This is a genomic window from Methanobrevibacter ruminantium M1 (genome assembly GCF_000024185.1).
GTDB lineage: Archaea > Methanobacteriota > Methanobacteria > Methanobacteriales > Methanobacteriaceae > Methanobrevibacter > Methanobrevibacter ruminantium.
The window spans coordinates 173,014-230,684 of record NC_013790.1; the positions used below are offsets into that span (position 1 = coordinate 173,014).

General features: G+C 34.1%; 33 protein-coding genes and 1 riboswitch (1 of these 34 running past the window's edge). Of the genes, 21 read left to right on the forward strand and 12 right to left on the reverse strand.

The features are described 5' to 3' along the window. The 3 genes from MRU_RS00440 to MRU_RS00450 form a co-directional block, all read left to right on the forward strand. Positions 1–5,321, forward strand: partial view of an Ig-like domain-containing protein gene (locus MRU_RS00440; RefSeq protein WP_012954893.1) — the 3' portion only. It extends 2,710 nt beyond the left edge of the window; only the last 5,321 of its 8,031 coding nucleotides appear in the window; the start codon falls outside the window, past its left edge; the stop codon is at positions 5,319–5,321. Between the two features lie 637 nt (positions 5,322–5,958). Next, positions 5,959–16,134: a right-handed parallel beta-helix repeat-containing protein gene (locus MRU_RS00445; RefSeq protein ID WP_012954894.1), complete on the forward strand. Its 10,176-nt coding sequence runs from the start codon at positions 5,959–5,961 to the stop codon at positions 16,132–16,134. 518 nt (positions 16,135–16,652) lie between these two features. After that, positions 16,653–17,975: an amidohydrolase family protein gene (locus tag MRU_RS00450; RefSeq protein WP_012954895.1), complete on the forward strand. Its 1,323-nt coding sequence runs from the start codon at positions 16,653–16,655 to the stop codon at positions 17,973–17,975. Positions 17,976–18,208: 233 nt separating this feature from the next. Here MRU_RS00450 and tfrA read toward each other — a convergent pair whose 3' ends face one another. From tfrA to MRU_RS00465, 3 genes are all read right to left on the reverse strand, one after another. Further along, positions 18,209–19,864 carry a fumarate reductase (CoM/CoB) subunit TfrA gene (gene tfrA, locus MRU_RS00455; protein ID WP_012954896.1) on the reverse strand — a complete coding sequence of 552 codons (1,656 nt, stop codon included), beginning with the start codon at positions 19,862–19,864 and terminating at the stop codon, positions 18,209–18,211. Between the two features lie 107 nt (positions 19,865–19,971). Beyond that, a complete protein-coding gene (gene ribB / locus MRU_RS00460; protein ID WP_012954897.1) occupies positions 19,972–20,613 on the reverse strand; it encodes a 3,4-dihydroxy-2-butanone-4-phosphate synthase in 642 nt (213 codons plus the stop codon). A gap of 210 nt (positions 20,614–20,823) precedes the next feature. Further along, a riboswitch (FMN riboswitch) is annotated at positions 20,824–20,962 on the reverse strand. A 402-nt stretch (positions 20,963–21,364) separates the two neighbouring features. Then, positions 21,365–23,428, reverse strand: coding sequence for an Ig-like domain-containing protein (locus MRU_RS00465; RefSeq protein ID WP_012954898.1), 2,064 nt, complete (start codon positions 23,426–23,428; stop codon positions 21,365–21,367). Positions 23,429–23,695: 267 nt separating this feature from the next. On the opposite strand from MRU_RS00465, the gene MRU_RS00470 reads away from it, so the two are divergent. The 4 genes from MRU_RS00470 (at position 23,696) to MRU_RS00480 (ending at position 26,172) form a co-directional block, all read left to right on the forward strand. Next, positions 23,696–24,079 carry a hypothetical protein gene (locus MRU_RS00470; RefSeq protein WP_012954899.1) on the forward strand — a complete coding sequence of 128 codons (384 nt, stop codon included), beginning with the start codon at positions 23,696–23,698 and terminating at the stop codon, positions 24,077–24,079. 268 nt (positions 24,080–24,347) lie between these two features. After that, the gene (locus tag MRU_RS00475; protein WP_012954900.1) at positions 24,348–24,584 is read left to right on the forward strand and encodes a hypothetical protein; all 237 of its coding nucleotides are present in this window, start codon (positions 24,348–24,350) and stop codon (positions 24,582–24,584) included. 512 nt (positions 24,585–25,096) lie between these two features. Further along, positions 25,097–25,261: a hypothetical protein gene (locus MRU_RS11820; protein ID WP_012954901.1), complete on the forward strand. Its 165-nt coding sequence runs from the start codon at positions 25,097–25,099 to the stop codon at positions 25,259–25,261. A 164-nt stretch (positions 25,262–25,425) separates the two neighbouring features. Continuing rightward, on the forward strand, positions 25,426–26,172 hold the full coding sequence (locus MRU_RS00480) for a nitroreductase family protein (RefSeq protein ID WP_012954902.1): 747 nt from the start codon (positions 25,426–25,428) through the stop codon (positions 26,170–26,172). 234 nt (positions 26,173–26,406) lie between these two features. On the opposite strand, the gene MRU_RS00485 is transcribed toward MRU_RS00480, so the two are convergent. Then, positions 26,407–27,078, reverse strand: coding sequence for a methyltransferase family protein (locus MRU_RS00485; protein ID WP_012954903.1), 672 nt, complete (start codon positions 27,076–27,078; stop codon positions 26,407–26,409). A gap of 247 nt (positions 27,079–27,325) precedes the next feature. On the opposite strand from MRU_RS00485, the gene dusB reads away from it, so the two are divergent. Then, positions 27,326–28,315: a tRNA dihydrouridine synthase DusB gene (dusB, locus tag MRU_RS00490; RefSeq protein ID WP_012954904.1), complete on the forward strand. Its 990-nt coding sequence runs from the start codon at positions 27,326–27,328 to the stop codon at positions 28,313–28,315. A gap of 317 nt (positions 28,316–28,632) precedes the next feature. Here the strand turns inward: dusB and mmp11 are convergent, their stop codons facing one another. After that, positions 28,633–29,571, reverse strand: coding sequence for a methanogenesis marker protein 11 (mmp11, locus tag MRU_RS00495; protein ID WP_012954905.1), 939 nt, complete (start codon positions 29,569–29,571; stop codon positions 28,633–28,635). A gap of 244 nt (positions 29,572–29,815) precedes the next feature. Next, positions 29,816–30,247 (reverse strand): 6,7-dimethyl-8-ribityllumazine synthase, encoded by a 432-nt coding sequence (ribH, locus tag MRU_RS00500; RefSeq protein WP_012954906.1) that lies wholly within the window; start codon positions 30,245–30,247, stop codon positions 29,816–29,818. A 529-nt stretch (positions 30,248–30,776) separates the two neighbouring features. On the opposite strand from ribH, the gene MRU_RS00505 reads away from it, so the two are divergent. Both MRU_RS00505 and MRU_RS00510 read left to right on the forward strand, forming a co-directional pair. After that, on the forward strand, positions 30,777–31,976 hold the full coding sequence (locus tag MRU_RS00505; RefSeq protein WP_012954907.1) for a glycosyltransferase family 4 protein: 1,200 nt from the start codon (positions 30,777–30,779) through the stop codon (positions 31,974–31,976). 126 nt (positions 31,977–32,102) lie between these two features. Beyond that, positions 32,103–33,290 (forward strand): polysaccharide pyruvyl transferase family protein, encoded by a 1,188-nt coding sequence (locus MRU_RS00510; protein ID WP_012954908.1) that lies wholly within the window; start codon positions 32,103–32,105, stop codon positions 33,288–33,290. A gap of 98 nt (positions 33,291–33,388) precedes the next feature. On the opposite strand, the gene MRU_RS00515 is transcribed toward MRU_RS00510, so the two are convergent. From MRU_RS00515 to MRU_RS00540, 6 genes are all read right to left on the reverse strand, one after another. Beyond that, a complete protein-coding gene (locus MRU_RS00515) occupies positions 33,389–34,384 on the reverse strand; it encodes a glycosyltransferase family 2 protein (protein ID WP_012954909.1) in 996 nt (331 codons plus the stop codon). A gap of 49 nt (positions 34,385–34,433) precedes the next feature. After that, a complete protein-coding gene (locus MRU_RS00520; RefSeq protein WP_012954910.1) occupies positions 34,434–35,984 on the reverse strand; it encodes a hypothetical protein in 1,551 nt (516 codons plus the stop codon). 100 nt (positions 35,985–36,084) lie between these two features. After that, positions 36,085–37,071: an isocitrate/isopropylmalate family dehydrogenase gene (locus tag MRU_RS00525; protein WP_012954911.1), complete on the reverse strand. Its 987-nt coding sequence runs from the start codon at positions 37,069–37,071 to the stop codon at positions 36,085–36,087. A gap of 142 nt (positions 37,072–37,213) precedes the next feature. Beyond that, positions 37,214–37,696 (reverse strand): 3-isopropylmalate dehydratase small subunit, encoded by a 483-nt coding sequence (locus MRU_RS00530; RefSeq protein WP_012954912.1) that lies wholly within the window; start codon positions 37,694–37,696, stop codon positions 37,214–37,216. Positions 37,697–37,729: 33 nt separating this feature from the next. Next, positions 37,730–39,007: a homoaconitase large subunit gene (gene hacA / locus MRU_RS00535; RefSeq protein WP_012954913.1), complete on the reverse strand. Its 1,278-nt coding sequence runs from the start codon at positions 39,005–39,007 to the stop codon at positions 37,730–37,732. A 246-nt stretch (positions 39,008–39,253) separates the two neighbouring features. Then, entirely contained in the window at positions 39,254–40,513 is a 1,260-nt protein-coding gene (locus MRU_RS00540) for a nucleotide sugar dehydrogenase (RefSeq protein ID WP_012954914.1), read from the reverse strand. Between the two features lie 423 nt (positions 40,514–40,936). Here MRU_RS00540 and rfbD point away from each other — a divergent pair, with 423 nt between their 5' ends. From rfbD to MRU_RS00595, 11 genes are all read left to right on the forward strand, one after another. Further along, positions 40,937–41,797: a dTDP-4-dehydrorhamnose reductase gene (gene rfbD, locus MRU_RS00545; RefSeq protein WP_012954915.1), complete on the forward strand. Its 861-nt coding sequence runs from the start codon at positions 40,937–40,939 to the stop codon at positions 41,795–41,797. A gap of 53 nt (positions 41,798–41,850) precedes the next feature. Next, the gene (rfbA, locus tag MRU_RS00550) at positions 41,851–42,723 is read left to right on the forward strand and encodes a glucose-1-phosphate thymidylyltransferase RfbA (RefSeq protein WP_012954916.1); all 873 of its coding nucleotides are present in this window, start codon (positions 41,851–41,853) and stop codon (positions 42,721–42,723) included. Positions 42,724–42,864: 141 nt separating this feature from the next. Continuing rightward, positions 42,865–43,443, forward strand: a complete 579-nt coding sequence (gene rfbC / locus MRU_RS00555; RefSeq protein WP_012954917.1) for a dTDP-4-dehydrorhamnose 3,5-epimerase — start codon at positions 42,865–42,867, stop codon at positions 43,441–43,443. A 120-nt stretch (positions 43,444–43,563) separates the two neighbouring features. Then, positions 43,564–44,571, forward strand: coding sequence for a dTDP-glucose 4,6-dehydratase (rfbB, locus tag MRU_RS00560; protein ID WP_012954918.1), 1,008 nt, complete (start codon positions 43,564–43,566; stop codon positions 44,569–44,571). 99 nt (positions 44,572–44,670) lie between these two features. Further along, positions 44,671–45,654 carry a glycosyltransferase family 2 protein gene (locus MRU_RS00565; protein ID WP_012954919.1) on the forward strand — a complete coding sequence of 328 codons (984 nt, stop codon included), beginning with the start codon at positions 44,671–44,673 and terminating at the stop codon, positions 45,652–45,654. A gap of 54 nt (positions 45,655–45,708) precedes the next feature. Next, entirely contained in the window at positions 45,709–46,596 is an 888-nt protein-coding gene (locus tag MRU_RS00570; RefSeq protein ID WP_048812561.1) for a glycosyltransferase family 2 protein, read from the forward strand. Between the two features lie 447 nt (positions 46,597–47,043). Beyond that, positions 47,044–48,444 carry an undecaprenyl-phosphate glucose phosphotransferase gene (locus MRU_RS00575; RefSeq protein ID WP_012954921.1) on the forward strand — a complete coding sequence of 467 codons (1,401 nt, stop codon included), beginning with the start codon at positions 47,044–47,046 and terminating at the stop codon, positions 48,442–48,444. Positions 48,445–49,933: 1,489 nt separating this feature from the next. Next, a complete protein-coding gene (locus MRU_RS00580) occupies positions 49,934–52,405 on the forward strand; it encodes an OB-fold nucleic acid binding domain-containing protein (RefSeq protein ID WP_012954922.1) in 2,472 nt (823 codons plus the stop codon). A gap of 200 nt (positions 52,406–52,605) precedes the next feature. Beyond that, positions 52,606–53,541 carry a DNA repair and recombination protein RadA gene (gene radA, locus MRU_RS00585; RefSeq protein WP_012954923.1) on the forward strand — a complete coding sequence of 312 codons (936 nt, stop codon included), beginning with the start codon at positions 52,606–52,608 and terminating at the stop codon, positions 53,539–53,541. A gap of 349 nt (positions 53,542–53,890) precedes the next feature. Next, a complete protein-coding gene (locus MRU_RS00590; RefSeq protein WP_048812338.1) occupies positions 53,891–54,796 on the forward strand; it encodes an AEC family transporter in 906 nt (301 codons plus the stop codon). A 667-nt stretch (positions 54,797–55,463) separates the two neighbouring features. Continuing rightward, positions 55,464–57,446, forward strand: coding sequence for a CoB--CoM heterodisulfide reductase iron-sulfur subunit A family protein (locus MRU_RS00595; protein ID WP_012954925.1), 1,983 nt, complete (start codon positions 55,464–55,466; stop codon positions 57,444–57,446). Positions 57,447–57,671 lie beyond the last annotated feature (225 nt).

A 57,671-nucleotide genomic window follows, 5' to 3' on the forward strand; every position in this document is an offset into this window, starting at 1 on the left:
CCATTGCAACAAGAACCTATTACTCTAATCTATATGGTCTCCAACAAGGCGTTGCTATAGCAAATAATAACTGGTGGGGACTTAGCAATCCATTTGGAGAAAATGAGATTGGAGGAAACTATTCATCATTATTAGGTGGCGTATTTAACGGATCTAACATTACTGTAGACAGTTGGGTTATTTTAAATGCAGTCTTAAATGATACAGGTGTTTTAAAGGTTGGAAACATTGTAAATATTAGTATTGACTTTAATCATGTAAACACTACAAGAGGAGAGATAGAGCTCTTGTCTGGAGGCAAGATACCTAAAGAGTACACTTTACGCTTAAACGCAACTGGAGGTATCGTTTATCCAAACTATATGAAGACAGTTAAGGGAGAGGCTAATTCCAAGTTTACAGTTAGGGATTTGGATAATCTTGGAGATGACTTTGCATCCTGCGGATTTGATATTATATCCGACAATGAGATTACCCATATAGTCTTTGAAATAAACAATTATAAAGGGGTAATTTTTGTATCCATGTCTGGAAATGATGATTGCAACGGCTCTATGGATGCTCCTGTAAGAACAATCAATAAGTCTATAGAGCTTGCTCTTGATGAGGAGTTTGGTTCTCATGAGATATTTGTTCTTCCAGGGACCTATGAGGCATATGGCATAGAATTAGACAGCACATACCTTAGCATTACAGGTTCTGGCAGGGACAGCACAATTCTGGATGGAGTAGGATATACAGGAGGAATCTTCAATATATTTGAATCAGAATTGACTGTTAAAAACCTTACCGTTATAAATGGAGTCAATACAGTCTCCTCTGGTGGCGCATTTACAAATATGGGCAATTTGACTTTAGAGGGTGTCAATGTCTCAAACTGTCAAGTAAGGAATGCAAATGGTGCAGCAATCTATTCTGTCGGCAATCTTAATCTTATAAACTCAAGCTTTGTTAAGAACACAGCATTATCAGGCAATTATGCAAACGGAGGGGTTATTTATGCCGATGGATATTCCACTTCCCTTCCATATCCTCCAAGCTTGAACATAACTGACTGTGAATTCATTTCAAATGCAGCACAAGGATCAACATTCGGCGGAGGAGTAATCTATGCACAGTACCTTGACGGATATAAGTCAATCAAAAACTCCAAATTCATCAATAACACTGCAGAATTCGGAGGAGCAATATTCCTGCAGGACTCCGAAGGGGATTTCATAATTGACAATACAAGCTTCATTGGAAATAAGGCAACAGGCCAAGCAGGTTCCACAAATCCATACTATGGTGGAGGAGCCTTGAACCTGATTGGAAGAACTGACGGCCGAGAGGGCAATTTCATTATTACAAACAGCCTTTTTATAAACAATTCTGCAAAGAACAGCCGTGGAGGAGGAGCTATCCTAGATCGGAATGTTGATTTGAATATAACTAATTCTGTATTTTTAAACAATACAGATACAAATAAGAGCGTTCAAGTATTTAAGGACACTACCGTTTATTTCCCTAGCGGAGGAAGAATAAGCTTGGAAGACAATTGGTGGGGAGCTAATGAGTTGAGCAGTTTATCTACAGTTGCTGCTAATGTGACTATTAACAGATGGGTGGTTATGAATTTATCTGTTGAGTTGATTGATGATCTTGATTCATGGGGTCTTAATTTAGGAAATAGTTTAGATGATGGCTTAAACACTGATTTAGGAAATACACTAACTGAAAATAATCTTAATAATTATCTAGTAAAAGTTCTTTTAAATGAGTACAACGATGGAACTCTAATAGACAATCCTAATTACTATCCTCTTCTCAGATTATACACTTTAGAATCTTCTGATGGAGAAATAAATCCTTCCTTTGGCATTCTGCAAAACAATTGTGCAACTGCCTTATTAAGCTCTAGCAATAGGGAAAATGTGATTAGGGCAACTATTGATGGAGAAACTTTGGAATTCAATACAATTGACCTTTACACAAAAACAGTTCTTGATATTGAATTTGACTCTCCAATTAAGGCAGGGGAAAATCTTACTGTCTATCTTAACCTTACAGACATAGATGATAATCCGATTAATGGAACTGTAATTTTAAACATCTCTTCTGATTTGTATGAAACAGTAGAAACAGTGAATGTAAATGAGGGCAAAGGATTTAAAGAGTTCAGCGGATTGAAAGTAGGTGTTTACACAGTTTTAGCTAATTATTACGGCCAATCAATTTATTTAGACTCAAATGATAGCAAAGTCCTTGAAATAAGTCCTATATCCAGTTATTTGGATTTAGAATCTAAGGAGATTAGTATATTCCTTGGATTTGGAAATCTAACTGGAACTTTAAGTGATGATAATGGCCCTATTTCAAATAGAAATGTTTCATTGATTATTGATGATGATACAATATTAAATGGATTAACTGATGAATCAGGACAATTTCTAATTGATTTAAGCAGTTTGAAAGTTGGAAATTATTCTGATTTGGAATTGGTCTTTGAAGGTGATGGTGATCGCTTGTCATCATCCGACCTTGTTAATATAACTGTTAAGAAGATTGTTCTTAATTTGAATTTGATTGTCGAAGATGATTCTATTGTTGTTAATTTGAGTATAGATGATTCTGTTCTTGATTATTTAGGTGTGGATGATTCATTAGATGATATAAGTCTTGAAGGATTGACAGTATTGGCTTTCATTAATGAGACTGATAGAGTCTCTGATTTAATCAATAAATCTGCAATTACAGATGATAATGGAATTGCAACTATTGACATTAGTGATCTTAATCCTGGCAATTTCACAGCTTTAGTTAGCCTAAAAGAAAATGATAATTTTGAAATAGATTCAAATAAGGATATAAACTTCTCAATTGATAGATATAAAACCAATTTAACTGCTATTATTGATGAAAATAATAGTTATATTCTTATTAATTTAACTAGTGATATAGGTCTTGATAGTAAAACTGTAAGTGTTACTATTGGTAATGAGTCTTTTGATGTTATAACTAATAGTTCTGGCCTATATGGTCTTGATATTAGTGATTTGGCCCCTGGATATTATGATTGTTTATTTGTATTTGATGGTGATGACTATTATGATTCTTCATCTGATTCTTTAAATTTCACAATCGAAAATCGTATGAGTGAATTAACTGCAATTATTGACGATAATTATGAATCTATTCTCATTAGCTTGACTTGTGATGGCATTGGCCTTGCTGGTAAAACTATAAGTGTTACTATTGGTAATGAGTCTTTTGAGCTTATAACTAATGATTCTGGTCTTTATAGTCTTGATATTGGTGATTTGGTTCCTGGATATTATGATTGCTTGTTTGTCTTTGCTGGTGATGACTATTATGATTCTTCAAGTGATTCTTTGAATTTCACCATTGACAAGTATTCAAGTGATTTAACTGCTCTAATTAGTGAAGATTCTATCCTTATTAGTTTGTCTAGTAATAATCTAGGTCTTGATAATAAAACTATAAGTGTTACTATGGGAATTGAGTCTTTTGATGTAATAACTAATAGTTCTGGTTTCTATAGTCTTGATATTAGTGGATTGGGTCCTGGAGATTATATTGATTGTCTGTTTGTCTTTGCTGGTGATGATTATTATGATTCTTCAAGTGATTCTTTGAATTTCACAATTGACAAATACGACACTAAATTGGATGCTAAAAATACCATTGGCAGTTTTGCTTTAGTAAATCTCGATGCTAAATTGACAAGTGGTGAAAATGCTCTTAAAGACAAATCCATTAGTCTTCATATTGCAAATAAGACCTTCACTAAAAAGACTGATGATCAAGGTAAAGTTGTATTTGACTTATCTTCATTTGATCCAGGTAATTATATTGCTCTATTGAGCTTTGCTGGTGATGAATATTACAAAAATTCAACTGTTTCTGTTGAAGTCATTATAAACAAGTTGAATGCTGATTTAAGCAGTGAATTTAAGGATAAAAAATTATATATTTCTTTAAGTCATAAAGGCGCTCCTGTTAAATATATGAATCTTGCTATAGAGATAATCGATTCATCAAATAAGAGTACAGTATCAAATGCACTAACAGATAATGAAGGTCATTTCATTATGGATTTAAGCGATTTAAGTCCTGATAGTTATGTTTCTATCATAAGGGCAATTGGAGATAAGATTTATAATCCTGCAAGTGATGAAATAGAATTTGTCATTGGGGGAGATACTCCATCTAAATCCACTAGAACTGCTGCAGACTTACAAAAACTTATAGATGATGCAAGTAGTGGAGATATTATAGATTTAGGTGAATATGACTATCTTAATGTTTCTAATATTAATATTACAAAGGATATTGTTCTTATTGGAAACAATACAAGCATTTCAAGTTCAGGAGATGGAAATCCAATATTCAATATTGCTACAGGGTTAAGTAGTGTTAAAATCAGTGGAATTGACTTTAATGCATCAAATGGGGATGTGATTGTTAAGGCAATTGCTCAAAACGGAACTGATTCATTGTCAATCATTGTTCCAGCTATTGAAATCACCAATAACACAGTGATGGGAGACAATATAGTTCCAGAATCCATCACTATATTAGAATTGGATTCAGATAGGGGAGTTCTTGCTCCGAATAATGAGATTTATATTGCCAATAACACTTTGGAAATCGGAATGAAACCGTTTGAATTTAAGGTCAAGAGCTTTGAAAATGATTCAAGTGCTAATGTGCCTATCGGCGGTGGGTTGAATGGCAAAAAGACTTCCATCATCCATTATGAGAATATGGACACTGTAGCAGTCAATATGGATATTGAAGGAAGAGTTGGAAAGTACTTTGAAGTCAATCTAACCGATTCAGATGGCAATCCTTTGGCAGATAAGAAGGTTCAAATAGGATTCAATGGTGTAGTATACAATAGAACTACAAACGCCACAGGCGGGGTAAAACTGCAGATAAACCTTGGATATAAGGGAACTTACACATTTGCCATCTCATATCTTGGGGATGATGAATACAATGGAAGCTTTGTAGTTGCTAAGATAAAGGTTAGCACTCAAAAGACAAGTCTTACAAGCACATCAAAGACCTATAAGGCAAGTGCAAAGACAAAGACTCTCACTGCAACACTTAAAGACTCAAAAGGCAATTTAATAGCTGGAAAAACAGTTAAATTCACTTTAAATGGAAAAAGCTATTCAGCTAAGACAAATGCAAAGGGTCTTGCTAGCGTTAATGTAAGCATCTCAAGCAAGAAGACCTATAGCTTTACAGCCAAGTATGCAGGAGATGATATGTATGCATCTTCCAGTGCAAGTGCTAAGCTTGTAATTAAATAAATTATTTGGAATAGCTTTTTAGCTATTCTTTTCTCTTTTTTTTAAACTTATTTTCCTTTTTTCACATATTAGCTTTTTTACTTATTTTAGTCTGCATCTTCCTTTTTTATTTTCTTTTTACTTATTTTAGTCTGCACCTTCCTTTTTTATTTTCTTTTTACTTATTTTAGTCTGCACCTTCCTTTTTTATTTTCTTTTTACTTATTTTTGGCTGTTTTTATCCTATTTTTAATTATCTTATTTTTGTTCGTTTATTATATAACTAATATTATTCCCTTTATTTTTTCAAAAACTTAATATAATTAACTTATTTTTTGTTTTAATCAATTGAAACGTTTTATTATAGTAATAGAATCATTTAAAAATATTTATATAAATATACTTATAAAAATAAATTTAAGTATTTGAATAATTTTTCAATCATACTTCAAAGGTTTTATTTGCTAAGACTTGTATAAAAACTGATTGAAAAGATTAGGTTTTTTCATTAAATGTTCAATGCTTAATCCAATTTAATTAGGCTATTTCTAAGATTAATCTATCTATCTCTTAGTCTAATTTCCTTATTGGTCTGTAAACTAATTAAATTTAATTATTTATCGAAAACTTTCTTTTATCTTTTATTTGGAGAGATATAATGAAGATTAAAAATATTAAATATCTACTGATATCTTTAGTTCTTCTCATGTTTCTAATAGGTGCAGCAAGTGCAGCAGATGATGCTGTTACTCTTGAAGGGGATGCTGCAGCTGTTGATTCAATTAGTGAAGATGCTAGCGCTCCTATAACTACTACGGTTAGTGAAGATGCTAGCATAGGTACTACTTTTAGTGATAGCGCTATCGAAAGCGATTCTATTCAATCTAATGATGATCTGGAACTAAAGAATGTAACTGACGTTAAACAAAAGGATTCCTCTGATGCTTTAAAAGACGGAGAATCCACTACTATTTTTGTATCCACTGGGGGTAATGACAATAATGACGGCTTAAGTTTGGAAACTGCTGTTGCCACTGTTGAAAAAGCAATCAATATAACAAAAACTGGTGGAACTGATTTCACCCTCTTGATTTCAAACGGTGATTATAACATTGAACAAATCACCATCCCTGTCGGCAAATATATTTCTATTATTGGTGAAAGCAAGGAGGGCACAATTCTTCATGCTTCCGGCGATTATGGATTTGACATTTCATACGGATGTAATTTTGAAAACCTGACCATATCTGACTTAAACAGCACTTCCTCTACAAGTGCTGCCATAAGGATTATTATGGATAATTATGATATTAATATAAATAACTGCATATTTAAAAACATTGGTTCTGCTTATGGGGCGGTTCATGTTTATTCCAATGGAAAAACCTCCATTTCCAATGTTCTTATAGAAGACTGCTTTGCTACCAAATCAGATGACTCTTCCATAATCCATGTTTCTGGAAAAGGTCCGGTTAGTTTGGATAATGTTGAAATAAGAGGCTCTTATATGCTGCCTCCTGCTTTTCCATGGAGTACCCCTTATTTGGGAGCCATTATCTTTTTAAGCAGCGCTGATCCTGATGTGACTCTAATGAATTCAAGAATTCATGATAATAATGGTTCTATTTATTCCATAATCACATCTAAAGGGAAAATTAAAATTATCAACACTACAATTTCCGATAACTGCCTTAACGCTTCATATGCAAGCATATTTTCCAGTGGAGTAAATTCCAATACTGCAACTGACATAACTGTCACTCAGTCAGTCATTGCAGACAATATTCTTGCTAATAATGCTGTAGGTCTCTTAGACGCCCGATTTGGTGTCTTTAAGGTTGACCACAATATAATCATCAACAATAAGAATGCAAATGGCAATGATCTGTCAGTAGGCGACCTTTCTGGAGCCTCTTCATTCTCCATTGACGATAACTATTGGGGTACTAATGTAAGGCCTAACGATAAAACAAGCGAATGGGTCATCTTAACTGGAGATGTAGCTGAATGCGCATTTGTAGGGGTTTGCGAAAACATTAAGATTTTCTTAAACAGCTATGTGACTGAAAGCGGCGAAATAGGTGTTATAGATGGCATGCCTACCGTTGAGTTAGCTGTGGGATATGCTCTCAATCAAGAGAATCCATCTGCTGTGACCATTAAAGATGGAGTGGGAACTATCAGTTACCTTGCTTCTATTGCTGGAGAGGAAACTTTAATCTTATCCACTGGAGATGTCTTTGAATTTAATGTAAGCTCTGAGATTGGTTCTTTAATTTTTGTCGATGGCTCTGTTGAAACATCTGGTGACGGTACACAGGAAAATCCGGTAAAGACCATCGCTGAAGCTTTAAATATAGCTGCAGACGGTAAAATCATTCTCATTAAAAATGGCACTTATAAGGAAAGCAATTTGCTTGTGGATAAGGACATTACCATAAAGCCATATGATGGCGCCGATGTAATCATAGATGGAGACAATCAAGACAGGATATTTACAGTCACTTCCACTGCTACCATAAGTGATTTAAGCTTAACCGGAGGAAATGCCACTGGTGATGGAGGTGCAATCTATCTGAATGGAGGCAATTTAACTTTATCCTTCTTAAATATCTCTAACTGTATTGCAAGTGACAATGGTGGTGCTATCGCAACTGCTGCCGGATCTGATTTATATCTTTCCAATTCAATCTTCACTGACAATTTCGCAAGCAAAGGCCAATCCATTTTCATTGGAGGGGAAGCTGAAATTTTGATGAATGATTTTGTAGCTCATATGGATGTATTAAGTCCTGATGCATCTTTCAATGCCATTAGTATAAACACAGACTCTCCTGTAAGCATCGTTTCAAATAACTTTAATGACAATGGCGCAATTAAGGGACAAGCAGTTTACATTAAGGATGCTCCTGTAAGTTTGTCTGGAAACATTATGGATGATGAAATCATTTATCTTGAAAGCGGAAGCGTAAATTCCAATCTCATTTTTATGGATGGAAAAACCCTTACCGTTGAACCGGGAGCTGATGTTAACTTAACTGCCACTCTAACTGACGATAAGGGAAATCTCATCAGAGGAGGAGAGCTCACTTTCACTGCAAATGGTGTGGCTGTTGGAGACCCTATTGATATAAGCGGCGACAATGAATTAAGAATTCCTTATACTCTTCCTTCTGACTCAGAGGGAGATATTATTATTTCCGGTTCATACAGCTTTGACAATGGCGGAACAATCGTAAACGGTACAATTGAGCCTGATATTCCATATTGGTTTATTGAAGGCGGAAGAGGATATAAAACCTTAAATGAGACCGTTGAGAATGCAGTTGCTGGAGATGTCATCTATGGCAGTCCAGGCACTTATATTGCAAATGGCATTTTCATTACAAAAGACCTTACCATTAAGGCCAATGAAACTGGAGATATCATATTGGATGGTAACGGATCTAGAGTATTTACCATAAAAAATCAAGCCACTCTAAGCTTAGTTAACTTAGACTTAAGCAATGGAGGATCTGAAGGCGGAGGATTTGTTTATATATATGCGGAAGGTGGAAATCTTAACGTCATCAATTCCACTTTAAGGGATTTGAATATTGTTGGCTATCCTGAGTCTTTCGAAGGAGGAGCTATAAAAACTTATGCTTCATCCACAATAAATATTGAATCTTCCCATTTTGAAAATATTAACTCTTCAGCTTTTGCTCCAATTCTTTCTGGTTTAGGTGGTGTTAAGCTTAGCCTTACCATAAAGGATTCCAGCTTCACTGATATTAAGGGCACTGCCATGTATGGCTTAATGAATGCTCCAGGTAAAGTGAATATTGAAAGGTCTAATTTTACAGGTATAATTGGAAATACCACTAAGCAAACTGGACTTATCTTTGCAGACTCCACTTCTAACTATTTAATTAATGAATGTCTCTTCTCTAATATTTCAACAGATTCTGTTATCCGATTTAAGAATAATGGAAATATAACTGTTACCAAATCAGTATTCCAGAACATTCAAGACACAGGGGGAGCTCTTTATATATATAATCCAGGGTCTGCCAAGGTAAATTACAATTTATTCATAGATAATACAAATCTTAATGCCGATAGCAATAGGGACATCTATTCCTATGGCTCAAATGTCGATTTGTCCTATAACTTCTGGGGAAATAACAGCAAACCTACAGAAAGCCAGATCTATGATGTTTCAAAAGCTCCTTACTGGACTATAGAGGAATTGTCCATGAATTCCGACTATATATTTACAGACGAAACTGCAGATATTGCTGTACAGTTTGTTGGAACCGATGGGGAAGAAAATCTCACTCTTGATGATGTAATGCCAGAATATAGCTTTAATCTGGAAGCCACTAATGGAACTCTTGATGCAAATACTGTAACTCTTGTGGATAATGAGGCTATTGTCACATTCACCCCTCCTTCTCTTACAGGAACTGTAACAGTTACAGCCACTCCAGGCCCTGCTGAATTGACATTTGATGTTATTGAGACTTCAAAATTGCTTGTAGTGTCCACTGCTGGTAGCGATGAAAATGCAGGTAGCTTTGAAAGCCCTTATAGAACCATTGCATATGCCTTAACTAAGGCAAACGAAACAAGAAACATTATCTATCTTATATATACTGGTGAGGACTACAAAGAACATGACTTGACTCTTGCTGGAAATCTGACTATTATGGGTGAAAATGATGAAGTGACCATTAATGCAACTATCGGCAGGATATTCCTTGTAACTGGCAATGTAAGCATTAAATCTTTAACTTTGTCTAATGGTTTTGATCAGGACTATGGTGGAGCAATCTATGTAGATGGAGGTAATTTAACTCTAGATTATGTTAATTTTAATTCTAACAGAGCTTACGGCTTAGGTGGTGCTATTGCTACTAGTTCAGAATCTAATTTATATATTTCCAATTCTATCTTCACCGACAATTTCGCAAGCTTCTTCGGAGGTGCCATTGGAACTGCTTCTGGCTCTAACTTAAGCATTGATAATTGCATATTCAGTGATAATAAGGCTAGTTACGGCGGTGCCATCTATCTTGCTGGAGAATCCCTTATCTTAACTAGCACATTTGATGGCAATCATATCTTGCTGGATGATGGAAGAGGAGGAGCCATTTATGTAAACACCACAGACTCTGTAGTGATCTCTTCGAACGAATTTGAAAACAATTTTGCATATACTGGAGAAGTGATTTACATTGAAAACGGTATTGTCACATTATCTGAAAATACAATAGACGGTGATACCATTTACCTTGCGGGAGGTAGCGTAAACTCCAATCTTGTTTTCATGGATAACTCCACTTTAAAGGTAGAATTGGGAGAGACAGTTAATTTGACTGCAAGCCTTAGTGACGATTGTGGAAATCCTATAAGAGGAGGAAGCATAATATTTACAGTAAATGGCGAAGCCATTGGAGACCCTATTGACATAAGCGGAGACAATGAATTGAAGACCACTTACACAGTTCCAATTGATGCAAGTGAAGATATGATCATTTCCGGTTCATACAGCTTGGACAATGGAGGAATAGTTAAGGCGGGTTCCCTTCACCCTTCCGTTCCTCATTGGTTTATTGAAGGTGGAATCGGATATGAATATTTATCTGAAGCCATTGATGGAGCTGAAGCTGGAGACGTAATCTACTACGACCTTCCAGAGGACTACACTGATGTGATTAGCAGCAAAACCATCAACAAGGCATTAACCATTAAAAACAATGGTACTAATATTGTTACCTTAGATGGGGATGGAAATAATGTCTTTACAGTAAGCGCTGATTTGGATTTGATTAACTTAAACTTTGTCAATGGTGGAAATACCAAAGGCGGATTCATATCACAAAGTTCAAATAACCTTAATATTATCAATTCCAGCTTTAAAAATAGTGCTTCCAGTAGCTCCGCAGCTGCAATCCTAAGCTCAAATGGTAATCTAAACATTGAATCCTGTCTATTTGAAAATATAAGTTCCAGCGCTTCAAGCAATGGTGGAATTATCTGTTATTCTGGAAGCAGCGGAAATTTAAACATTAATAATTCAGCATTCAATAACTTATCAGGTAAATATGACGGTTTCATCATATATTCCAGCACTTTTACAAATATTGCAAACTCCAATTTCACAAACCTTTTAGGTCCAACTAGCTCTGGCTATTGGGGAGGCATTTATAACAGCAAATCCTTGAATCTTACAAATTGCCAATTCATAAATGTTACAGGCCCTAAAGGTGCAGCCATCTATTCAACAGGATCACTTAATGTGACAAGGTCTGTCTTTGAAAATATTATTACAACTAATTCAGTAATTTATTCATACAGTTCCGATTCCTTTATAAATTATAACATCTTTGCAGATAACAATAAGGCCATTGATTCAACTAGAGCAAATGCAGATTACAACTTCTGGGGATCTAATGATAGACCAAGTTCAGATATTGTGAGCTCAAGCATATACCATGACTGGGTCATTGTAGAGCTTTCTTCATCCAATGATACCATATTCTTAGGATCAACTGAGGATATTTCTATAGGATTTTTGGCAACTGACGGAGAGGAAAACTCCACTCTAGAGGATGCAATGCCAAGCTATGGCTTTGAATTGACTGTCACAGATGGAACCATTGAACCTTCCCTTGTAATTCTTGAGGATAATGAGGCAAAGGCAGTTTATACTCCTTCTGCTGTAGGAACTGTAACAATTACAGCTAGCCCTGGTTCTGCTGAATTGGAACTTAATGTAATGGACAAATCCACTATGCTTATAGTGTCTGCTGAAGGTTCTGATGAAGGAGACGGCAGTTTTGAAAGTCCATATGCAACTATTGCACATGCTTTAAGTCAAGTAACCGAAACTAGAAACATTATCTATATCCTATCCTCTGATAAGGCTTATAAGGAAAGCGGATTGGTCCTTTCTGGAAACGTAATTATTATGGGTGAAGACAATTCAGTAACCATTAACGGTGGAAATGAAAGCAGGATATTCCTTGTAACTGGAAATGCAAGCATCAGTGACTTGATCCTATCTGAAGGAATGGCTGATGATTACGGTGGAGCAATCTATGTTGATGGAGGCAGCTTGGCCTTAAATAATGTGATTATTTCACAGTCCAAAGCATCTCTTGGAGGAGCCATCTATATCAACACAAGCTCTGATGTCAGCATAAGCTCAAATGTCTTTGAAGATAACGAGGCTGAAAAGGGAGAGGCGATATACATTGAAAACGGCGCTCTTACCCTAACTGAAAATGCTATGGGTAATGAAACAGTTTACCTTGCTGGAGGTAGCGTAAACTCCAATCTTGTTTTCTTGGCAAACAGCACTCTAAATGCAGAGTTTGGAAAGAACATGACTATAACTGCCACTCTAACTGATGATTGTGGAAATGTTATCCGCGGAGGTGCTGTGGTCTTAACAGTTGATGGCGAAACTATTGGAACTGTTGATTTAAGTGGAAGCGATCCTCTTGAAATTGATTTCTATGTTCCTCAAGATGCAAGTGAAGACATGCTTGTTTCAGGTTCATACAGCTTTGACAATGGAGGAACTGTCTCCACAGGAGCTATCCATCCTTGCATATTTTACTGGATAATAGAAGAAGGTAGATACGGATTTGAAACCTTGGATGAAGCAATAGACGCTTCCCGTGACAATGATGTAATCTATTATGACCTTCCAGATGATTACGAAGAAATACTTAATGACAAAGTCATTAGCCATAACTTGGTGATTAAAAACAATGGTACTGGAATTGTGACTTTAGACGCTGACAGAAGAAGAATGTTTGATTTAAGTGGAGATTTGGAGCTGAATAATTTAGTCTTTATAAATGGGGCTACTAATAAGGATGGCGGATTTATCTATCAAAATTCAGGAAGCCTTAATATTATAAGTTCCATATTTAAAGACTCTCTTTCATCATACAGCGGTGTGGTAGTCTTTTCAAATGGGGGTGACATAAGCATCGATGGCTCCAGATTTGAAAATCTGACTTCAAGGAAGGGACCTATTGACTTTGAGTCAAATAGCGGAAGAGTAGACATTAGAAATTCAGTATTTGACCATATAACCGGCAACTATGATGGATTTGTTATCTATTGCAAATCTGATTTGAATATTGAAGATTGCAATTTCACTAATCTCAACAGTACAAGGGCTACAAGTACAAATTATTATGGAGCTATCTGTCATGAAAGCGGCAGCGGTGATTTAAATATAAGTGGCTCTTACTTCAGTAATATTTATGGCCCTACTGGAACTGCTGTCTACTACAAAGGTTCCGGTACATATAACATAAGTAAAAATATCTTTGAAAACATCAGCTCCGGAGCAAATACTTGCATAATCTATGGCGGAAGCTCTGGAAACATTAACTATAATGTATTCCTGGACATTAACTGTGGCATTACCACAAGCGGAGGAAATATTGATTATAATTACTGGGGAACTAACGATTATGCCGGCCTTGGCATAAATGGAACCGTCCCTAATAATTGGATAATTATGAATGTGGTAGCAAATGATTCCGATGTGATTGCTGAAAATGAAGTTCCAATAACTGTTGACTTCAATCATTACATTGAAAATGGCGAGATTAAGGAATTGGAAGACAGTTTGGCTAAGGAATTCACTGTTCAATTCACTTCCTCTACAAGTGAATTAGACGTTGATGAAGTGAATACAACCGATCAAGTGGCTATTGCATTCTGCACTGCTGTTGTCGGAGAGAACAATATCACAGTCAAGTCAGATAATGCAGTAGTCGAAATCACCTTCAATGCAAGCGAACCTCTTGAATCTCATATGTCTGTAGATATGGATGATGACAACAATCTCATTGTCACAATCACAGATGGAGAAGGCAATGGAATTGAAGGCAAGACAGTATGTCTATTCATTGGTGATGAAGTCTTAAATGCCACTACCGATTCAGAAGGTAATGCAGTAATCGCTCTTGATGAAGTAGATGATGGTGCTTACACTGCAAAAATAAGCTTTAAGGATCCAGAGTATAAGGATATCAATGAAAACACTTTTGTTGTTATAAGAACTAATGAGCTTATTGAACCTGTAGCAGCAAATATTAGCATTGAATTATCTATTGAAGATGGCAAGGTCATTGCTAATGTCACTGATCTTGATGGAGTTCCTTTAGCAGAAAAGCTTCTTACAGTAAGCATTGACGGCGTTCCTGTTCTTGGTGCTAAGACTGATGAGAATGGTATCTATTCAATTGATGTCAGTCCTAATGCAACTGTGACTGTTTCCTGCAGTGATGTTAACGGTGCTGTTGCTAGTGCTTCTATCACTTATGTTGAAAACAACAACACTGAAGAAGTGGTTGTTATTGAGCCTGTAAGCGCTAACATTACTATTGTATTGTTAGTTGCTGAGGGTAATGTCGTTGCCTATGTGACTGATCTTGATGACGTTCCTTTAGTTGAAAAACTTCTTAGCGTAAGTATCAACGACATCCCTATTCTTGGCGCTAAGACTGATGAGAAGGGTATTTGGTCTCTTCCTATAGAGGCTAATTCAACTATTGTAGTCTCTTGCAGTGATGTTAACGGTGCTGTAGCTAGTGCTTCTATCACTTATGTTGAAAACAACAACACTGAAGTTGTTGTTGAGCCTGTAAGCGCTAATATAGTTATTGGATTATCCATAGTTGATGGCAAGGTCATTGCTAATGTCACTGATCTTGATGGCAATACTTTAGCAGATAAGCTTCTTAGCGTAAGCATTGATGGCGTTCCTGTTCTTGGTGCTAAGACTGATGAGAATGGTATTTGGTCCATTGATGCAGAAGCTAATTCCACTGTTGCAGTCTCTTGCAGTGATGCTAACGGTGCTGTAGCTAGTGCTTCTATCGCATACATTGAAAACAACAAGACTGAAGAGATAATTGTACCTGTTCCTGTTCCTGTTCCTGTAGTTGCAAATGCTACAATATCCTTAAGCACTGAAGATGGCAAATCAATCATTGCAAACTTAAAGGACCTTGACGGTAAGGCAATAGCAAACGCTACCCTTAACGCTAAAGTCAACGGTATTGAACAAAACTTAACTACAGATGCAAATGGAATAGCAACTATCCCAGTATCTGCAAACACTACTGTAGAAGTTTCATACACAGATTCCAATATGGCTACTGTAACAAGCTCAATGAGCTTGACTGTAATCGAAACCATCGTAGAGATAAACAAGACAATTGTAGTTCCTCCTATTAGAAATGCAAGCCAAATAGTCTGCAGTGACATGAACACAATTTCTGTTGCTCAAGAAGATGGAAGGGTCGGCGAATACTTCAATGTAAAACTTGTAGATGCAAACGGCAAGCCATTAGCTAATAAGTTTATCCAAATCGGATTTAACGGAAGAGTCTACGACCGTACAACCGATGAAAACGGAAGCACTAAATTGCAGATTAACCTTGCATACAAAGGAACCTACACATTCGCTATAGCATATCTTGGCGATGATAATTATAATGGTTCATTTGTTGTTTCAAAAATCAAGGTAACTCAACAGACTCCAAGCTTAAAGACAAGCTCCAAAACCTATAAGACTAGCGCAAAAACAAAAGCACTGACCGCTACCTTTAAGACAGTTGGAGGCAAGCCAATAAGCGGTAAGACAGTTAAGTTCACAGTTAACGGCAAGACATACAGCGGCAAAACCAATGCTAAAGGTGTTGCAACTGTAAATGTAAGCCTAAACAAGAAAGGAACTTATAGCTTTACAGTTAAATACGCTGGAGACGATATCTTTAAGGCAGTTAGTGCTAGCGGTAAGTTGACTTTAAAGTAAAATCAAGCTTTTCCGGGCCTTCGGCCCGCAAAACCTTGACCAAAATTTTTATTTATTTAGGTGTTAATTAGGCTTTTTATGCTTAATTAGCCTTTTAATTTATTTTTTAACTTTTCTTTACTTTTTTTACTTTTTTAAGTTTTCTTTATCTTTTTTTTCTAGTTTTTAATTTTATTTTTCCAAATTCTATTTTTACAATGAATTAGTTTTTCTCTGAATCCTATTTTGTAAATTTTATCATTCTAATTTTCAAAATGATCCAAATTATTAAAAATCTTTAAATTACTTTAAATTAATATAATTATTAGAGGTTGAATTTCTTTTTAAATTCAATTTAACTTTTAATCAAATTTTAATTTTTATAATCATTATTAAGAATAAATAATAAAAATTCTAATTTTTATAATTTATTTAATAATTATAATCAATGGATATATAGATTTCATTAATTTAAAAATTAAAATTATAATAATTCTTTAAGTATATTAAAACTAGACTCATTTAAATAAGGTGTTTTAATGGAAAGTCAAAGTATATTAATCAAAAATGCAAGCATATTAAATCCAATTGGTGATGGAAAAACAGAAGAGTTTAGGAAGGATCTTTTGATTGTTGATGATAAGATATCTCAAATTGATGAGGATATAGATGAATCCAATGCAGATAAGATTATAGACGCTAGTGATAAGATATTGATGCCTGGATTTGTCAACACACATACTCATATTTCCATGTCTTTGCTTAGAGGCATAGCAGATGATTTGGAACTTGATACATGGTTGAATGACCATATATGGCCTATGGAAGCACATTTAAGTGAAGAGTACTGCTATATCGGAGCTCTTCTTGGTGCATGTGAGATGATTAAGTCTGGAACCACCACATTTTCAGACATGTACTTCTATATGGATGGAGTTGCAAGAGCTGTTGATGAGATTGGAATGAGAGGGGTCCTTTCCTATGGAATGATTGATTTTGGAATTGAGGAAAAACGTGAAAACGAATTTAAGGAAAACATATCCTTGATTAAGAAGCATAACAACACTGCAGATGGTAGGATAACTGCTCGATTCGGTCCTCATTCTATCTATACAGCTTCAGTTGACCTTTTGGAACGTGTCAGAAAGGAAGCTGACAAGTACAATGTAGGCATTCACATTCATATGAACGAGACATTGAAGGAAATCAATGACTCTAAGGAAAACCATGATGGAAAAAGGCCTTTTGAGCTATTGGACAGCATTGGATTTTTGGCTGATGATGTGGTAGCTGCACACTGCGTATGGCTTGATGATGCTGAGATAAAATTGATTAAGGACAATGGAGTTTATGCTTCCCATAATCCATGTAGTAATATGAAGCTTGCATCTGGAGCAGCTCCTGTTGCTGAGCTATTGTCTCAAGGCATTTGCGTTGGCCTTGGAACTGACGGTGCAAGCAGCAACAATAATCTTGACATGTTTGATGAGATGAAGTTTGCAGCACTTCTTGGAAAGGCCTCTACACTTAATCCTAAGGTATTGACTGCTGAAGAGGTGGTTAATATGGCAACTATCAATGGTGCAAAGGCACTCAATATTGATGCAGGGACCATTGAAGTGGGCAAAAAGGCAGATATTATTCTTGTTGATGCAAATAGTCCTAACATGACTCCTATGAGCAATACACTTTCATCTAATCTTGTATATTCTGCTAATGGATCTAATGTTGATACAACTATCTGTAATGGTAGGATCCTTATGGAGAATAGAAAGATGGTGACTGTGGATGAGGAGTTAATATTATCCGAAGCAAAAAGAGCTATTAAAGAGATGAAAGAGTTAAGAGAGGCTGATGAATAGAGTTTTCTATTCATATTTATTTTTTTAATTTTTAAGTTTGTTTCTTAACTTACGAACTATTATTTCTTGGATAAAAAAAGGCGGAATGAATCCGCCAGCAGGAAATCAATCTTAAAAATTAAGATTGACACTTCAACACATAATCAGTATTATATTCTTTTTATTATTTAAACCTTTTTTTTAATTGATTTAATCAATAAAATAAAGGTTTAAAATTTAAATTATTATTCTAGTTATCTTTTAGCAAACCTTATCTTGCTTTTGCTCATGACTATGCTCTTTTTCCAAGTGTCATTAGTCTCTGGGAAGTCTTCTCTGAAGTGAGCTCCTCGGCTTTCCCTTCTAAGTATTGCTGATTTAACTATAAGGATGCATATCTCAACCATGTTTGTGACTTCAAGAGCTGTTATGAGAGACTCATTGAATTGGGTTCTATCATCTACATTAAGGTCATTAAGTTCATTTTTCATCTCAAGAAGTCTTTCAAGGGCGGACTTAAGGTTTTGCTCATTTCTGACAATGGATACTTTCTCCCACATCAGGTTTTGGATTTCCTTTTTCATATCCAATGGGTTTATTGAGCCTTCCTTGATTAATGATTTTATTCTGTTCTCTTCATCTTCTACTGCTTCATTATTGTATCTGAACTCAGCAATGTCTGTTGCAGATGCTGCAGATGATCCTGCAATCTTACCAAATACTTGAGTGTCTGCAAGTGCATTTCCTCCGAGTCTGTTTGCTCCATGGACTCCTCCACAGACTTCTCCAGCTCCAAATAGGTTTTCCACATTTGTGCTTGCGTCTGGGTTTATTCTAAGTCCTCCCATATGGTGGTGGGCAGTTGGGGCAACTTCCATTGGCTCTTTCCTTATATCCACTCCAACATCAAGGAATTGCTCTAGCATTGTTTCAAGTTTTTCCTCTATTAGTTCTCCGTCAAGGTGGGTCACATCAAGGTATACTCCTCCATGCTCGGTTCCTCTTCCTTCCATGATTTCATTATAAATTGATCTTGCTACAACATCTCTTGTTGCAAGTTCCATTCTATCGTCATAGCGGCCCATGAACCTTTCACCTTCGCTGTTTATGAGCTTTCCTCCTTCTGCTCTTACAGCTTCGGTTACAAGGACTCCCTTTCTTGAATCTGGATAGACCATTCCTGTAGGGTGGAACTGAACCTCTTCCATGTCGATTAGGTCTGCTCCGGCATTCCATGCTATTGCAAGTCCGTCTCCGTTCTTTTGGGTTGTGTTTGAGCTGACAGGGTATAGCTGACCAGCACCTCCGCTTGCAAGAATGACAGCCTTAGCCTGGAAGAAGATTGTTTCACTTGTCTTAAGGTCAAGTCCTACTGCTCCGATGACCTTTGGCATAAAGGATTCAGCAGGGTCAAGTATAAGCTGTGTAATCATCACTTCATCCATAGTTTTTATGTTTCTCTTTAGGATTTCCTCCTTAAGGGCAGTCATAATCTCATGGCCTGTTCTGTCTCCCTGGAAGCATGTTCTTCTATAGGTTTGGCCTCCAAATGGTCTTTGGTTTAATTCTCCAGACTCTTGTCTGTCGAACAATGCACCATACTCTTCAAGGTCGCTCAAGCGTTTTGGTGACTCGTTAACCAATATGTCTACTAATTTAGGGTCATTAAGGTATGCTCCACCTTTTAAGGTGTCTTTTATATGTGCTTCGATAGTGTCTTCAGGGTCAACAAGTCCAAGTGCAGCGTTGTATCCACCTTCAGCCATGCCTGTACAACCAGAGCGGAATGAAAGTCCTTTAGAAACTATTAAAGCTTCTTTGCCCTCATTGGATACTTCTATAGCTGCTCTGCAACCAGCTCCTCCTGAACCTATAATCAAAACATCTGATTTGATAATTTTACTTTCCATAATTTCCCTCATTAGTTTTTTAATTGGATAATTCTTAGTTTTTTAATTAATTAATTCTTAATTTTTAATTAAAATAATGCATAGTCTTTTAATTAAATGATAGTTTTTTAGATGTCATTTTCCTTACGATAAGCAATTATGTCTTCAATTGTAACTACAGGCATGTCATGCTCTGCTGAAAATTCAATTACATCAGGCATTCTTGCCATTGTTCCATTTGGAAGGGTGATTTCACACAATACGCCACATGGATTAAGTCCTGCAAGTCTCATAAGGTCAATTGTTGCCTCTGTATGACCGTCCCTTTCAAGGACCCCTCCAGGTCTTGCCCTAAGTGGGAATACGTGACCTGGGTGGTGTAAATCGCTTGGTTTTGCATCCAATGCAGATGCTGCTTTTACTGTAGTTACTCTGTCTGCTGCAGATACTCCGGTTGTAACACCTTCTGCAGCTTCAATTGTTATTGTAAATCCTGTACCATAGGTACTTGTATTGTTTTCAACCATTAATGGAAGTTCAAGAGCATCAGCCTTATCTTGGGTTAGGCATAAGCATACGATTCCGCTTCCTTCTCTTATGAGAAGTGCCATCTGTTCTTCAGTTAAATGTTCGCTGGAGAAGATCATGTCTCCTTCGTTTTCTCTGTCTTCGTTATCTGTTACGATAACTCCATTTCCTGCTTTTATTGCTTCTAATGCTGTTTCTACTCTTTCTATTGGACTTCCTTTTAATCTTTCTTCTTGATTCATAGTAAAGCTCCTTTGTTGTTTATTTTAAAAGTTTTCTAGATTCCAGTTACTAGAATCAGGGCAAAAAAAGGATATTTTTTAAGTAAATTAGTGATTTATTATAAATATAAATATAAAATAAATTGATTAAAGGTAATGCTCTTTATTTTGGATAAAAAGACCTAATATTAAATAAAATATTAAATAATCTATATTTATTTACTTAAATTTTCATATTCTCTTCCATCCGGACTTTCACCGTCGGTTTTGGACTTTCACCAAATCAACACATCTGTGCTCGTGGACTTATCACTTTTTTGTTTTATGAATTACCACCGGTGGAGAATTTCACTCCGCCCTGAGAACATATTTAAATATATTTTTATTGATTTAAATAGTTTTATGTATTCTTTTATTAAATCGCTTATTTGGACATATAATATTTTGATTAAAAAAAGTCTTTAAAAATTGTTAATTGTTTATTATAAATGGTAAAATTAATAAATTTGTATATAAATGCCGTAATGGTTTTTATTTATGAAAATAGTTTAATAAATGGGGGATTTGTCTATTGTAGGCTTTTTAAGTTATAAAAAAGATTTTAATAAATTATATAATTAAATATTCATTGGATTTTTAAGTCATAAAAAGAGGATTTTAATAAATAAAATTATGATTGGATTGGAATTTTAACTAATTTAAAAGAAAATTTTAAAAAAAAAATAAAAAGTTAGAGAATCAAATTCTCTATCTTTTAAACTTCGACTTTAATCTATTTAACCTTCACAGTTGTCTTTGCACTTTTCTTAAGATAAGTGATTTGAACTGAATAGGTTTTTCCCTTTTTAAGCTTTTTAATAACTGCTTTACCGATTTTTACTTTAGCCACTCCATTGCTATTGGTTTTAGTGGTATAGGTTTTTCCATTGAATTTAAATGTGACCTTTTTATTTTTAAGCTTTTTAGTACCATTTGTAATTGTGGCAGTTAAAGTAAAGCTCTTAGCAGTCTTTTTAACTGTAACGCTTTTAGTGCTTATTTTCACATAGAAGTATATGCAGTTTGAACAGCTTCCGGAAAATACATCTCTGCCAAGTGATGCCTTATTGTCTGTAAAATTACATTTGCTTACTTTAAGACGTTTTTTATCAGAGACTGTATGATTAAATTCATATATTGCCCCTCCTTTGCTGGCAGTGTTTTTTGTAAAGATTGAATCCTTGATTGTTGCTGTATAATATTTCATTTTGGAAACCCAAGTCTTATTTACATAGCTTCCGCTTAATTCATGGCATCTGAAATAAACTGCGCCTCCATATTTAGGGGCCTTATTGTTTGTAAACTTGGACTTTGAAATATTTAGGTTTTTATTTGCAAATACTGCGCCTCCATGTTCGCCAGCCTTATTGGAATTGAATGTACAGCCATTAATCTTTATGTGGGTAAATGCATAGATTGCTCCTCCTCCACGGCCTTTGGCCACATTTGAGCTAAAGCTGCAATTATTTATGCTGTCCCATCCATAGTTTATGTTTATGTTCAATATATAATCTATAATAAAGTCCATATTTCCATCAATGACCTTATCTTTATAGATGTCTTTAAAGATATTTGTGCTATTTCCTATTTTAAATGAAAATACTGCTCCGGCATCTCCTCCTGCAGTGTTGTTTTTAAAATTGGAATTTTTTAAAATCATTTCGCCTACAGAATTGATGGCTCCTCCGCAGGTTTTTGCATAGTTGTTTTTGAATGTGCACTTGTTTACTGTCAGATTTCCATAGTTAAATATGGCTCCTCCATAAAGGTCTGTCTTTCCATTGGCGAATACTATATTGTTTAATGTGACCTTATTGTTTCCAGTCAATCCAAAATGAATGAGAAAGATCCTTGATGCGGACAGTCCGTTTATGGTGTGTCCGTTTCCATTGATTGTAATGCTTTTCTTGATTTCAATGCCTCTTGTGCTGAATCCTTCATCATAGCTATAATCCTTATCTAGGCTTATTGTAGCGCCATTTGGGGCAGAATTGATTTTATACTGCAAAGCGGTAAAAGTTCCATCGTCAATTGGCTCTGATTCTTTTTTAGATGAATTTATTATCTTGCTTATTACATCGCTAAGGACATCTTGAAGAGAGCTGTAATTGTTTGATTGAAGATAGCTTTTAATTCCATCCTCGATGGAAGGGTAGTTGTTTTCCTCTAGATAGTTGTTAATTTCTTTTATTAGGGTGCTGAAATTGTTTTCCTCTAGATAGTTGTTTATTTCTTTTTGTAAGGCCTTATAGCTATTTTTCAAGATATACTTGCTTATTTCCTCTTTTATGGCATTGTTATTGCTTTTCTTCAGGTAGTTGTTTATTTCTTCCTTTAGGGCAGTGTAGTTGTCTTTCTCGAGGTAGCTGTTTATTTCTTTTATTAGGTAGCTAGTGTTAATTTTTATAGGAGCAGCGTTATCTCCGTATTTTGAGCTAAACAAACTACCGTCTGCTTTTTTATTTAAATCATCATCAGATTCTTGTACTAATAAGCCCTCATCAGATTCTAGATTATTATTATCATTATCAGATTCTTGAACTAGTAAATCTTTATCTGACTCTGGATTATTATTATCATTATCAGATTCTTGGACTAGTAAATTTTTATCTGACTCTTCATTTAATTCTTTTAGATTATTATCATCTTCAAGGCTTAATAAGTCCCCATCTGCCTCTTTGATTAGATTGTCACCATCACTTATGGTTGTATCATTTATATCACTAGCTGCAACACTTGCAATAGTAAATAAACAGATAATTAAGCATAAAATGACAAAACTCTTTTTAATTTTCATGTTTTCTCCTTTTAAGCCATGAATTTTTTTATTTAAATCATGACTCCATTTCCAAATTTAAATTTTATTAATATTATATATTTTTATCTACGACTTATAAATTATTAGTATTCTTATATATTAAACAAGTAGTTAATTAAATTTTCTTTATTTTTCCACTTTTTTAAAAATTCATCATATTTTTGTATTAATGAACATTTTTTCATAAGTTAAAAATCAAAATCCATATTAATAAGATTTATTAAATTATTATTATGGAGGTTTTACATGAGTTTAAAAAGTAAAGCAAAAAAGATCGGTAAAGCAGTAATTTTCGTAAAATTGTTTGAAGATTTAATGGCAAATAAGGACAAAAGGGAAGAAGACATTGCTAAATTAAGAATACACATTGAAGAATGGAAAGCTGAAGCTCCAGATGATTTAAATGCTATTTTAGCAGCTATATTAATGAAAGCTCCAGATTCTTCACCAGATGAAATCAAAGCAGAATTCGAACAAGCTAAAGCCGAATATCATGCTGAAGATGAAGATATTCTCCCATGGTTTGAAAGCCAAATAGAAAACATTACAAAAGAGGGAGAAGAAGCTGAAGAAGAGGCTGAAGAAGAAGCAGTCGAAGTGGAAGTTACTGAAGAAGAGCCTGAAGAATAATTTTAAATTATCTTTTTAAACTCTTTCTTTTTCTTATTTTTCTATTATTTTATTTTTCTATAATTTTATTTTCCTATTTTCCTATCTTTCTATTTTTCTTTTTTTAATTAATTAATTTATATCTTTACTCTATTTTTTCAATTCTCTTTTTATTATTCTTATTTTTCCATTTAATGATGCAAGTAAGCGTTTACATTCGAAAAGCTTTATATAAATTCTTATTCAAATATTATTTGTAGAAAAGAAAAAAATTAAAAAGGACGATACTATGGATAATAAATTTATAATATTGCTTTGCTTAGTGACTGTTTCAGTTTTTATAAGTGCTTCATTTGCTTTTGGCAATGTTCTAAGCAATGCAGATAACGGATCTGTGCAAACTTACAATAGTCATAAGGATATTTCCTCTCCAAATATGGATTATAAGCATCCTGGTGAACTTATTTATGGGGGCTGTGGTGGAAATCAAAATATTCAAACCGATGGGCATATTTGCGAGAAATAAAGTTATCCGAGACGGCCTTATTTAAAAAAATCTCACATTAATGTTTTAAGATATAATATCTCTCCAAATGGCAGCGCTTATCCGGTGCTGCTAATTCTTAAAAAAAATAACTTAATTTATTCAAATGGTGGAAAATTGATTTTCCTCCATTTCATTCTTTTTTTCTTAAATTCTTATTTGTATTTTCCTAACTAGTAATCGGCTTCACTAATTTTCATTAAATGTTCTTTTTAGATGTTTAAATCATTTTTAACAATTTTATTTAAAAAATGAGCCAATAAGGATTTTATGTTTTAAGTTGTTTGCAAGGAAAATTATTAAAAAAAGCTGTAGGGGTGGTTGGCATGGAAGACATGATAAGTGTTATCAATTTGCTCTTGCAAATGATTAACGTAACTTTTGTTATGTTGATGTATTTCAAGAGCTAAGTAGGGAGGGATAGTTTATCCCTTCCTAAATTGGTAATATTATTTTGTCTTTCATATATATAAATAGTTTTTTGGAGGTAAATCATGAATTTGATATCAGTCATTATATATCTCATAATTCTTATTTTTGGAGTATGGGTGCTTTATAGGGGCTATAAAAAAGGAATGGAGTTTGGAAAGTTCCAGTATGCATTTATTGTTTGCTTAAGTGCCCTGTTTATTTGCTTGCTTTATAGCCTATTTAATTAAATTTTAATTTCCTTTTTTTCTTTTTTTTAAGACCAAACTCTTTTAGCTTTTATTTTCAATAATTGATTAACTCTTTTAACATTAAATATAAATTCTAATTTTATTAAACTATTATATGTGAAACCACTCATAATTTTATAAAAAAATAGATATTGTGATGTTTTATGGGCCCTGAAGATACAATATATGAAAGCCAATCCCTTGAAGATACAATATACAAAAGAAAATCAGTACGCTCTTATGAGGATGCTCCATTGGATAACGAGACAATAAATGAAATAAGAGATTTTATAGAAAATGCAAATCCTCTCAATCCTAATATAGAATGGAGCTATGAGATTCTTCCTAAAGAAAAAATAAGCACAATGATGAGATGGAAGGCTCCACATTATATTGCCATCTTTTCAGAGGATAAGGAAAACTATTATCAAAATATAGGATTCATATTCCAACAGGTGGACTTGTTTCTACAAAGCAAGGGGATAGGCAGCTGCTGGATAGGAATGGGAAGTCCAAAGGATTATAAGAATCCACATGGTCATAAGTTTATCATTTTGATTTCATTTGGAATGAGCGAAAGAATCTACAGAGAAATGAATCAGTTTAAAAGAAAGGATATTGATGCAATATCCGATAATAAGGATGAAAGACTGATTCCGGCACAGTTTGCCCCATCTTCCATGAATACCCAGCCATGGTACTTCACTCATAATGATGACGGTAGCTTCGACTTATACAGGGTAAAAAGGGGAGTCCTTAGAAACAGGTTTATGGGAAGATGGAATAAGATTGACACTGGAATAGCCCTTGCACATCTTTATGTGGCAAATAGGGACAACTTTAGCTTCTATATGAAGGACAATCCTAAAGAATTGAAAGGCCATATATATGATGGAAGTTTTGAAATTTAGGTTCTTTAGCTTATTTTTTGTTTATTTTAGTTGAACTTATAAGTTCACTTTTTTTAAATTTTTGCACTTTTGTAACTTGTAAGTTCATTTTTTATTAAATTCAGTATTTTTGTAACTTATAAGTTCACTTTTTTTAAATTTTTGCACTTTTGTAACTTGTAAGTTCATTTTTTATTAAAATTAGTATTTTTGTAACTTATAAGTTCACATCAAAAAGGCTTTTTTTTTAAAAAACTACCACAAATATGGTATTAATCTATATTTTACCCTTTTTTCATACTCCACATATCCATCAAGCTCTTCTTCTAAAAGCTTTTCTTCGTTTTTTATTCTAAAGATTATGATTATTGGATAAATCAGCATGACTATAAATGAAAATATGCTATCCAATACCAATGGCATTGATAGAAACAGGAATATTGTGGAAGTGTACATAGGATGACGCACAATGCCATAGAGTCCTGTGTCAACCACATTTTGACCCTCATTCACTTCTACTGTTCGAGAGAGGTATTCATTCTCCCTAAGAACCTCTGCATACATGATATATGCAAGGAGAAATATGACTGAAGCAATGATTATAATCAAGCTATTGAGCTTAAACCATCCGAATCTAAAGTTTAGCCCTGCAAGAATAAAAGCAAGAAGAAAGATGATTGCGCTAATTAAGATCACTATTTTTTGCTCTTCTTCCTCTTCATCAGCATTCAATCGTCTTCTTAGAAGCTCTGGACTTTTGATAAACATGATGATTCCAGCAAAAAACATTGGGATGAAGAGTAATGCTATAAATAGCCATCCGTTCGGGTAGTTGAGAGTTCCAGCGGGAATAAAAAGAAGTGCGCATATTATAATTAGGCCAATGAAAAATTTGCTAAATGCCTGTAAAAATAGTTTATTGTCCATCCTATCACCAACTATAATAATCTTTAATTTTTTTAACATAAATCTTTTGACTTTTTGACTAAATTTAATTTCTTAGATAGTCTTTCGGTAAAATAAGTTAAATTTTTTAAAACTATCTTTTGTTTTTGGAATAAATTAAATATTTTCAAAATAAATATATTAATCATTGATTAAATGATTGATTTAATGATTGATTAACTGATTGATAGATAATTGATTTAAGATAAAATGATTATAACTGATTCATATGAAGTGGAAGATTGGAGATGTAGAAATAGACAATCAAGTGGTTCTAGCCCCTATGGCCGGAGTATGTGACTCTGCATTTAGAACCATAGTCAAATCTATGGGTTGCGGGCTTATAGAAACCGAAATGGTTTCAGATAAGGCAGTCATGTATGGCAATTGGAAAACTAAGGAAATGTTATATATGACAGACTATGAGCGCCCTATCTCTCAGCAGATTGTCGGATCTGATATTGAATCTCTCACTTTTGCTTCCAAATACATCCAAGACAATACAAATGTTGATATCATAGATATCAATATGGGATGTCCTGTAACTAAGGTGACAAATAGGGGCAAGGCTGGAAGCGCATTGCTAAAATCTCCGGATAAAATAAAATCTATTGTAGAATCTATTGTAGACTCTGTAGACATTCCTGTTACTGCAAAGATTAGAAGTGGATGGGATAAAAGCTGCATAAATGCAGTTGAAATAGCAAAGATTATTGAAGATGCAGGTGCATCAGCCATTACTGTTCATCCTAGAACAAAGGACCAGGCTTATTCTGGAAAGGCAGATTGGTCTATAATTAAAAAGGTTAAGCAAAGCGTTAATATTCCGGTTATTGGAAATGGAGATGTAAGAACTTGTTTTGATGCAAAAAGAATGTTGGATGAAACTGATTGCGATGCAGTGATGATTGGAAGGGCTGCACTAGGCAATCCTTGGCTTATTAGAGATTGTGTAAATTATCTGGATAATGGGGACTTGCCTATGGAAGTTACAATAGAAGAGAGAATGGATATGTTAAAAAGACATGTGAATCTATTGCTTGAAAATAAGGGAGAAGAGTTTGCCATTCCTAAGATGAGAACACATGCTGCCTATTATGTTAAAAAATTACCTCGCACTATTGAGCTAAAGCAGATGATATTTAAGATGAATACAAAAGAGGATCTTTTTAATCTATTGGATGATTATGTGGATTCATTAGATGAATTAAAAAGGTAATTGTCTATTGTATAGTTTATGTTTATTCTTTAGAGGGGTAAAAAATTAGGTTTTATTCTATTGTATATTTATTTTATTCAATAGACAAATTAGAGTTTGGAAAACTTATTTATTTTATACAATAGGAAAAATTTTAAGTTTTTATACTTTTAATTTTTTTTATGCAAGAAAAATTTGGAAAATTATAAAAAAAAGTTCTAGTTTTTAACAAAAAAGTAAAAGTTTAGTCTTTAAAAGACAATAAAAAAAGTTTAATGTTTTTGAAATTAATCAAAACATTATTTTATCTAGTAATATAGTTTATAGCTTATTTTTATTTAATAATAAACCTTAACAGCCTCATCAACATCATCATAAAGGCCAAGTGCTGCAAGTGCCCCTACTTTGCCTTGTTCTCCTGTAACTGCAAGAAGTGGAATGTTAAGTTCTTCTGCTAGCTTTTCAGCTGTTTCAACATCCATCATGCCGGTTTTTGTAGCCATAGCATATTCCCTAAGCTTAGGTGGGATTCCAATTCCTTCAAGGATGGCTATTGCAGTCTTATCAGACAATGTGTCGTGCTTGAGTATTTCAATAAGCCTGTTTATTAGATTTTCTTTTTCTTCTTTGAGTACAGCAAATGTAAGCGCTATAGAAACACAGTTTTGAGTCTTATGAGGATTATGAGGGAATAATTGAACGATAATATGGTCAAGGTATTCATAGCCTTCTTCCTTTAATTGAAGACCAATATTATGTGCCATAGTCCAGGTTGCACCTGCATCCTTAACGTCTGTATCGTCTATTCCGATTACAAGCTTTTCGTATTTAGGAGTTACTACTGTGGCTTTTCCTTCCTTGCTTCCTCCTCCGACTTCAAGAAGCTCTATGTATTTGACACCTTCTCCCATGCCTCTGCACATTCCAGCACCTACTCCAGCGCCAGCTAGACCTCCGTGGGTGACTTTGACTTCATTCTTTTCTTCGTCAATTGCAACCTCTTCAATTCCAGCAGCATTTATGCTTGCCTTAAGGTCTAATGGCTTTTTGCCTACCTTACAAAGATAGGTGTGCTTGTTTCCATCCCTTTTAGCATCTATGATAAGTTCGCTGCTGTGTTGGTATTGGTATAACAGCCAGTTTGAACCGCTAGGGCATGGATGGTATTCTATAAGTTCTACTTTATCTCCATCAGCCATGGTTATGACTTTTTCATATGGAGCAATCCATGGGTCATTAAATTTCTCTTTTAACTCTTCAGGTTTTAAAATTTCCATATTATCACTTAAACCTTTAAAAAAAGTTTTTAAAAAGGATAATTCTTGTAAAAATTAATATAATGTCTTTTAAGATAATAATTAGTTCTTAATGTAATGTCTTAAGATATATTTTGATTAAATTAATTCTTATTATAATTTTTATGAAAAAAAGTATTAAAAGAATTCAAATGAATTCTTTTTTTTAATTTATTATCTTTTAGACTATTTTTTAATTTATCTATCTGATTTAGATTAGATTAAATTATATGTCTTGTAATCTGTCACACATTTTAACAGCTGCTTCAACAGCGTTTTTACCATAGCTAACTCTTCTGTGTGCATCTAATCTGGTCATTCCAGGACCGCTGATTCCAAGGGAAATTGGTTTGCCCCATTCTAAGGATAAGTCAGCTATCTTACGGGATGCATGTTGAGCTACAATTTGGTCATGATCTGTTGCACCTTCAATTACAGTACCAAGAGTGATTATACAGTCAAGGTCGATTCTTCCTTCTTGGTCTGCTTCTGTAAGTTTTTTGATAGCAAGTGGCATGTCAAATACGCCAGGGACCATTACAATCTTTGTTATTTCACAGTCACGAACTTGAGCTTCAGCTTTAGCAAGCTCTAACATCATGTGAGTGATATCATAATTAAATTCAGCAACAACTGCTCCTATATTATATTTTACCATAATTCTTCCTCCAATAAATATTCTATTAGTAATTAGTTTAAATTAATTTATTTAGTTTATTTAGTTTATTTTGTTTTATTTTTCAGTTACAATAATAATTATCCTTTAGATTTACATTACCATAACGATAAAACTTGCTACAGCACTGAAAACCATAATTAAGATAATAAATATTGCTGCGATTTGTGCTCTACTCATTTCAAATCTCCTTTAGTTTTGCTTAATAATACATTACTTTAATATATTTATATAATTATTTATAAATGTTTATTTTTTATGATTCTTTAAGGGAATTTTTATAAAAATACTGGACCTTAAAATCTATCTCCAAATAGTTTTTCTTTTGAACTAATCATACCTTATTCTCTTGAAAGTATTCAAATCATTAATTTATTCAAAATCATAAGGAGAAAAAGTATTCAAATCATTAATTTATTCAAAATCATAAGGAGAAAAAGTATTCAAATCATTAATTAATTATATAAATCATAAAGAATAAAGTTTTAATAAATAGGATAAGGGTGTTTTAATGTCTATTAATAAGTCAAAATCTAATTTAAGCCTAAAAAATAAACTTAAATCTTTATTTAGTGGCAATTCCAATAAAAGCAGATATCAATCCAAACTAATAAGGGGGGACTTCGATTCACTCCATGACTTGAATATAGCATATGTCTTGAAGGGCTTTCCTACACTTTCACAGACTTTTGTTTCAAATGAGCTTAGATATTTGGTTGAAGATGGCTTCAATGTAGTTGTATTCTGCTATATGGATCCTGCAGACTTGGTTGAATTGGATTTTGATTTGGAAGTAATTCGCTTTGATGAGTCAGATGACCCTACTGGGAAATTGGAGCAATTACTATTGGACTATGAGATAGACATAGTGCATACCCATTTTGTCTATCCTCCCTGTACAGAATATACATTTCCCGTTTGCGATAGGCTGGGAATTCCTTTTACAGTATTTGCACATGCTGTTGACATCTTCAAATATGATGTCGATAAAATTAATAGGGTTGATGAGATATCCAAAAGCCCATTCTGCAAGGGAATTCTTACATTGAGCAACTATCACAAGAATCATTTGATTGAAAGGGGAGTGGATAAGGATAAGATTCATATTACAAGGCAGGCTACTGACTATGAGATAGAGGAGCTTGAATTGAAAGAGAGGAATGTGAGAAATATTGTAAGCATTTCCCGTTTTGTTGAAAAGAAAGGAATTGATGTCTTGATTGATGTGGCAGACATTCTAAGGGATGAGGATTATGAGTTTTCCATCTATGGATTTGGAGGACTTGAAAAGGCATATCAAAGGCAGATTGATGAGTTGAATCTAGATAATATTTCCATTAAGGGGCGTTTGGACGGTCCTCAAGAGGTAAAAGAGGTCTTTGATAAGGCAGATATATTGGCGTCTCCATGCAGAATAGCTGAAAATGGCGATAGGGATGGAATTCCTACGGTCATATTTGAGGCAATGGCCTATGGAGTGTGTGTATTGACTACAGAGGTTTCAGCAATCCCTGAAGTTATTGATGATGGAAGGAATGGTTTTATTGTTCCTCCAGACAGTCCTGAAATATTTGCAGATAAGATTAGGGAAATTGCTAATTTGTCCCCAGAGGAACGCTTTGAAATAGCTAAACAGGCACAAGTGGATGTTCAGGACACTTCCAGTGTTGATGAAACTATGAAAACACTTTTTTTAACTTGGAGTTTGTAATGATTAAAAACTTTAGAATTGGGTTTTATTTATTTATTTAGAATTATTGGTAATTATTCGGTTTAATTTATTTATTTATTTTTATTAGGATTAATTGAATTTATTTTACTGTTTGGTGGATTGAAAATGAATTATGCTTTAATGGTTTACAACTATACAACAAACTTAGGCAATGAGATACAGACAATTGCTGCTAGAAGATTCCTGCCTAAGATAGATTACTATATCGATCATGAGAAGATAAATCTCTTCAATGAGGAGGATAATGTAAAGATGATTATGAATGGATGGTATCTTGACTGTGAAAAGGCATGGCCTCCATCTGAATCAATCGATCCTCTCCTTATCTCCATGCATTTCAACACCACTTCAAGCAATAAGGAAAGGTTAAAAGCTCTTTTAAGCGATGAAAGCATAGAATACTTTATGAACCATGCCCCTATAGGTTGCAGGGATTATTCAACAGTTGAGTTTTTAAATGAGCAGGGAATAGATGCATACTTTTCCGGATGCCTTACATTGACATTGGATAATGGCAAAACTAAAGAGGAAAGGGAATTGGATAAAGGACAGGATTATATTGTTGTAAACTCTGAAATTGCAGATGAGATCATTTCTTTTTTAAAGGATAAGACAGATAAAAAGATCTATAGGATTCAGCAAGACATGATACCATCATTTGACACATCATTTCCAGAATCCATGCCATTATGGCTTTATAACCTTAGCTCCTTTTATGATTATGAGGAAAAGCTGTTTATGGCTGAAAATCTTTTAAGGATATATGAGAATGCCTCTTGTGTAATCACCGACAGATTGCATTGCGCCTTGCCATCTCTTGCCCTAGAGACTCCAGTGATGCTATTGAACAATAGGGGATTTAGGGAAAGGTTTGATGGATTGAGCAATTTATTGCTGGAGAGTGACATTGATAGCTATGAATCCAATTATAATATCTTTGATGTGGACAATCCTCCTGAAAATCCCAAGGACTATTTGAAAATACGTAAGGATTTGATTGAAAAATCTAAGAAATTCACCGGACATATCAACAATTCTTATTACTCTGATATTTCACAGAGGGAAATATTTGAAAGAAATAACTTATTATTGTCTAGAAATGCCATTGGAACTAGGGATTATATTAGGAATGTCTTAAAAAGAATGAGGCAGCATGAGAAGGACATTTCCAAAAAGGAAGAGATCATTAAAAATCAGGAAGCTATTATTGATAAGCAGAAAAAGATGATTGATGAGATGAAGGGGTCCAATAGCTGGAAGATAACTTCTCCTCTTAGAAAGATTAGAAAATAAGTTATTTTTTAATTGGAGAAATTAAATAAGTTTTTTATTTTTAGATTGATATTTTTGGAGAATATCATAAAATTATAGGCATTTAATTGCTATTTGACCTAATATTCTGGATTGTTCTTTTTAAATTCCTCATAATTGTCATACTTAATTACATCTAAAAAGAACTTTTTCTTCTTTGGACCTAGATTATCAAGATAATCCTGATAATATTCTGTATTTTTTATCTTCTCATAGTCTTCTTTTATTAGATTGAACAACGGTTCCTTAGCATCTTCAGTTATGTCCATAAGAGCCATTCTTGGACCATTTATCTTGTATGCGATAAGGTCGAACTTATAGTCATCATAGAACCCATTGTCTATGAATCTTCTCATTAGTTCGCATCCCGCTTCCACAGTATCCAGATAATTTGCATCTACCACATGGGTGATTGAAGCATTGTGCTTTCGTCTGTAATAAAAATGATGTCTGATTATTGAAATTCTCTCTGCCTTAAGATAGACATAAAAGAAGAAAGGCATGTCTTCAAAATAGATTCCTTCTGGAAAGCTTGCATTTATTGACTTTAAAAAATCATTTCTATAGATCTTTTGGCATGAACTTACTGATAAGTCAAATAGAAAGTCTTTTGTTTTCTCAGGTGTAAATACTATACCATCAAAGCTTTCATCAAGGTTGTTTAGATTAAACCAGTCGTTTTCGTATATTCGTCCTGTTGCATCATCATAATTTATCATCTGATACATGGTTATGTCTGTATCCTTTGATTTCGCCTCATTGTATGCTATCTCAAGAGCATCTAATCTGTACCAGTCATCTCCATCAAGAAATCCCACATATTCTCCTTGGGCAATTGCCATTCCTTTATTTCTGCTTGCTCCAAGCCCAATATTTGATTGGTTTATTACAGTGATTCTTGGGTCTTCTTCAGCATATTTCTCTATGATTTCTGGTGTTTTATCGGTGGATCCATCGTTTATTATGATTATTTCTATGTCTTTAAGGCTTTGGTTTGTTAGACTGCATATGGCCTTATCGATGAATCTCTCTTCATTATATGCTGATAAAATCATGGAAACTTTTGGTTTGGTCATTTTTACACCAATATTGTTTTATTAGTTTAATTAGAATTATTTTAATTGATTATTTCACTATCTTTTTAATTTGGTACTTTAAAGAGCCTTTTGAAGACTTAAGATACTTCAAATCCTTTTTATACTTCTTGTTTTCTTTCTTTAGTTTCTTATTTTCCATCTCTAATTTTTCATTTTTCAAGTTCAGTTTCTTTGCCTCATCTGCAAACAAGCCTCTTCCTCTTGTTCCATTAAAAAGATGATTTAAATGATTGGTTCTACCCTTTAGGTAATTATTTTCATTTATCAGTTCAACTATCTCATCTTCACTCATTGCACTGGCTCTTTTAGCTAAATAATCATTATCCTCGAATGGATTTTCTTTCAATCCATCATCTATCTTACTAGAATCTTTAACTATCTGATTGAAGGTCAATTTAGCTGAATAGAAGTCATTAATATAAGATTTATATTTTATTTCATCTAATCCATCCATTATGCTGTCCTTTTCACAGATTCCCCATATGTCTCTTCCGCTTCCAATATAATCAGCTATTTTAGATGGGCGGTATGGATTTATCTCAAAGTTTCCCTTTGTCTCTGTATCATTTACAAGGAGAATGTCCAATTTGGTAGATAGATTTAAAAATTCAAGCAATGAAACCTTGTCATTCACTATGATGTTCTTGCTTATCTTTAAGTTGCCTGTAAGTCTTTTTAGGTTATCTCCATGGTTTAGGAAGAGATGGAATTTTACTTTTGACCTTATGTCCTCATTTAGGCTTTCGCAGGCATAGAAGATTGTTTCAAAGTTTCTCTTTCCAAAATAAGTTCCAAAGTATCCTATATTTATGCAGTCATCATCAATCTTATAGTCAACTTCCTTGATGTGGTAGTATTTCTCATCAAGGGTAGGGTGAGGATTGATTTCAGACTTTGCCATGACCATGTCCTTTACATCATAAGGGCATTGATTAAGCATTATCTCCCTTTGGTTTGGGTTTGTAAAGCGTATCTTGTCGGCAAAGACATATGCTATATATTCGCATATCAAGTATATGAAGTCGCTTTCCTTAATATGCTCCAGATTTTGTCCGGTTCTTTCATTGACCTTGTCGATTTCATTATTGATTCTATCGATGTATTCCTTATTGTCTAACTTGAATCTTCTATCCCTTGGCTTGTTTTCAATGTTCACAGTTAAGGGATCTGAGAATTCAGCAGTCCAGAATGTGTCTGGGTGCTTTAATTTATATTCCAAAGCTAAAAAATTAGGCTGGAATCCCCAGGAACGTGTAGTTATTGTTTTATAGTTGGGATTTGTCTCTTCCAGTTTTTTCAATCCCTCTGTTATATAATTTCTAAAGGTCTCATTAAGCTCCTTTTTACTCATTTCATATTCGAAATTCTTTATAATGATTCTGTTATCTATAATCTCTTCTGCAATTTCGTTAAAGTCATTATCAAGGGGCTCTTTAATCACTGTATGGCAAACATCATATCTCTTGCCGCTAAGCAGGGCTCTTTTTGCAAGTATGATTCCACTTACATCATTCATAGGAGGGAATTTGTTTGCTATTAATAGGTCTTCTGCTTGTTCTTTTTTGTTATTGTCTTTCATTTTATCCCTTGATAGTTGATTAGAGTTTAATTATTTGAAATTGTAAGATTAGTGTGTATTTTAATATTTTAATTTTTAATATATTTTAGGGGTTTTATTATTATAATTTGCTTTTTATGGCCTCACTAACTTCCATAGTTGTTGAACTGCCACCTAAATCTGGAGTTAGGCATTTTCCTTCATTTAATAGTTCAAGGATTGCATTATTTAACTTCTCTTCAGCTTCACTCTCACCAAGATAGTTCAGCATCATGACTGCTGAAAGCATCATAGCCAATGGATTTGCAATTCCCTGACCTGCAATGTCTGGGGCTGAACCGTGGACTGGCTCAAACAATGCTCCGTTTTCTCCAATATTGCCTGATGGAATCATTCCAAGGCCTCCTACAAGTCCTGCACCTTCATCTGATAGTATGTCTCCAAAGAGATTGGTTGTTACAATCACTTCAAAGCTTTCAGGTCTTGTTATGAGATACATTGCAGTTGCATCGACATAAAAATCCTCTGAATCTATTTCATCCTTATACTTGTCTGCTATTTCATTAAATATATCTCTAAAGAGACCATCTGATATTTTTAGCACATTTGCCTTATGAACTCCTGTAACCTTTGACTTATTGTTGTCCTTTGCATATTGGAAAGCATATTCTATTATTCTTTCGCTTGCCTTTCTTGTTATTATCCTTCTTGCAATTGCTCCTTCGGCTGTATATTCCTCTTCCTTTGCAATATACATTCCTTCTGTATTTTCCCTCACTATCATAAAGTCAAGATTTTCAAAGAGGGCATTTGTATTTGGATAGCTTTTAACTGGCCTTAGGTTAGCAAAGAGGTTCAGTTCCTGTCTTAGTCTTACGATGACATCTGCTGCAGTCTCTCCTGCAGCTCCGAATAGGCAGGCATCTGCATTTTTTGCAAGTTGGATGGTTTCATTTGGAAGGGCCACTCCGTTCTTTTCCAGACATTCGTCTCCAGCCTCACCATAAGTAAAGTTAAAGTCCACATCCAATGATTCTAAAACATTTATGGTTGCTTCCATTACCTCTTTACCTATTCCATCTCCAGGAATTACTGCAATTTCGTACATTTTTCAATCTCCTTTACTATAATAGATAATAAGTTTAAACTCTCGCTAATTTTGTATTTATTGTTATTTAAAAAAATAATATTTATTTGTTTTTTAATATGATAAATATAATATTTTTTTTCTTTAAAATGATAAATAATTGTTATTCATTCTGTTTTTTAAGATAATTAATCAATCCGCCTTCTTCAAGGATTTCCAACATGAATGGAGGCAGCTTCTTAAATTCATACTCCTTTCCGCTTTCAGATATGATAATCCCCTTTTCCATATCCACTTCTATTTCCTCTCCATTTTCAATGGCAGAACTTATTCCAGGAGCTTCTAGGAGGGGAACTCCCACATTTGTTGCATTTCTATAAAAGATCCTTGCAAAGGATTCGGCGATTACTGCAGATATTCCACAGCCTTTGATTGCTATTGGAGCATGCTCCCTGCTTGATCCGCAGCCGAAGTTAGTTCCTCCAAGGATGAAATCTCCAGCGCTTACTTTATTTTTAAAGTCAGGGTCCAATCCTTCCATGCAATGCTCGGATAGCTTTTCCTCATCAGTATAGATTAAATATCTTCCAGGAAGTATGATGTCAGTATCAATATCATTTCCAAATTTCCAAACTTTTCCTTTCATTTTATCCCCTAAGATGGTTTGTTTTTCTTTTTCTTATTTAGGAACACTAATTCTTCCCTCAATTGCTGATTGTGCAGCTACTTTAGCGCTTGATAGGTAAACTTCACCTTCAGGACTTCCTTGTCTTCCCTTAAAGTTTCTGTTTGATGTAGAAAGACTGACCTCTCCAGGACCTATTAGTCCTGTATGGCCTCCAAGGCATGGTCCACAGCATGGTGCTGAAACAAGGGCTCCAGCTTCCACAAATATCTTGATTAATCCTTCATCCAATGCCTTCATATATGTTTCCCTTGATGCAGGAATCACGAGCATTCTAAGGCCGGATGCTATATGCTTGCCTTTTAATATCTTTGCGGCATCCCTTAGGTCTTCAATTCTTCCGTTTGTGCAAGAACCTACAAACACTTGGTCTATTTCAATGTCGCTTAGCTCGCTTGCTGGCTTAACGTTATCTACATTATGTGGGCATGCGATTTGTGGCTCAAGGTCGCTAACATCAATGTCCATTGTTTCAAGACTGGATGAATCCTCATCTGTTTTAAGATTGGACTTTTCAATGAATGCCTTTAATCTGTTTTTGTTTTCGTCCTTTACCCTGTCCTTAAGGTATTGATAGGTTACATTATCAGGCTCAATTATTCCGGTTTTTCCTCCCATCTCTATAGCCATATTGGATAATACCATTCTATCTGAAATGTTCATAGTGGATATGGTCTCTCCCTTGAATTCACAGGACTTGTAGGTTGCTCCATCTGCCCCTACCTGTCCAATTATATTAAGAATCACATCCTTTGCAGATGTATTTTCCTTAAGGATTCCCTCTATATTGAATTGAATGGTTTCTGGAACCTTAAACCATAATTGCCCGGTGGACAATACCATAGCCATGTCTGTAGAGCCTATTCCAGTGGAAAATGCTCCAAGGGCACCATATGTTGTGGTATGTGAGTCTGCACCAACAATAACAGTTCCTGGAATCACATGGCCTTTTTCAGGTAGAACCTGATGACAAACTCCTTCATAAACATCATAAAAGTTTTTTATATCCTGCTCTTTTACGAACTTTCTCATTAGGATATGATTGTTTGCAGAGTCAAGAGAATCTGCTGGAACTTGGTGGTCAAATGGGATGACGATCTTTTCATTGTCCCAGACCCTTTCAGTTCCTATCTTGTTAAATGATTCAACTGCAAGAGGTCCAGTCAAATCATGCATCATGGCTATGTCAATGTCAGCCATGACTATATCTCCAGCTTCAACTTGTCCTTGTCCTGAAGCTCTTGATAATATCTTTTCAGCAATTGTTGACATGTTTTCACCTATGTTTTTAAAAATAAGTTAAAATAGTTAGTTAGAATGAAAAATGAATGATTTTATTATTTTTTAATCTTTTTTATATTTAAATAAACCCTTTTGAAATCTTATATATTTAAAGAATTTTAAATTAAGCGTTTAAAAGATTTGAAAATTATTTATTCCAAATCTTTTAGCTTTATGATTATTTTTATTTTTGTTGCTTTTCACTTGGATTTTAACAATTTTCGTTTTATTCTATCATTAATGTATAAACTTATACAAATTGCCATAATTGACTAAAGTAACATCCTCTGGTACACTTTTAATTATATTTTTAGTGTCAAATATGAGCTTGGTCTTCATATTCCTCTTTATGCTATCATAATCCATATCCTTGAACTGATTATGGTCAGATAAGATAAGTATCATTGAAGAATCCTTGATTGCATCATCAAAGTCTAAGTAATCTGGATTGTCAAAGTGAGGGTCATGTATGACCACTTCATATCCTGCAGCCTTCAGTCCTGCAATTATCTCAAATGCAGGGCTTTCCCTTGCATCGTCTGTATTTCCTTTATAGGCCACTCCAAATACGCTTATCTTCTCTGCATCTTTGTCTAATTTGCTTAGAATCTTTCCGGTATTCTCTATTACAAAACCTGGCATGCTGTTATTTGTATCCCTTGCAAGCTTGATTATTTTTGCTGTCTCTGGAGCCTTTGCATAGATGAAATATGGATCGATTGCAAGGCAGTGGCCTCCAACACCAGGGCCTGGGCTATGGATATTAACTCTTGGATGCTTGTTTGCCATTTCAATAACGTCAAGGGCGTTTACGCCAATCTCTGCACATATTTTAGCAAGCTCATTCGCAAGTGCGATGTTGACGTCTCTGAAGGTGTTTTCCATGCATTTTGATAATTCTGCAGTCTTTGCTTCAGTCTCTATTATTTCTCCTTTTACAAAGGTTCTATAGACATCTGCAGCTTTTTTAGTACATTCTTCAGTGATTCCACCTACTATTCTGTTGTTGTTTACAAGCTCTTCCATTATTTGTCCAGGCAATACTCTTTCAGGGCAGTGAGCAAGATATAGGTCCTCTCCAATGACATAGCCTTCATTTTCAAAGATAGGCTTGATTACCTCATCTGTAGACATTGGAGCTATTGTTGATTCGATGATAACGACATTTCCCTTTTTAAGGACAGGGAGAATGGAATTGCAAGCGGATATTACATAGCTTAAGTCACAGCTAAGATCCTCAGGCAAATATGGGGTTGGAACGGTTATTATGAATGTGTCTGCCTCCTCAGGAGTTAATGAAGCATGATAATGGCCTTGGTCTACCGCATTTTTGATTGAGTCGCTTATTCCAGGCTCTTCTATATGGGCTATTCCTTGGTTTAGCTTTTCAATGATTTCCTTATTTATGTCTACGCCAACAACCTCACAGCCACTTTTAGCAAATAATGCTGCAGTTGGCAATCCGATATATCCTTGTCCTACAATACAAATTTTCATAATATCTCCCTGAGTTTATTTTTATTGCATTTTAGTAATTTTTAAGTTTTATTTCTTTAATAATTAAATGTTTATTTCTTTTCGTTTAATAGCTAAATTGTTATTTTCAAAATCTTTTTTAAGAGTTTATTTTTTTTTTTAAAAAATTAATCAATTCAAACACTATTAAATATTAATTAAAATAGTTTATACGATTTTATATATAATCTTTATTTAATATAAATATTATCAGAATAATTTTGGCTATTTTTCACTATTAAGGCAATCTAATTTATTTTACAGTTTTCTTTTGCTATTTTTCCAATTAGAGAAAAAATTTAATATTTTTTGATTAATTATATATTTTATGAAATTAAAAATTATATTATAATATATTACAACAGTTATTACAATATTTATTCAAATTAATTTAGAGGAATATTTATGAGGATTTTAATTACAGGCGCTTATGGAATGTTAGGATCTGACTTAAGAGAGGTTCTAAAAAATCATGATTTAATTGCAACAGGCTCTAAAGACCTAGACATCACAGATGAAGAAAGATGTATTGATTTTATTGCTAAAGAACGTCCGGAAATAGTCATAAATGCTGCAGCTTACACTGCTGTAGATGACTGTGAGACTCATTATGATGATGCATATGCAGTAAATGCCCTAGGGCCTCGTAATTTGGCAATAGCCTGTAATAAGATTGATATTCCTTTGGTCCATATAAGCACAGACTATGTCTTTGATGGAACTAAGCGAACTCCTCTTATAGAAAATGACAAATTAGGTCCTCAAAGCGCATATGGAAAGACCAAGCTTGCTGGAGAGGAGTTCATTCAGGAAAACACTCAAAAATACTTCATTCTTCGTACCGCTTGGCTATATGGAATCCATGGAGGAAACTTTGTAAAGACCATGTTGGATTTGGCTAAGGAACATGATGAGATAACTGTTGTAAATGATCAGATAGGGTCTCCTACATTCTCTCTTGATTTGGCAATGGCAATATGTGAGGTTCTAGACAGCGATAAGTATGGCATCTATCACCTTACAAATGATGGGGAATGTTCCTGGTATGATTTTGCAAAAGAAATCTTTAGAATATCTGATATTGATGTGAAGGTCATACCTGTAAGCACTGAAGAGTTTCCAAGACCTGCTCCAAGGCCACATTATTCTGTATTAAGCAATGTAAAATGGAAAAGCGCAGGTTTTGTTCCAATGAGAGATTATAAGGAAGCTTTGAATCAATATATTTCTTTATATAATTTTTTTGTAAAAATAGGTAAAATTTAATATTTATTTAATAATTTAACACATATTTGTAGTTATATTTAAGTTGTGATAATATGAAAGGAATCGTTTTAGCTGGTGGTTCTGGAACCAGATTATATCCAATTACAAAGGCTGTTTCTAAGCAGTTATTGCCTTTATATGATAAGCCAATGATTTATTATCCTATATCTGTCTTGATGCTAGCGAATATTAAAGATATATTAATAATATCAACTCCTCGTGATTTGCCAATGTATAAGGACTTGCTAGGGGATGGAAGCAATTTAGGAATGTCCTTTTCCTATGCTGAGCAAGAGAATCCTAACGGGCTTGCTGAAGCATTCATCATAGGGGAAGACTTTATTGGCGATGACAATGTTGCTCTTATATTGGGAGACAATATTTTCCATGGACACAGATTTACTGAAATCCTAGAAAGAGCTCGTGATCTTGATGATGGAGCGGTCATATTCGGCTACTTTACAAACAAGCCAGAGGCTTTTGGGGTTGTTGAGTTTGATAATGAATGGAATGTTCTCTCCATAGAAGAAAAGCCAGAACATCCTAAATCCAATTATGTTGTTCCGGGACTTTATTTCTATGATAATGATGTTATTGAGATAGCAAAGAGTGTAAAGCCTTCAGATAGGGGAGAGCTTGAAATAACCTCTGTAAATGAGGAGTATCTTAATAGGGGCAAGCTTAAGGTAGAGCTCCTAGGTAGAGGTATGGCTTGGCTTGATACAGGTACTCATGATGGGCTTCTTGAGGCAGCTAATTTCATTGAGACAGTTCAAAAGAGACAAAGTTTGTATATTGCTTGTTTGGAGGAAATTGCTTATTCCAAGGGATATATTAGCAAAGAAGAGCTTTTAAAATTAGCAGAGCCTCTTAAGAAAACTGCTTATGGTGATTATTTAACTAAATTAGCAGAAAGAAAGATTTAATCTGTTATTGGAGAAGTATAATTTTACTTAACAGAAAGAAGTATAATCTGTTAATTGGAGAAGTATAATTTTATTTAACAGAAAGAAGATTAGTTATTTAATGAAAAGAATAATAATGGCTATTATAATTTAAGTGATAATATGGGCAAGTTTAATATAATTAAAAGTGAAATTGAAGGTGTATTTACAGTTGAACCTACCGTTTTTGAAGATGAACGGGGCTACTTTATGGAAACTTATAATGAGAATGACTTTAAGGCAGAGGGGATTGATTTAACCTTTGTTCAAGACAATCAATCAAAGTCATCAAAAGGAGTACTTAGAGGCCTCCATTTCCAATACACACAGCCACAAGGAAAGCTGGTTCGTGTAATAAAGGGAGAAGTCTTCGATGTGGGAGTGGATCTTAGAAAAGACTCACCTACATATGGAAAATGGATGGGGGAAATACTCTCTGAAGAAAACAAAAAACAGTTATTTATACCAAAAGGATTTGCCCATGGCTTTTTAGTATTATCAGATGAAGCAGAATTCGTTTACAAGTGTACAGACTTCTATAAAGGAGATGATGAGGGAGGAATCCAATGGAACGACCCTGATATAGGAATCGAATGGCCATTGGGAGACCTTAAGGAAGAGGATCTGATTCTATCTGAAAAGGACAAGCTATTGAAGCCAATGAAAGACACTCCAACTGATTTCTATATGGAAGATGAATGATGATTTAGTTTTTGATTAATTTAGTTTAATTTAGTTTAATTCAGTTTAATCTAGTTTATTTGATTTATTTATTTAATTTTATTTATTTTTAATTAATTATATTTTATTTAAGGTGTTTTTATGACAAAAATTTTAGTTACTGGCGGTGCAGGTTTTATAGGTAGTAACTTTATAAAATATATGCTTGATAAGTATCCTGATTATGAAATAGTTAATTTAGATGCTTTGACTTACTGCGGAAACCTTGAAAATCTTGAAGATATTGAAGATAATCCGAATTATTCCTTTGTTAAGGGAAATATCATGGATGAAGGTCTTGTTGATGTTGTTGTAAGCAGCGTAGACTACATAGTCAATTTTGCAGCTGAAAGCCATGTGGACCGCAGCATAGAAGACCCGCAGATATTCATCAAATCCAACATAATCGGAACACAGGTATTGCTTGATGCAGCCTATAAATACCAAATCAAAAAATTCCTACAAGTATCCACCGACGAAGTATATGGAAGCCTAGGCCCAGAGGGATACTTCACCGAAACAACTCCTCTCCAGGCAAACAGCCCATATTCAGCCTCAAAGGCAGGTGCTGACCTTATGGTAAGAGCATATGGAGAGACATTCGACCTCCCAATCAACATAACAAGATGCTCAAACAACTATGGGCCTTATCAGTTCCCAGAAAAACTGATACCACTAATGATCTCCAATGCCTTAGAAGACAAGGAGCTCCCAATATACGGCGACGGAAAAAACATAAGAGACTGGCTACACGTCTACGACCACTGCTCAGCTATTGACCTTGTTCTCCACAAAGGAAAGATAGGAGAAGTATACAACATTGGCGGCCACAACGAAAAGCAAAATATAGAAATAGTAAAACTTATTCTTAAGGAACTTGATAAACCAGAAAGCCTAATAAAATTTGTAAAAGACAGATTAGGTCATGACAGACGCTATGCAATAGATTCAACCAAAATAACAGAAGAATTAGGCTGGAAACCAAAATACACATTTGAAACAGGAATAGTGGAAACAATCCATTGGTATTTGGACAATCAAGACTGGATGGAAAAGGTAAAATCCGGCGAATATCAAGAATATTATGAAAAGATGTACTCTAAAAAGTAGATTTTCTAAATAAGGTTCCTTTTAATCCTTCTTTGAATAAAATATTATTCCAATTTATTTTAAATTCTTCATAATTCAATTAAAAAAAATAGTGATTATATGAAAGTATCAGTAGTAACACCTAACTATAATGGTCTTAAATTCTTAAACGCCTATTTTGAAACCTTAGCTTTTCAAAGTAGGTTCATAGAAGAGATCATCATAATCGATAATGCATCTACTGATGCCAGCTGTGATCTTATAGAAGAATACATAAACAGTCCTAGCTATAAGATTGACATAAAACTTATAAAAAATGATAAAAATCTTGGATTTGCTCCTGCAGTCAATCAGGGCATTCGCTTGGCTAAATCCGAACTAATCTATTCTGTAAACAATGATGTAGAACTTGAATTTAATACTATAGAAACATTAATTCAATCTATGGAAAGATCCATTGAAGAGGGGAAAAATCCATTCTCCATTCAGTCAAAGATGATACAGTACCATAATAGAAGCCTAATTGATGATGCAGGTGATGAATATAATCTACTTGCATACACTAAGAAACTAGGCGATGGGAGTCCGATTGACAACTACAATGAAAAAAGGGAGATATTCTCATCCTGTGCAGGTGCTGCATTGTATAGAAAATCCATTTTGGAGAAAATAGGTCTTTTTGACGATAATTTCTTTGCTTATGTAGAGGATATAGATCTTTCATTCAGGGCTCAAATAAATGGTTATAGAAACTACCTAGAGCCTAAATCAATCATCTATCATTATGGAAGTGCTACAAGCGGAAGCAGGTATAATGAGTTTAAGATAAGGCTTGCTGCACGAAATAATGTTTGGATGATTTATAAGAATTTCCCAATTCCTCTAAAGATTGTTAATTTCATCTTCATATTTCTTGGATTTTTCATAAAATACCTCTTCTTTTTAAGGAAAGGATTCGGTTCAATCTATTTGGGCGGAGTAAAAGAGGGCTTAAGAGAAAGAAAAGGAATAGAAAAGACCCACTTTGAATGGAAAAACTGGAAAAATTACTTTAAGATAGAATGGAAGATGATTAAGAACACATTTGGCTACTTTAAAAAATAGGATTGAAATAATCGAATAACAGAATTTACTCGTAGGTGAAAAAGAATGAGAAATATAGACTTATCAATTATTGTTGTTAATTATAACACCTTTAAATTAACAAGGGACACTATAGATTCTTGTTTAGCTGAACCTACTCATTATACATATGAAATATTCCTTGTAGACAACAAATCAACAGATGACAGCCTTGAAAAACTTCAAGAATACTTTAAAAGTGAAACAGAACGAGGAATATTAAAAATCATTCCAAACCAATCCAACGATGGTTTTGCAAAGGCAAATAATATTGCAATAGAGCAAGCAAAAGGGGATTTCATACTTCTTTTAAACTCAGACACCCTTATGAAGCAATCCACTATCGACAAGTGCATGGATTACATAACAGACAAAGGCCACGATGATATAGATGCATTAGGCTGTAAGGTTTCCCTTGCCGATGGAAGTCTTGACAAGGCCTGCAAGCGCAGCTTTCCAAATCCTGCAAACTCCTTTTATAAATTGTTTCATATAAATGTAGATAGTGACAAGAACGATTATAATCTGGATGATCTTGATGATGATGGTATTTATGAGATTGATTGCCTTGTAGGGGCATTTATGCTTGTTAGAAGGACTACAATCGATGAAGTAGGCCTTTTGGATGATGCTTTCTTCATGTATGGAGAGGATATTGATTGGTGCTATAGAATCAAACAGGCAGGATGGAAGATAGTTTACTTCGGCCAGGCAGAGATAATTCACTATAAGGGAGCAAGCAGCGAGGATAAAAATACTAAAAAAAGAAATCCAAAGATTATTTATGAGTTTTATAGGGCAATGTATGTCTTTTATAAAAAGCACTATACTAAAAAATATAATTTCCTTGTAAACATTGCAGTCTATATTGGAATTGGAGTTTTGCTAGTTTTTAACTTAGTTAGAAATGCCTTCAGGTCTTGATACTTGTTTTCACTTGTTTTAATTTAGTTTAGAATGCTTTCAGGCTATAATTTTCTTATTCCAAATGATATTTTAATCAATACAGACTTTTTTAAAAATTATCTTATTGTCTTAATTTATTCTTATCTAATTTTTATTACTTTTTTTATCAAATATTTAAATAATTATTATTTTTTTAAATTTATAATTATTCTAAAAACTTTTATTATTTTTTTAGGCAATTAAAATAGGTAATTATATAAATCATATTTTTTAAAATTATATATAATATAAAATATTATGTTTACTTGGATAATTATTATGTGAATATAATTTTTATAAAATAATTTTTACTTAGAATATAAGATTTAAATTTTCACGTGGAATATAAGATTAAATGAATTTATAAGTTTAATTATTAAAATTAGTTTTTAAAGTTCTTTAAAAACAACCTAAAAGAGTGGTACCATGATTAAAGAAAATCAGAGAATATTAAATGCAATACTAGTCATCATAGACATTATTGTAATTCTTATCTCACTAGGCCTTGCATACTTTGTAAGATTCAAGACCACCATATTCTCAGTAGGAGGCTCCCTTCCATTCAGTGACTATTTCATATTCACAATCGTTTGCATAATTCCTACTTATATTCTATTATACTACTTCTTTGGTCTTTATAAGCCATTCCGTAACCAATCATCAATATTCTCTGGTGCTGAGGACATTGTAAAGTCTGACATAATGGCATTCATCATCCTGGTTGCTATTTTGTTCATCATCAATCAGCCTAACTTTTCAAGGATCATGCTCCTTCTTTTAAGCCTATTTGGAATGATTCTCACAATCGCTGAAAGGGTATTGGTCGTTCTTGTATTGAGAATGATGAGAACAAACAACCTTAACCTGAAGCATATGCTTATCATCGGAGACAATGACTTGGCATTCGAGTTTGCACATAAGATCAACTCTAAAACCTATTTGGGATACAATATTGCCGGATTTTTAGGAAGAAAGGAAAATATAGGCAAACGATTTGAAGGAACCAAGTTTATAGGCAGCTTTGATGACTTGCCTCGTGTTCTAAAGACCCATAAGTTTGACAGGGTGGTCATAGCCATTCCCCTTAAGTATTATTACCATCTAAACGAAATCGTGGATGCATGTGAGGAAGAGGGAATCAAGGCAGAAATCATTCCAGACTATTATAAGTATCTTCCGGCTAAGCCTTCAGTTGACATGCTTGATGACATGCCTATCATCAATATCCGCTATGTTCCATTGGATGATGCCTTCAATAAGTTCAAGAAGATAGTCTCAGATTACTTTGTATCCATTGTAGCTATTATAATCACATCTCCAATCATGATTTTAACTGCAATTGCAATTAAGATTGAGTCTCCAGGACCTATCATCTTCAAGCAGGAAAGGATAGGCTATAACGGTAAGCCCTTCATGATGTATAAGTTCAGAAGCATGAAGGTTCAGGATGATGAGGAGGAGAAATCCCAATGGACAACTAAGGACGATCCAAGAAAGACAAGAATAGGCACTTTCATTAGAAAATGGAGCATAGATGAGCTTCCTCAGTTTTTCAATGTCCTAAAGAGGGATATGAGCGTAGTCGGTCCCCGCCCTGAGAGGCCTTATTTTGTGGAGGAGTTTAAGAAAACCATTCCTAAATACATGGTTAAGCATCAGGTAAGGCCTGGACTAACTGGACTTGCTCAGGTAAATGGTTATAGGGGAAACACTTCAATTAAAAAGCGTATTGAATATGACATTCGCTATGTAGAAAATTGGAGTTTGGCGCTGGATGTAAAAATCATGTTTTGGACAGTATTTAGGCGTAATAAGAATGCTTATTAATTAATTTTATTTAAATATTTCATTTTTTATCTACTTTTTTTATTCAACTTATTTTTATCATTATTTTAAATTATTGTTATTATTAAACACTTATTTTTATTGTATGACTGTTCTCCACTCGCTAATAGTTTTTTAATTTCACATCAATTTCACATTCTCACATCAAAATTGCTTTTGTTCGTAAGAAATGATACAAATTTTTCAAATTTTATCCCAATGTCAACTATTTTTCAAGGCCAAAAAGATACTCATCCTAAGCTCTTTATTTTTAAAAAATACCCTCCCTCTTATAAACTCTATAAAATTTTACACTTTGACATCAATTTCACATTCTCATATCAATTTTACTCCTTGACATCAATTTTACACTTTGACATCAATATTGATTTAAAATGGCTAAATTGACTTGAAATTGTTAAAGTTGTATGGAACTGTCTTTTTTTTAACTAAAAAAGCATAAGTTTATATATTTGGTCGTATAATGAATTAGTACAGATTGTTTTTGCGAAAGGGTAAATTATTCCAAAAAGATTTTTTTTAAAATCATTCGTTGCATATACTGTAGTTTCATTGAATCTTGATTTTTTAAAAAATAGCCTTAAGAAAATCGAATTTCCTATTAGATTTGGTTTAGCTAAAATTCACCCTATTCTGCTCGATAATTAAAATTTTCTATTAAATTTGATTTCTTAAAGGCTATCCATAAGAATTTTCCTCAAAAAATTTGGAATGATTTTATTGATCTAGAAAGATTTTACCTTTTTAAAGCTATAATCTTAGATAAATAAGTATAATTGAATTCTAATGGACATTTTTACATCATCTGAATAATCTATCTAAATAATCTATAGTCTAAATATTTTTTACATCTCATCGGTCTCTATAAAAATATTATCAATTTAATTATGATTTTGAAAATACATTTGTATTAATTTCTCTGGTCATTTTTTCGCTTTTGAAATCATAAATTAAATTACATATAATAACAATATTATATAATAGATAATTTTTAATTAATCCGATAAGTTTATAAAAAACAAAAATATAATTCTATTAGAATTTATCAAAGAATTTAATTGATTAAAAATAGCAATTAATTTGATTAAAAATTATATGATTTATGAATATCTATGGTTATATGTTTAAAAAAACAGTCTGTGAGGGCAAAAACTAGTATCTATCCATTTTAAGTGATTTTTTTTATCTTCGTGGTTTTAGATGTCTTTTGGGAAAATTGCATATTTTTTTACACTTGAAATATAGGTATTAGTTTTCAAATGCTCTCTCTTAAACATTATATATAGATAAAATTAAATTATAATTTACAAGAGAAAAATTGTATCAAAATAATTATTTGAGAATGACTTTGATTATTTTCAAAATATTTTAAAAATTGCATGAAAGTGTAAATCCCTTGAATGTGATTTTTTAATAATAATTATTAAAAATCTTTGACTAAATTTATAATTTAATAAAACGAGGGTTTGGTATGGAAAAAGAATTTTTCGAAGGAATGAATTTGGAAGAAGACATTAGCGATGAGGACTTCCAGACTATTGTAGAAGGCTGGGAAAAAGTCCAAGATCAAATGTCCAAAGAAGAATTTATAACTAAATTTAATGAACACAAGGCAGAATTTAAAGACGCTTCTTTCTTCAGCGACATAGACTTTTTAAACATGATTGTTAATCCATTAGTGGGTGGTGGCGATGATGAGCCAGGACCTGCTATTGTAGAAGGCGAATTCCAGAAGATATCTGATGTTGAACCAGGCAATGAAGGATTCAATGTTGTTGCACGTATAATGAGCATTGGAAACAGCAGAATATTCACTTCCAGAAAAGGAAAGCAAGGAAAGCTTTGCAACTTGCAGATTGCCGATGACACCGGAGAGCTAAGACTTGTTCTTTGGACTGAAAACATCAAGCATCTCAAGCATGTCACTGAAGGAGATATTGTAGAGATTACAAATATCGAATGTAAAGAAGGCTTCAGAGGAGGTAAGGAATTCTCCCTACGTCCAAGATCATCTTTAAGACCTATTGAAGAGGGCAGTGAAAACTATCCGGAAAACATTGCTGCTTTCCCTGTCTATGAGGAAAAGATTACTCAGATTGCAGACATTAAGCCTGATGAAACCGTAAGCATCATAGGAAGGCTAATCAGAGTTCCTAAGCCACATGCCTATGAAAGCAACGGCAAGAAAGGTAAGGTAACCTCCCTTGAAATTCAGGATGCAAGCGGAAAGACCTCATACACATTATGGAACAATGACGTTAAGCTAATCGACATCTTGGAATTGAAGGAAGGGGACATTGTCAAAATCCTTAATGAACAATCCAGAGAAAGAAACGGAGAAATTTCCTTAAGCCATTGGGATGGAAGAATCGTCAAGGCTGAAGGCGACTATGACATTCCAGAATATGAGGAAAACATCATTAAGATTGCAGATGCCCAAGAGATGCAGGATGTAAGCATTATCGGTCTTGTTACAAAGGTTCAGGACGTAATTCAATTCACAAGAAACGACGGCTCTGAAGGCTTTGTAAAATCAATCGAGCTTTCAGACGACGAAGGAAGCATCAGAGTAACCCTATGGGGAGACGACACTAAGATACCTATCTCCAAGGGAGACATTGTCAAGGTCATTGGAGGAAATATAGAATATGATGATTTCTCAAACGGCTACAGGGTAAACACCAATTGGAACACTGAGTTAAAAATCAACCCTGAAGAGCATAGCGATTTGATAGAAACCTTAAAAGGTCAAGCAGAAAACTTAGGACCTATTCCAATCAGCGAGGTTCAATCTATTGAGGAAGACGGTGAGGAAGTTGACATTATCGGTAGAATCATCACCTTAAATGACACCCACACCTTCCCAAGGGATGACGGCACTGAAGGTGTTGTCCGCTCTGGTGAAATGGCTGATGGATCATCTCCTGACGGACTTGTAAGGGTATCCTTCTGGGATGACAAGGCTAAGGTTCCTGAAATAGGAAAGGCCTACAAGGTTGAAAACGCCAGAACCCGTATGGGAATGTATGCAGTGGAAGTCAATGTAGGAAAGACCACAAGATTCATTGAAATCCCAGAAAGCGAAGCAGGTGACCTTCCTTCATTTGAAGAGTTAGAAGAGTCCATCTACATCAGCAAAAAAATTGAAGAATTGGATGAGGATGACATGAACATTAAAGTCTTGGCTAGAATCCTGGAAGTTCATGAACCTCGGGAATTCCCAAGGGATGACGGCACTAAAGGATTGGTTGGAAATATGGAGGTTGCAGACATAACCGGCTCCATTAGAGTAACCTTATGGGATGATAAGAATAACCTTCCATACGGCGTTGGGGACGCTATCAAAATCCAAAATCCACGTGTAAGATATAATTCAAATATGGACTATTTAGAATTAAGCGTTGGAAACGGAACAAATATCTTAACTCCATCTGACAGTGAGATAAATGATATTCCAGACATTTTAGAGTTACAAAATACATTGTATCAAACCAAGGAGATTGCTAACCTTTCAGATGACGACACTAAAATCAGAGTTACAGGCAGATTTGTAGACATCTATGGTCAAAAGATGATCATTCCTAAATGTCCTCAATGTAACAATACATTAGAGCCTGAAGATATCGATGCTGAGGAATGCAGCTTCTGCGGCAATTATATTGACGAGCCTAAGTACCTTTTAATGCTTCCAGGTAAATTAGAGGATGACACAGGCGACATTCAAGTTACATTCTTCAATGAATTGGTTGGAGAATTGCTTGGCATGAAACAGGATGAAATCTTTGAACTCTATGAGGGAGAAGGTGGAGACCTTGGTCCATTGGAAGGAAAGATTGATGATTTGGAAGGCATTACCTTAGAAATCCTTGCAGATGTTACATTCAATGAATATGATGAGGAAAATAGGTTAAGACCAAGAAAGATCTTTAATATGGAATGGTAATTTGGTTGAATCATTTTAAAAATATTTAATTGGAATGGTAATTTGACTGAATCGTCATAAAAAATATTTAATAAGAAATTAGCAGTTTTTACTGCTAAATTATTATTTTTTTCTATAGATTTTATTTATTAATATTTTCACGATTAAAACATAATAACAAACTGACAGATGAATAAATTAAATAAAAAGGATTGATTATAATGGTAGAACTTGAAGACTTACCTAATGTTGGAGAAAAAACTGCAGAAAAGTTAAGAGAGGCTGGATTTGCTGATATGATGAGATTAGCTACTGCTACTGCTAAAGAATTATCTGTAAAAGCGGAAATCGGTGAAGGTGTAGCTGAAAAAGTTATTGAAGCAGCTCGTAAGGCAGAAAAGATCGATTTTGAAACTGCATTTGATGTAATGGAAAGAAGGAGAGATGTTGGCCGTATCACTACAGGGAGCAAAAACGTAGACGAATTGATCGGCGGTGGAATCGAAACCCAATCTATCACTGAAGTATTCGGTGAGTTCGGTTCAGGTAAAAGTCAAATCTCCCACGAATTAGCTGTTACAGTTCAATTGCCTAAGGAAAGAGGCGGACTTGAAGGGGAATGTGTATTCATCGATACAGAAAACACATTCAGACCAGAAAGGATTGAACAAATCGCAGATGCTTGTGGAATCGACCGTGAAGAGGCTTTACAAAGAATCCACATCGCAAGAGCTTTCAACTCCTCTCACCAAATATTGATGGCTGAAAAGATTAATGAGCTTATCCAAAGTGGAGTAAATGTAAGGCTTGTAATCGTTGACTCACTTATGGCTCACTTCAGAGCAGAATATGTAGGAAGGGAATCATTAGCAACCAGACAGCAAAAGCTTAACCAACATTTACATGCATTGCAACAAATCGCTAACACCTATAATGTTGCTGTATTCCTTACTAACCAAGTACAAGCAAGACCAGATGCTTTCTTCGGCAGCCCTACAAAAGCTATTGGTGGACACGTTTTAGGACACGCTTCAACTTACAGAATCTGGCTTAAAAAAGGTTTAGCTGGTAAAAGAATTGCTAGGCTCGTAGACAGCCCTCACTTACCTGAAGGAGAAGCAGTATTTAAGGTTACTACAGACGGAATTGTTGACTAAATTCAAGCTTTTTGAGCCTTCGGCTCAAAAACCTTGACCAAAAATTTTATCACTTGTTGGGAGTACCTTGCTCTTTAACTTGTGTTTTTTCTTTTTTTACTTAATTTTTATTCTTTAACTTAATTATAACTCTATTTTTTTCTTAATTTTTATTCTTTAACTTAATTTAAACCCTTTTTTCTTATTTTTCATTTTAAACTTTTTCTTTAACTTTTATTTTCCTTAATTTTCATTTCTACTATTTTTATTCCATAGAATTCTTAAATTTTCTAATTCTCAAAATCATTACAAAAGTATTTTAATTATTTAAAATAAATTAAATAATACTTATTTTTATATGTTGATTGCTATGGACTTTAGAATAATTATACTCTCAATAATCATAATGATTCTGCTTGGAGTGCTTCTTAAAAAAATAGACCTTCTAAAAGAAGAAGATGTCGAAACACTCAATAATTTAGTAATCAATATATGTCTACCTTGTCTAATTTTCAATGCTTTATACACTGCTGATGTTTCCTTGCTTCCATCTTTGAGTATTTTAACACTTTCCACTACTATCACTAGTTTAATCGTAGGAGTATTCACTTATATTCTACTTAAATTATTTGCTTGGGATAATGTTAAAATATGGAGCATACTTGTAACAGTGGTCTTGGGAAATACAGGGTTTTTAGGCTATCCGATTACACAGGGGATCTATGGCAGCGAAGGCCTTATACGTGCAGTCTTCTGTGACTGCTCCACCTCAATCACATTTGTAATATTGAGCGTTATCCTGATATTGATTTTTGATGGTGAATTGAAGGTGGCTTTAAGAAAGATAGCTACTTTTGTTCCATTATGGTCTATCGTTTTAGGAATTCTCTTTAATATATTCGCCATTCCGATAACAGATGTCGGAACTACTGTAGTTGGTTATTTGGGTGATGCCACTATCCCTCTTATTATGATCTCTTTAGGCTTGTCCTTGAATATAAGCGGGCTTAAGAACAATCTTAAGGAAGTGAGTCTTGCCTCATTCATTAAGCTTATATTATATCCCTTTGTGGCTTTAGGGGTTATGGCCTTGCTTGGAATCACTGGATTCAATCATACAATCGGACTTATTGAAGCGGCTATGTCATCAGCTATGATTGGGCTTGTTTTAGCCATAACTTATAAGTTGGATCCTCATTTGACTTCAGATTGTATTTTTACTTCGACTTTGTTTGGCTTAGTGACTATTCCTTTGTTTTTAATGTTTATAGTTTAAATTAATAAAACAATATATAATATTTTTTTAATTTAGTTGTTTTATCTTCATATTTTGCTTTTCATTTTTTTTTAGAAGATATTCATTTTTTATCTTCATATTTTCTTTATCATTTTTTTAGAAGATATTCATTTTTTATCTTCATATTTTCTTTATCATTTTTTTTTAGAAGGTATTCATTTTAATCTTATTATTTTTTCAAAAATTATTATTAATTAGCTGTCACCTTTTAGGTTACACTAAATCATAGAATTTGTTCGTTTTTATAGATATATTAATAATTAAGAAATTCGTTCAGAATTTTTTATTCAATTAAAGGGCTCTCGAGGCTTATTTAAAATTCATTTTTTCAAAATTAAAAAATTTAGGTATATAAAAATCTATTTCTAATTTCTATTTAAAGAAGATTTATTAATTGTTTTTTATATTAAACCTACAATTATGTTTATTTTTACAAAAGTTTGTTTTATTTCTATTATTTCAATAATAACTCTTCTTAAAATGGTCTAAAATCTTCTAGTATATATACTTTACTCCTACTTTTTTATAGAAAGGTTTATATACTCTCATTTCTAACATAAAATTATCTAATATTTTATATATATAAAAATATTTTATAAAAATTAGATCAAATGATTAATCATTTTAACTTGTACAAGGTGATTTAATGGCAGAAGAAATAAACAACGAAGAAATTAGAGTGGGAGTATATGTTTGCCACTGTGGTGTAAACGTTGGTGGAGTCGTAAACTGTCCTGAAGTAGCAGCTTACGCAGAAACTTTACCTAACGTAGTTATTGCAAAAGATTACAAATACATGTGTTCAGACCCTGGTCAAAGTCTTATCCAAGAAGACATCAAAGAACACAACTTAAACAGAATTGTAGTAGCAGCATGTTCTCCTAGACTTCACGAACCTACCTTCAGAAGATGTGTAGAAGAAGCAGGATTAAACAAATTCTTATTTGAATTCGCTAACTTAAGAGAACAAGACTCTTGGGTACACATGACCCAACCTGAAGAAGCAACTGCAAAAGCTAAAGACTTAACTCGTATGGCTGTTGCAAAAGCAAGATTATTAGAACCTCTTGAAGCTTCTAAAGTAGCAGTAGACAAAAAATGTCTCGTTATTGGTGGTGGAGTAGCAGGTATTCAATCTGCATTAGACTTAGCTGATATGGGATTCAAAACCTACATGGTAGAAAGAAACCCAACTATCGGTGGAAGAATGGGTCAATTAGACAAAACCTTCCCTACCTTAGACTGTTCCATGTGTATTCTCGCACCTAAGATGGTAGACACATCCAAACACGAAAACATTGAATTAATTACTTATGCTGAAGTTAAAGAAGTAGACGGATACATCGGAAACTTCACTGTAACCGTAGAAAAGAAACCTAGATACGTCAAAGAGGATGACTGTACCGGATGTGGACAATGTCAAGAAGTATGTCCTATCGAAATACCAAACTACTACGACGAAGGTGTAGGTATGGTAAAAGCTGCATACATCCCATTCCCACAAGCAGTACCTCTCTGTGCAACCATTGACAAAAACTACTGTATTGACTGTGGTCTTTGTGAAACCGTATGTGGTCCAGATGCAATTGACCGTGACATGGAACCAGAAGAAATCGAACTCCACGTCGGTACCATCATTGCAGCAACCGGTTACGACCCATATGACCCAACCGAAAAATACGAATACGGTTACGGCAGATACACTAACGTAATTACCGCTATGGAAATCGAAAGGATGATCAACGCATCCGGTCCTACCGGTGGTCACGTACAAAAACCATCTGACGGTAAAGAACCTAAACGTGTAGCATTCATCCACTGTGTCGGTTCAAGAGACGAACAAATCGGTAAATCCTACTGTTCCAGAGTATGTTGTATGTACTCCATGAAAAACGCTCAATTATGTATTGACCACGAACCTGACACTGAAGTAACCTGTTACTACATGGATATCCGTTCATTCGGTAAAGGATTCGAAGAGTTCTACAAAACTTCCCAAGAAAAATACGGTATTGAATTCATCAGAGGACGTCCTGCAGAAATCCTCGAAAACGATGACTTAACCTTAACCGTAAGAGCAGAAGACACATTACTCGGAAAAGTAACTGAATACACCTACGACTTAGTTGTATTATCTGTTGGATTAGAACCTCCAAAAGGATCCAACGAACTCAGACAAACCTTAGGTTTATCCAGAACTACCGACGGATTCTACATGGAAGCTCACCCAAAACTCAGACCTGTTGACACCTTAACTGACGGTGTTTACATTGCTGGTGTAGCACAAGGTCCTAAGGATATTCCTGACGCAGTAGCACAAGGTTCAGCTGCAGCATCAAGAGCATCTATCCCAATGGCTAAAGGTGAAGTAGAAATCGAACCTATTACTGCTGACACTGATACCACCGTTTGTGGTGCATGTGAAGTATGTGTAGAATTATGTCCATTCGGTGCTGTAAGTATTGAAGGTGAAGGCGCTGACAAACACGCAGCTATTAACGTTGCTTTATGTAAAGGATGCGGTACCTGTGTAGGTGCATGTCCATCCGGTGCTATGAACCAAAACCACTTCAAGACCGAACAAATTATGGCACAAATTGCAGCTGCTCTTGAAGACGTTGCAAAATAGATTAAGAGATTATTTCTCTTATTCTTTAAACTTAAAAGGGAATTTTTATTCCCACTCTTTTTTCTTTTTTTTTAGAAATTTTATTTTGATTCGTACATTTACTAACTATTTCTGAATCTTTTATATTTTCTCTCTAAGATCTTTTCTTCTATTTTTTTTATTTTTTATCTTTCCTTTTTTAGGATTCTTTTTTTCTTTTTTTTAATCTTTTATCTTTCCTTTTTT

Excerpts from the sequence above, each read along its gene's own strand:
- ribB (WP_012954897.1), bottom strand. The coding sequence starts at position 20,613 with ATGAATCAAGAAGAAAGATTAAAAGGAAGTCCAATAGAAAGAGTAGAA.
- MRU_RS00515 (WP_012954909.1), bottom strand. The coding sequence starts at position 34,384 with ATGACCAAACCAAAAGTTTCCATGATTTTATCAGCATATAATGAAGAG.
- MRU_RS00505 (WP_012954907.1), top strand. The coding sequence starts at position 30,777 with ATGTCTATTAATAAGTCAAAATCTAATTTAAGCCTAAAAAATAAACTT.
- rfbB (WP_012954918.1), top strand. The coding sequence starts at position 43,564 with ATGACAAAAATTTTAGTTACTGGCGGTGCAGGTTTTATAGGTAGTAAC.
- MRU_RS00590 (WP_048812338.1), top strand. The coding sequence starts at position 53,891 with ATGGACTTTAGAATAATTATACTCTCAATAATCATAATGATTCTGCTT.
- MRU_RS00510 (WP_012954908.1), top strand. The coding sequence starts at position 32,103 with ATGAATTATGCTTTAATGGTTTACAACTATACAACAAACTTAGGCAAT.
- MRU_RS11820 (WP_012954901.1), top strand. The coding sequence starts at position 25,097 with ATGAATTTGATATCAGTCATTATATATCTCATAATTCTTATTTTTGGA.
- MRU_RS00565 (WP_012954919.1), top strand. The coding sequence starts at position 44,671 with ATGAAAGTATCAGTAGTAACACCTAACTATAATGGTCTTAAATTCTTA.
- radA (WP_012954923.1), top strand. The coding sequence starts at position 52,606 with ATGGTAGAACTTGAAGACTTACCTAATGTTGGAGAAAAAACTGCAGAA.
- ribH (WP_012954906.1), bottom strand. The coding sequence starts at position 30,247 with ATGGTAAAATATAATATAGGAGCAGTTGTTGCTGAATTTAATTATGAT.
- MRU_RS00450 (WP_012954895.1), top strand. The coding sequence starts at position 16,653 with ATGGAAAGTCAAAGTATATTAATCAAAAATGCAAGCATATTAAATCCA.
- MRU_RS00525 (WP_012954911.1), bottom strand. The coding sequence starts at position 37,071 with ATGTACGAAATTGCAGTAATTCCTGGAGATGGAATAGGTAAAGAGGTA.
- MRU_RS00475 (WP_012954900.1), top strand. The coding sequence starts at position 24,348 with ATGGATAATAAATTTATAATATTGCTTTGCTTAGTGACTGTTTCAGTT.
- mmp11 (WP_012954905.1), bottom strand. The coding sequence starts at position 29,571 with ATGGAAATTTTAAAACCTGAAGAGTTAAAAGAGAAATTTAATGACCCA.
- MRU_RS00580 (WP_012954922.1), top strand. The coding sequence starts at position 49,934 with ATGGAAAAAGAATTTTTCGAAGGAATGAATTTGGAAGAAGACATTAGC.
- rfbC (WP_012954917.1), top strand. The coding sequence starts at position 42,865 with ATGGGCAAGTTTAATATAATTAAAAGTGAAATTGAAGGTGTATTTACA.
- MRU_RS00465 (WP_012954898.1), bottom strand. The coding sequence starts at position 23,428 with ATGAAAATTAAAAAGAGTTTTGTCATTTTATGCTTAATTATCTGTTTA.
- rfbD (WP_012954915.1), top strand. The coding sequence starts at position 40,937 with ATGAGGATTTTAATTACAGGCGCTTATGGAATGTTAGGATCTGACTTA.
- MRU_RS00530 (WP_012954912.1), bottom strand. The coding sequence starts at position 37,696 with ATGAAAGGAAAAGTTTGGAAATTTGGAAATGATATTGATACTGACATC.
- MRU_RS00470 (WP_012954899.1), top strand. The coding sequence starts at position 23,696 with ATGAGTTTAAAAAGTAAAGCAAAAAAGATCGGTAAAGCAGTAATTTTC.
- dusB (WP_012954904.1), top strand. The coding sequence starts at position 27,326 with ATGAAGTGGAAGATTGGAGATGTAGAAATAGACAATCAAGTGGTTCTA.
- MRU_RS00540 (WP_012954914.1), bottom strand. The coding sequence starts at position 40,513 with ATGAAAATTTGTATTGTAGGACAAGGATATATCGGATTGCCAACTGCA.
- hacA (WP_012954913.1), bottom strand. The coding sequence starts at position 39,007 with ATGTCAACAATTGCTGAAAAGATATTATCAAGAGCTTCAGGACAAGGA.
- MRU_RS00595 (WP_012954925.1), top strand. The coding sequence starts at position 55,464 with ATGGCAGAAGAAATAAACAACGAAGAAATTAGAGTGGGAGTATATGTT.
- MRU_RS00485 (WP_012954903.1), bottom strand. The coding sequence starts at position 27,078 with ATGGACAATAAACTATTTTTACAGGCATTTAGCAAATTTTTCATTGGC.
- MRU_RS00445 (WP_012954894.1), top strand. The coding sequence starts at position 5,959 with ATGAAGATTAAAAATATTAAATATCTACTGATATCTTTAGTTCTTCTC.
- MRU_RS00480 (WP_012954902.1), top strand. The coding sequence starts at position 25,426 with ATGGGCCCTGAAGATACAATATATGAAAGCCAATCCCTTGAAGATACA.
- rfbA (WP_012954916.1), top strand. The coding sequence starts at position 41,851 with ATGAAAGGAATCGTTTTAGCTGGTGGTTCTGGAACCAGATTATATCCA.
- MRU_RS00575 (WP_012954921.1), top strand. The coding sequence starts at position 47,044 with ATGATTAAAGAAAATCAGAGAATATTAAATGCAATACTAGTCATCATA.
- MRU_RS00520 (WP_012954910.1), bottom strand. The coding sequence starts at position 35,984 with ATGAAAGACAATAACAAAAAAGAACAAGCAGAAGACCTATTAATAGCA.
- tfrA (WP_012954896.1), bottom strand. The coding sequence starts at position 19,864 with ATGGAAAGTAAAATTATCAAATCAGATGTTTTGATTATAGGTTCAGGA.